Here is a 53,609-nt window from a genome sequence, read left to right as displayed (position 1 = left end):
AACGAGTGGGCTGGTGATCAGAAATTGCAGCTGGAAGCCTTGCGGCCGACTCGGCCGGAGGTTGTGCAGCCGAGATCCCGAAGCGATAAAGAACCTCGTCTCGGTTGACCTTTAGTAGGGCTGCCACAGCGTCTGCCCGGCGCGCGTTTAGCTCGACCTTCCCGTTCGCAATCTTGTTAGCAACCGACCGTTCAACACCCATTGCCGGCGCCAAATCAGCGTCGGTTATGCTGAGTTCGCGCTTGCGCGCTTTGAGCCAGTCAACGTCCATGTGCGCGTCATGCACAGAGCGCCATCCGGTGTCGTGCGCATATTCTGCACATTTCGTACTTGACCTGTGTGCATCGCTTGCACAATACGAGCGCATGAGCACTTCCCTCGACGCCTATCTGAAGCGCCACGCGATCAACGACGCGGATTTCGCGCCGCTGATTGGACGTGATCGCTCGATGGTCAGCAAGCTTCGCCGCAACAGGGTACGCCCGTCGCTGGATCTGGCACACGCCATCGAGAAGGCGACGAACGGCGAGGTGCTGATCCAGTCTTGGCTGGAATCCCCCATAGGAGGCGAAACGCCGGCCGAGGCGGCTGCGGCATGAGCGCGCTCACAGATGCGCAGGCTGCCGAAGTGCGTGGGATCGTCGCGGAGATGATCGCCAGCGCGCTTAACGGCAGCGATGCCGCAGTTCGCGATCATGTGCGTCACGCGGTCGCGGAAGCACTCGCGGCTAAGTGTATCGCCGATATTGAATCGATCAAGGAGCAGGGGGCCGACTGGCGAAGGGCAATTGCTGCTCAAGTGCGAGCAACGTGCTCTCGGAATCAACATCCCCGAGCGCCTCAATGTGCTTGCGCGCGACTGCGAGGAGAGCGTGCAGATGATTGATCGCGTCATCGGAGAGCAGGCCTTGGTCTGCCAAATCATGCGCAATTCGGGCGGTCGCGCTCGCTGTAAACCAAGCAATTGCGTGGATAGATCGAACGTCAGCCATTTTTCGTCTCCTCTTGTTGCATGCACACTGGTCCTGAGCGGAGCCGCTGCATGAGCGCCCTTACCCCCGAGCAGGAGGACGCGGTTCGGCGGTTGGTGCGCTCCGGGCATGGCGATAGCTATGACCTGCAAAACCTTGGCATTGTACGATCCAGCCTGACCGCTACGCAGCGAGCTGAGGTTCGAGCGCTGGCGGCCGATGTCGTCGCCGCAATGCTTGGGCAAATTGCTCGCGGCCCGGCAGGGGCGGCGCGTAGCATAGCCATGTGCGCCGTTGACGAATACGCCGCCGCAGCTGCGAGCGCGGAGGCACTTTCCGGTGACTAGCGCAGCTTTGGGGCCCAGAAGCGCGCTGGGCGCGAACCTAGCGATGTGCGACGTGTTCGATGCGCTGCCGACGGACCCTAATGGCCTCCGTCTGGATCTGCGGCGCTCGAACCTCCCTGTGAACCCCTTGGGGCGTGCATGTCATGCCGGGGCCGTTACGGTATGAGCGCGTCGGATTTCCACCGCAGACGGCGGTCGTTTTCGGGAACGAAGGCGCTTGAGACGCTAGGCGCGAGCATCGCGGCCATCAAAAAGCAGGACGATCTGTCCTGGAACGACGTCGGCTTGGTGCTCGGCAAGCAGCGCGAGACCGCCGCCGGCTACGCATCGGGCGAGGGGGACATGGGTCTCATCTCGTTCCTGCTCGGCACGCGCGAGTGGAACGGCCAGTTTGCCAACGCTGTGATGGCGCTGATCGACATGAAGATCGTGCCGCTGGACGCTTGCCACCTGCCGGCGGCCGAAGCGGTGCTCGTCATCATGCGCGCCCTCGTAGCGTTGCAGGAAGCGACCTCGGCCGGCGGAGAACTCTCCGACGACGCTCTTCGCGCGAACCGCGACGCGATCGAGGCGGCGGCTCAGGTGTTCGACGGATACCGCGAACGCCTCGCGCGGACGGCGGGGTAGGGCGATGGCCGAGACCTGGCCCTTCGGCTCCCTCCGCATGTTCGGTTACGGCGCCATCATCGCCGATCCGCCTTGGTATTTCCGCAACTTCTCTGCGGAAGGCGAGGCCAAGAACCCGGTCGCGCACTATCCATGCATGGAGACCGCCGCGATTGCCGCGCTGCCGGTCGGACACCTCGCTGCGCCGGACTGCGCGCTGTTCATGTGGGCGACCGCGCCGATGCTGCCGGACGCCATCGAGTTGCTGCGCGCATGGGGCTTCACGTTCAAGTCGGCCGGCGCTTGGGCGAAGCGGTCCAGCACCGACACCGCATGGGCGTTCGGCACCGGCTACTGCTTCCGCTCGGCGGCCGAGTTCTATCTGCTCGGCACGATCGGCAAGCCTGCCGTGCGCTCGCGCTCGGTCCGCAACCTGATCGTCGCGCCGACGCGTGAGCACAGCCGCAAGCCCGAGAACCTCCACGACGATGTCGAGGCACTCTACGCCGGGCCTTACGCCGAGCTGTTCGCGCGCGAGCAGCGGACCGGCTGGGATGCTTGGGGCAACCAGACCGAGCACTTCGGGGAAGCCGCATGACGCCCGAGGAGCGCCGCCGCCAGATAGCCGAGACGATCGGCACCGCCGCTGAGGACTTTACCCCGGCGGCGCTGCACGCGCTCGCCAATGGTGCGATCATGGACCCCAACCGGCTTTTCCTGCCGGCGGGCAGGTTCTCGCCGGAGGAAACGCGCGCTCGCGAGCTGCGCATCCTCCGCGGTGAAGCCGGATGATCGCTTTCAAGAACGCCGCGCCCGTCGGGGGCGCGAAAGAGGGGGGATGGGTTTCCATGACACCCCGTTGCCGGTGCGTCTCGGTGGCCCCCCTGAGCCCCATACCGAGTCCGGTCCAATCCCTCCCCCCGACGCCCTCACAAGGAGAATGACGATGGCACGAATGGCAAGGTCCGCCGCCCCGATCAGTGGGGAGGTTGCAAAGCCGGACTTCGACCTCGCGGTGAAGCTGTACCGCGAGGACATTAAGCCTGCGCAGTCGCGGGTCGGCGAGTTCGCGCAGGAGCAGTCGACCGCCTACAAGGCGATCAAGAAGCGGGCGAACATCCAGCCCGCCGCCGCGCGCACCGCCTTCCGCATCTTCGAGATGGAGGAGTCGAAGCGCGACGATTACCTCCGCTCGCTCAACGGCCTGTTCAAGGCGCTCGGCGTGGCGATGCCGCACGATCTGCTCGACGTGGCGGCGGGCCAGCAGCGGGAGGAGATCATCCCGACGCAGCCGAAGCGCTCGAAGCCCAAGCTGGTGACGATCCCTCCGCACCCCGCCGATGACAGCGATCTCGCGGGCGAAGAGCCGACCACCGCGAACGACGTGGGCGCAGCGCCCGACGCCGAAGCGGCGGAGTAACCGTCCGGTGCGAATTCTCGCAATGGACTTGTCGATGCGCTCGGCGGGTTGGGCCACATGGTCCCCCGCCGACGCTGGCCCCGCGTCCGGCGTCTGGGTGCTCGGGAGCGAGTTCACTTCGTTGGGCGGCACGTTCGGCAAGCTGCACCAGTGCATGTCCGAGATCCACATGCTCGGCACGATCGACGCGGTGTTCTACGAAACGCCGCTCAATCTCGGACCCGGCGCGGGCATAACCAACCAGCGCACTATAGACGTGCTGCACGGCCTCGCGATGCACGCCGAGAGCTGGGGCGATGCGATGGAATGTCGCATCGTGCGCGCGGTCAATCAGTCGTCCTGGCGGCGGCACTTTCTCGGCGGCATCAAGCGTCCGCGAGACCCGCTCACCGGCAAGCAGATCAAGGTCGACCTCAAGGGGCTGGCGATGGATCGCTGCGGCGAGTTCGGTTGGAAGCCGGCCAAGCACGATCAGGCCGAGGCGCTCGGCATCCTTGATTACGCGGCGGACGCGCTCGGCTTCACACCACCTTGGCGAAGTGCCGTCCCGCTCGTGCGGCAGTTCGGCAGCCGCTGATGAACAGCATCGATACCGGTGCGGAAAGGCGATCCGGTGAGTAACCTCAGGATGCCGTTGACGCCGCCAGATTGCGATCTGCGCGACTTCCAGCGGATGATGATCGACATATCTCGTCTGAGGCAGTCCAGCTTCGACGCGGTGATCGACGACAGCGCGTGGCGCGCCGGCGTGAATCTCTGGTTCTCCGCCTGGCACGCGATCCCCGCTGGTTCGCTCGAGAACGAAGACGGCGCGCTCGCGAAGGCGGCGGGGCTCGGTCGCGACGTGAAAACGTGGCGGAAGGTCAAGAAGGACGCGTTGCGCGGCTTCGTCGAATGCGAAGACGGACGCCTGTATCACGAGACCGTTTGCGAGTTCGCGCTCGAGGCGTGGATCGAGAAGCTCGTGCAGCGCATCTCGAGCGGTGCCGGCAACGCGAAGCGGTGGAAGTCGACCTTCGATGCGACGCCGATCGAAGCCATGCTGTCGGACGCCGCAGACCGCCTCGCGGCGATCGCCCCCGACTCCAAATCGCTCGCGAAAGCACGACGTCGGGAGTCCCGAACGGATGCAGCGTCGATCCCACCGGGACGCGCAGATGATCCCACCGGGACGACTACAGCATCCCACCGGGATCACGAAACCATCCCACCGGGATCGCTAGAGACAGGGACAGGGACAGGGATAATAGGGGTTATCACCCCTATTCCCGCGCAGCGCGCGCAGGACGTGTTCCCGAAGCCCGACTTCGCGACCGATCAGGTCTGGCGTGACTTCCTCGCCAACCGAAAGCGCAAGAAGCTGGCGAACACCGCGACCGCGCACACCAAGCTGCTGCGCGACCTCGATCGCCTCTCAAGCCCTGAGTGGCCGCCAAGCCGACTGCTCGAACATGCCGCAGCCAAGGGCTGGGGCGGTATCTACGATCCCAACGGAGACGACCAGCATGGAGCCCGTCAGTTCACTAGCCAGCCGAGCGCTGGCGACCTTCGAGGACACCGCCCCGACCCAGCGCTCGATCTCGTTCGACGAGCCCGTGCAGCCGAGGGTCCACCCGACTACAGCCCGCCTGATTGGCGAGATGGGCCTGCGCTACCGTCCTTCGGTTCAGGCCGACCTTGAGGCGCACGCAGAGACGATGCGGCTGCTCATTCTCGACGTCGCCGACATACCGCCCGCGCTGCTTGAGCGCGCGTGCCGCAAGTGGGTGCGCGCCAGCCGCTTCATGCCCAAGGCGAGCGAGTTGATCGACCTGTGCCGCGAGATTCACTCTCAGGAAGCAGCCGGCGGGATCGATCAGCTGCAACGCCATTGCGATGATCTGAACGCGCGCGAGCACGGTGGGCGCGTCTGGTTCATCACGGGAGAGGCGCCGAACCGCCGCATCGAGGTGCGGCAGCGGCAGGAAGGGGCGGCGGCATGAGCCAGTCCAGCCTCGCACCGTTCGCGCGCCTTCATCACCAGCCCGATCCGGCAGCGGCGAAACGCGCAGCGCGGGAGGCATGGCACCAACATGGGCTGATCCTGATCAACCCGACCTGGCTGCAAAATTGGACGGATCAGAAACAGGCTGAGATTTTGGCCGAGAAACTCTTTGGGAAGCGGGGAAAGTAATGAACGACCGGGACGAGCTAGATCCGCTCGCAAGGATTCGCGCGGCGCGCGAGCGCGAGCAGTTGCGAGTGCGCGGTATCATCAACCGCGACCTGATGGATCGCGAGACCGATCAACGCCGGCGTGCAGCGCGGATCGAGGTAGCACATGGGCGCTTCGTCAACTTGCAGGAGTCGCGCGACACGCTGCCGGAGGAGCAACTCGCCCGCGACCAGTTCGACCCCTACGAGACTGAGAAGGTCGAAGGGACGGTGCGCGAGCCGATAATCACAGTCAGGCGTGTCGACCGGGTCACGAAGTTGTTTCGTGCCGGCGTCCTCGACATCGAGGAGTTCGCCTGTTGTGGTTGGTATCGGGGACAGTGGGAACGATCTGGGCTCGACCCGCTAGTGGCGAGCACGTTTTATCCCAAGTTCGGCGACGGACCTAAAACGTTCGGCCATCTTGCGAAGACGGCCACCGAGGCTGAGGCGCGAGACGAATTTCGATGGTCACGCCGCTTTGTGCCAGACGATGTGATCAGTCTCTTCGATCAAGTTGTTCTCCATGATTTCTCTGTCAGGGAAGCATCTAGGCTCGCAAAATGCAGATATACCAACGGTTCGGCAGCATTTAGGAGAGGTTTGTTGGGGTTGATGGTGTATGTCGCACCGATAATTCGTTCGATGCCCCAAAGAAGATCTTGACCCGGAACCCAAATACGGGCAGATCGGCCTTGGCGAATTACGCCCGCCACAGAAGCTCGCAAGTTTTCTTGCGGGCTTTTTTGTTGCCCGGAAGGGTTGGCGTTTAACAACTCTACGGGATCAGGAGCATGACATGCCGAGGGTAGCGGTCAGCCCGGCCGACTACCTCGATTCGCTCTTGAAATCGCGTGAGGCAGCGACGGCTGGCGAAATGGTCAACGCAGCGGCGATGGCCCGCGCAACCGGCGCCACCTGGCGGATTGTCGAGCGCTGGATCGCGAACGATGCGGCGTTCCCGGTGAAGCAACGCGGGCGCGTCGGCGAGGCGTGGCAGTTCGATCTCGTCGACGTGCTCGATTACCTGATCAAGCAAGCTCGATTCCTGAAAGCAGGGAAAGAGGCGCGGAAGGCGGAGATTGCCCGCTTGGCCGGGTTCGGCGGGGCAGAGGGCGCCGCCCCTTCGTCCGACGTCGCCGCTGGACCCGGCGCCGCTGCCGATCGCGCCTCGGACGCTCGGGGCATGAAGGCGCTCGCCGAGGCGCAGATGACGACGCACCGCCTCAAGCAGTTGCAGGGCGAGTATGTCCGCGCCGATCAGGTTGCCGCGCTGTTCGCGCATGTGATGGCGACGATGCAGGCGGAGACGCTCGCAGTCGCGGAGCGGCTCGACGTGGCGGGCCAATGGCCGGCCGAGTTGCGCGCGGACGTGCAAGGCGAGCTGCGCACGGTACTGATCACGGTGCGCGATCGGGTCGACGCGTCGCTCGCACGATGGGGGATCGGTGGACGCGCTTGAAGAGGTGGGGCGGGACCTGGACCGTCTCTCCCGCGACGAGTTCTGCGCCGACCCGGTGACGATGGCGCGCGAAGCGCTGCAACTGCTGACGCCGCCGGAGGACATTTCGACGACCGACTGCGCGGCGCGCTATCGGTACATTCCCCATGCCGAGGGGACGGGCGCTTCGCTCTGGAACCCGGATCTGACGCCCTACATGCTGGGGCCGCAAGAGGCGGGGGACGATCCGGCGACGAACCTGATCATCGTGCCCAAGCCGGGCCGCGTCGGTGGAACGATCGGTGCGGAGAATATCCTGTTCAAGCGGCTCAAATTCGGGCCGGTGCCGGATGTGCTGTGGTATCTCGGCTCGGATAGCGAGCGCGACAGCTACATCGACCGCACGGTCACGAAGATCTTCGAGCTTCACCCTGACATCCAGGCGAAGGTCGGCAAGGGGCGCAGCGACGACAAGCGCACGTTCAAGCGCATCGCCGGCCGCATCCTTGAATATTTGCAGATCAACGCCCGCACCATCACGGGGCGCACCGGCGGGCTTATCGTGGTGGACGAGGTGGATTCGGCCCGGCCGAAGCTGCGCAACTCCATGATCGACCAGATGCTGATCCGCGGCACGACGGTCGGCACCCGGTTCAAGGGCTACGTGTGCAGCCACATGGATGCGGGCTGGACCTCCGGGGTCGCGGCGGCATGGAAGGAGTCGAGCCGGGGGATTTGGTACTGGCCCTGTCCGGACTGCGGCGGCTTCTCGAGCCCTTGCCCGACCGCGCCGAAGGGTTGGCGCACCACGCTCTTCTACGTGAGGCTGACCGGCGTGAGCGATGACGAGATGTTCGATCACGTCGCGAAGACGGCCGGGCTCAGCTGTCCGCACTGCGGCAGCATCATCGACAACGAGGCCAAGCGCGCCATGAACGCCGCTGGCAAATGGGTGCATGAAGGCCAGTCGATCGATGTGAACGGCAACGTCACCGGTGAGCCACGCTCGCGGAAGGTGATGGGGTTCTGGATACACGGCGCGATGTCGCCGTGGGTGTCTTGGGCCGATCTCGCGCGGCGGTACATCAGCGCGCTCGTCACATACGAGCGCACGAAGCGACCGGAGCGGCTCCGCGAGGTCTCGGCGAAGGTTCTGGGCGAGATCTACGAGGGGGCGGACGGCGTGGCGCAGGCGCTGGACGCGGGCAAGCTCGAGGAGCGGGCGAAGGACGCCGACGGGTTCAAGGTCGGGACCGTGCCGAGCCAGGCCCTGTTCGTGACTGCCGCCGTCGATCCGGGTGGGTCCAAGTTCGACGTTGGCTTCTGGGGCTGGGATCTCGAGGGCAGGTCCTGGTTGATCGATCGCGTCACCTTGAAGCAGCGCCGTTGGCCCGACGGGGTGCTGCGCGATCTGAGGCCAGCCGAGCGTATCGACGACTGGAACGTGTTGCGCACGGAGGTTCTCGACCGGCTGGTGCCGCTCGCGGACGACCCGGATCTCGCGCTGCCGGTCGCGGCCATGACGATCGACACAGGCGACGGCCACGTCACATGGAAAGCCCGCGAGTTCGCGCGGCGCATGTCGCGGGCCGGCTACTCTTGGGGCAAGGCGCAGCGTTGGGAGCGCGTCCGGCTGATTAAGGGCTCGAAGTCGCCGGCCGCGCCGGAACTTCCGCCGAAAGGCCGCGAGGTCAGCGTCGATGAGATGGGCAAATCGGTGCTGCCGGTTGTGCTCGAGTTCGATCTCGGCGTGCACAAGCTCAAGACGCTCTCGGTGGAGCGCGTAGCAACGACCGATGGCGGGCCGGGCCAGTGCTACTTCGCGCGCGGCCTGCCCAAATCGACCTTCGCCGAGTTCTCAGGCGAGGTGCTGATCGACGATGTCTGGGAGCGTCGCGGCCCGAACGAGACGCTGGATCTGTTCGGCTACGCCGAGGCGGCGCGGTTAATGCTGCGCCCCGACCGCGCCGACATCGACTGGATCGCGAAGCGCCCCGTTTGGGCGAAGCCGGTCAGAATATCCGTCGACGAGATCGGCCAGCCTGCGCCGGCTGCCGTGCCCGTCACCACACGCGCGCCAACCGCTCGAGAGCGAATGGCGGCACTCAACAGGAGGAAATGATGCCGACACGGGAGCAGCTCGTTGCCGACCGCGCCGCGCTCGTCAGCGCGCGCACGTCTCTTCTGACCGGGCAACAGGTCAAGGAATACCAGCGGGACGGCCGCCGCGTGGTGTACGCGACGATGACGCCCGATGACATCAAGGGCGCGATCGCGGAAGTCGACGATCAGATCGAGGCGCTGGATCGCGCAGCCGGCAGCGGCCGTCCGCGCTTCCGCGCGCTGAGCGTGAGGTTCGGTCGATGACGCCATCGGTGGCGACCGGCGGCACCTCCGCCGGCACAATCACCGCGACGGTCGGGGCGCCGAAGCAGCGTGCCTATTCGCTGGGTTTGACGTCGCCGGCTTATGTGGCCGGCGGGCACAGCCAGGAGCTATCGGGCTTCAATCCGCGTCTGCGCTCGCCCGACAACGAGGTGATGCAGTCGCGCGACAGGATCGTAGCGCGATCGCGCGACATCGATCGCAACAACGCGCTGATCAACGGCGGCATCGACCGCCGCGTTGACGCGGTCGTCGGTTCCAACATCTGGCTCAAGCTCAAGCCGGACTTCGCCGCGATGGGGCTTTCGGCGGAGTGGGCCGACGAGTGGGCAACGAAGGTGGAGGCGCTGTTCCGGGTCTGGGGCAAATCGTCGCGGTTCGTGTGCGACGTCGAGCGCCACCACCATTTCGGCGGCCTCGTGCAACTGGCATATCGCCACTACGTCGTTGACGGCTCAGCCTGCGCCGCGATGTATATGCTCGACCGTGGCAGCCCGTTCCAGACGTCGGTGCTGGTGGTCGACCCGGACCGGCTGTCGAACAAGGATGGCGCGCCGGACAGCGCGACGTTGCGCGGCGGCGTCGAGTTGGACCAGTGGGGCGCCGAGGTCGCATACCACGTCCGCAACAGCCACCCGGACGATGCCCCCGGCGATTACAAGTCGCTGGCGTGGACGCGCATCCCGCGCGAGACGGCGACCGGGCGCCCGCTCTTCGTGCGAGCCATTGCCAAGCGACGGGCGCACCAGCATCATTCGATTGGACGGCTCGCCTCCGCGATCTCGCGGATCACGCAGCAGGGGCTCGCCGATAAAACCGAGTTGCAGGCGCAGATCACCAACGCGATCTTCGGCCTGTACGCGCGGACCAAGCGCAGCTCGGATGATATGGCGGCATCGATGTCGCCCGTCGACGACGGCATCGACGAGAGCACCGACGCGCACCGCGCCGATTTCTACGAGCAGGCCGACCTCACCTTCAACGGGGTGCGTGTCGCGGTCGTGCCCGACGGCGACAGCATCGAGACGCTCACATCCGAACGCGCCTCGAGCAACTACGTCACCTTCCAGAACTACATCCTGCGCGCGATCGCGAGCGCGCTCGGCCTCTCGTATGAGCAGCTGTCCAACGACTGGTCCGGCATCAATTACTCGAGCGCGCGGACCCTTCTCAACGAGATCTGGCGCGGCCTACTTGCCGACCGCCACCTGTTCACGCAGATGTTCTGCACGCCGATCTTTGCTGCCTGGCTCGAGGAGGCAGTCGCCCGCGACCTGGTGGAGATCCCCGGCGGCAAGACGATGTTCTACGTTTGGCGCGACGCGCTGACACAGTGCGAGTGGATCGGGCCGGGCCGCGGCATCATCGACCGGAAGAAGGAAGCCGACGGCTCGGCGGTCGACCGTGAAGGCGGTGTCTCCAACCTCGAGATCGACTGCGCCGAGCAGGGTCGCGATTGGCGTGACGTCCTTTGGCAGCAGAAGCGCGAGCTGGAAGAGCGCCGCAAGTACGGCCTGCCCATCTCGAGCAACCCGTCCACCGTCGGGACGGGGAACGCCGGCGGCGGCAACGATACCAACGCCGGCGGTGGGATGGACGATCAGGACGCGATCGATGCGCGGCAGTCGGCAGGAGCGGACGCATGACGAAACTTGCCCATGTGGCGCAGCAGCTCTTCAACGTCCCGGTGATGATCGATCCGCGCAAGGCGGAGGTGATCGTCGCGGCGCTGCGCGAGCGGCTCGGCATCGGGTCGTTCGAGCGGCTCGACGGCAGCGTCATGGACGCGGTTGACATGCAGGCGGCCATGAGCTCTGGCGAGGCACGGCGCTCCTACGAGGACTGGAAGCCTTACCCTATGGCTGATGGCGTCGCCGTCATCGAGATCTCGGGCACGCTGGTCCACAAGTACGGCTATCTCGATCCAATCTCGGGCATGACCGGCTACGACGGTATCGCGCGCAAGCTGCGCGCCGCGATGGCGGACGATGACGTTCGGGCGATCTGGCTCGACGTCGATTCGCCGGGCGGCGCGACGGCCGGCTGCTTCGCGCTGGCCGCCGAAATCGCGCAGTGCACGAAGAGCGAGGGCGGCAAGCCGATCTGGGCTTACGTCAATGAGCAGGCGACCAGCGCCGCCTATGCCCTGTCCTGCGTTTGCGACAAGGTGTTTGGCCCTGAGGATGCCATCGTCGGCTCGATCGGCTGCTTCGTGATGCACGTCGATCTGACGGCCGCGCTCGAAAAGGGCGGGGTAAAGGTGACGATCGTCCGCGCGGGCGACCGCAAGGCCCGAACGATGCCGTACGAGAACCTCGATCAGAAGGCGGCCGAGAAGCTGCAAATCTGGTGTGACGACACGCGGACGCGCTTCAACAAGCTTGTCGCAACCGGCCGCGCGATCTCGATCCAGTCGGTCGATGCGACGGAGGCCGATTGGTTCGACGCGCGCGATGGCCTCCGCCTGGGGCTCATGGACGGCATCATGTCCGAGCCGGAAGCCTGGGCAAAGCTGCAACGCTCGCTCGCGCGAGCCTGACCCTACCGACCAAGGAGACTGTGATGAACACCAACTCGCGTTTCGCGGGAGTGTCCCGTGCTGCCCGCGCTCTGCTCGGCGGCTCGGCGCTCCACGCGCTCGACACGACGACCGGCGCGGTGCCGCCGGTGCAGGCGGCGGAAGACCCCACCGGCGATCCCGCCGATCCTCCGGCGCCGCCGGCGGAAGACGAAGAGGACGAGGCGGGCGTCACGCCGCCGGCTCCCGCGCCGGAGGAGGAGCAGCAGCCCGAACAAGCCGCCGCTGATCCCGCGCCCCCCGCGCCGGCACTGAGCGCGGAGGCGCAGATCCGAGCCGATGAGCGCGCTCGGGTCGCGACCGTGTTCGCATGCGAGCACTGTACCGGCCGCGAGCGCCAGGCCGCCGATATGCTTCAGACCTCGATGAGCACCGACGAGATCACCGGCCTGCTCGCGAAGTCGCCCAAGGGTTCGGCCGCCGCCGATCCGATGCTCGCCGCGCTGGTGAGCACGCAGAACCCGCAGCTCGGCGCGGGTGCCGAGACGCCCGCCGCCGATAGCAAGTCGGCGGACGCGATCTGGGACCGCGTTCGCCCCCAGCACAGCAAGCGCTGACAAGGAGAAGCCGTCATGCCGTCCATGAACTCTTACGATTTCCGCCGTCCCGGCTGCTACCTCGGCGAGAGCGCAGCCCCGAACATCATCAACGAGGAGATCATCGTCGCGAGCGGCGCCGGTGTCCTCTACCCCGGCCAGATCCTCGGCAAGATCACCGCGTCGGGCAAGTACGTCGCCCATGATGTCGCCCTCAATAACGGTGCGCAGGTCGCCGCGGCGATCCTGTTTCACAAGACGGACGCCACCAACGCGGACGCCGTCACCGTTGCCACCGTCAACGGCCCGGCGACGATCAACGGCAACGACCTGATCGCCAAGGCAGGCATCGCCGCCGCCGACCTTCTCGCTGCCCTCAACGCCCTGCGCGCCAAGGGCATGAAGGTTCTTCCCCAGCACGCGTCCTGACGACGCCATTCGCGCAAAGGAGCGCTACGCCATGATCACCTTCGACGTTTTCAACGACCCGACTTTCAGCGTCACTTCGATGCTCAAGGCGATCGACAAGATCCCGTATGTGCCGACCGGCCTGGACACCTTGATCGGATTCGAGCCCGAGCCGGTCGCGACCGACACGATCCAGATCGAGTTTCGGGCTGGTCAGCTCAACCTCATCAACACCAGCCTCCGTGGCGCGCCGATCGAGATGGGCACTGAGCCGGCCAAGTCGATCCGCCAGTTCAAGCTCCCGCGCGTGGCGAAGGGCGACCAGATCTACGCGCACCAGATCGCCAACCTGCGGCCGTACGACGGCGAGGGCGACGTCGAGACGCTGGCGAAAGTGCTCGCTCGCAAGCAGGATCAGCTGATCGTTGATCTCGAAGGCACCGAGGAGCTGCACCGGCTCGGCGCGCTCAACGGTGTGGTCAAGAACCCCAACGGTTCGATCATCATCGACCTCTATGCCGAGTTCGGTATTTCGCAGCCGACCGTGATCGACCTAGATCTCGACAACGCGAATCCGCTCCCCGGCAAGCTGCGTCGCGACATCGACGAGCTGATCGTGACACCGATCGAGCAAGCCAGCCTTGCGGGCAACGCGCCGGCCTTCGCGATCCGGGCCCTTTGCAGCGCCGGCTTCTTCAATCGGCTGGTGACGCACCCCGACGTCGAGAAGACGTACCTCAACTGGACTGCGGCGGCAGATCTGCGCGGGATGCAGCGGTACGAGATCTTCCATTTCGCGGGCGTCGACTGGATCCGCTATCGCGGCAACACCCAGATCGGCATCACCGCCAGCCAGTGCAAGATCTTCCCGACCGGCGTGCCGGGCATGTTCAAGCACGTCATGGGTCCGAACAACGAGCAGTTCGAGACCATGCACCAGATGGGCCGCCGCTATTACCCGCTGCTCGTGCGCGACACCCAGCGCGACCAGTGGGTCCAGCCCGAGATCTATTCCTATCCGGGTTTCCTCAACATGCGGCCGGACCTCGTCCTGCTCGCTCAGGTCTAAGGAGAAGGTACTATGGCCAAGCACAAGTTCCTGCGTCAGCGGGTGTTCCACGACGGCACGAGCATGATCGTGGCGAAAGCCGGCATGATCAAGGAGGTGCCGGACGCCTTGATCAATGACTTCGTGATCGACGGGTCGATCGAGAAGCCGAAGGGATGGAAGCATCCCGACGGCCTCGACGATGACGACGATGACGAGAGCGAGACCAATGGCGCGTTCTCGATGGCGCATCAGGGGTTCGGGAAATATGCCATCACCGGCCCCGGCCTTGATCAGCCCGAGATCGTCCAGGGTAAGGAAGCGGCCGAAAAGCGCGTCGCTGACCTCGCCGCCGCCGCCAGCGCCGACGCGCCGCCCGCCGCCTGATGACCACGCTCCGCGACGCCACGCTCGCCCTTGAGCGTGGCGTCAACGACGCCTTGGGCGACGAGATCACCTATACGTTCGCCGATGGTTCATCGGTGACGTTCAACGCGTGGGTCGAGTTCGACACCACGATCGTCAATCCGGGCAACTCCGCCGCCGCAGCCGATGCCGTCCGGGTCGAAGTCCCGATGGACCTCGTTGCCGATCCGGTGGCGGGCGACCGGATCACCGTCGCCCTGCTGCCGGGCAAGGTCTGGGCCATGAAGGGCCGTGATCGCGGCTCGACCGGCGCGACTTGGGTGCTGCCGCTCAAGAAGGCGGGCGCCTGATGGCAGGCGATCCCGCAATCGTGAAGGTGACGGAAGCCGCCACCGCTCTCTTCCGAGAAGGGATGGGCATCAACGTGTTCGTCGATCGCTCGGAGGATGATCCGATCCGCGAGGAGGAGCGCCCCGCGATGGCGATACGCTGCGTGCAGATCGAGTTCACGCCCGCGATGGGGCAGGGCGAGATGCTGCACGAATGCACCTTTGACTTCGACTTTTACGAGGAAGATCTGACGTTCGGCGGCATCTCCGCCAACCTGTCTCGCATGATCGCGCGCGGCAACGCGCTGGTCGCGGCTGATCGAACCTTGGGTGGCATGTTGCAGCAGTTCGAACTGCGCACCGCCACCGCCGAGCTGGACGCGACGCCGGATCTCGGTTGCGCGATCCTCACCGCCGAAATCTCGTTCCTCACGCCGCGTGATGATTTCACGACGATCCTCGGCGCGAGCGGCATCTTCTAAACCCGCAAGCAAGGACATCATCATGACCGACACGACGACGGAGATCCCGGCGGCGGTTGCCCCCGCTTTCCCGGCTGCATCGATCGACTTCAACCGCGTTCACAAGAACGCCTCCAACGGTGCCACGGGCGAGGATCTGCTCACCGGGGCGATCGTCGCGTCGCCCGCGCCGGCGGCCGAGACGACCGCGGCCAGCGGCGAGGGGGACGGCGCGAAGAAGCCCTCCGGTGGCAAGTCCACCGCCAAAACCGACGCTGCTTGATCAGCGTCTGACAACCGCCTCAACCGAAAGGAACCCTCCCGATGGGCGATCTCTCTCTCGCTTCGGTGCTCGCGCTCAAGGTCGAGCCGACGCCGGGCGTATTTGCCGCTCCCAACAACACGACCGACCTGATCACGTGCGCCGAACTCAAGGGCAATATTCAGGGCATCACCGCCGACATCAAGGAGTTCACCGGTACCAAGCACCGGCCGGGCCCGAAGGTGCTGGGCAAGACGTTCGAGGTCTCCGGTCGCATCCTGCTGCGCGGGCCGGGCGGCACGACCCCGCCCGCCGCCGACGTGCTGGTTATCGGACGGCTGTTGCGCGCCGCCTGCTTCGCCGAATCGATCGTCTCGGTTGCGATCCCGGCGGCGCCGGAACCGGTTGCCGCCGGTGGCACCACATCGAGCGTCGTGCTCGGCGCGACTGCCGCTGCCACCATCGATCTCTACAAGGGCAAGATGGTCCAGCTCTCGCACCTCGGCGCGGGCAAGAAGGGCCTGAGCATGGTTCGCGCGAACGACGCGAGCAAGCTCGCTGTTCTACCGGAAACCTCGGACACCGCGATCACGGACGGCAACTGGCAGCTGATCAAGCAGATCGCCTATATGTTCTCGCCCGGCGACGGCCCTTCGTTGTCGGCCTCGGTCTGGCTCGGATCGCGGCGTGTCGACGGCGTCGGGCTGGCGATCTCCGCCTTCAAGATCAACCTGCCGACCTCGAGCAAGAACTCGCAGGACGTGCCCTCGATCGAGTTCACGCTCACCGGTGACGTCCAGGGCGCCTATGACGATCAGGCGCCGATGCCGCCCGTGGGACTGGCTGTGCCGCCCTTCCGTGACGGCAAGCTGTGGATCGCGAACAAGCAGCTGGGCGGCTCGAGCGTGACGATCGACTTCACCGCGCAGGTGGCCGCGCCGCCAAACCCGAACCGACCGACCGGCAGCGAGGCATCGCAGACGACCGAGACCACGCGAACGGTCGACATGACGCTGAACCAAACCACGCTCGCGAACTTCGACGATATCGGGATGGCGGACGAGCAGGGGTATTATCCGCTCTACGCGATGTGGGGCCTCGCCAGCGGCAACTGCTTCGGCGTGCTCGTGAGCGATATGCGGTTCAACTACCGCTCGCCTGACAACAGCGGCGACTTCGTCACCAACACCGGTCAGGCGTTCGTCGATGGCGCCGACCGCACGATCAATCTCGTGTTCGGCTTCCCGCCGACCTTCTGATCACCAACCGGAAAGGGGCACCTTCCATGAGCGTACCTGCATCGGGGTCGGAGATCTCGGACTTCTTCCCGCCGTCGTTCGGCAATCTCGAACCTCGGCCCACCTTCCGCTTTCGACCCGCGTCGCCGAGGTCGCAGCGGATCTATGCGCAGCGGCTCAAGCGCGCCGGCCTGCGCTTCTACTCGGACGTCGACGTTCAGGCGGAGGCGATCCGCGCCATGCGGGCGCTGTGGATCGGCAATGATGACCAGCTGCGCGCGAACGAGGCACGGCTCACCAATTATTGGGAGACCGTAAAGCAGGCCGCGACCGACAGCACCATCGCTATCGATCTGGCGGAGGCGGAGGAGATTGCCACTGCGCTTCAACGGCTCTCCGACAACTGGCCGATGCTGCGATCGATGGACGCCGACAATTGGCTGTTCAACCAGGAGGCGCCGAAGATCGCGCTCGGGCTGTTCCTGTGCGGCTGGTCCGGCGTCGAGACACCGTTCCGGCTCGAGGACGGCGAGGTGCCGATGGCGACGCTCGACGCGCTCGAGGCGGAGGTCGACCGAATCGAGAAGAAGGCGATCGCGGACAAGGTCGAAGGGGTGATCGGCGTCGGCTTCACGCAGTTGCAGGTTCACGCGCTCGGCCTGCTCGACCTCGAGGTGGACACGGAAAAAAACTCGCCCTCGCCGTCGTCGCAGTCCGTCACCCCGGATGGCTCGACGACGGATGGATCGGAGACGACGGGCGGGACCGAACCATCGGAGACTTCACCTTCACAGCCGGCGATGGACTGAAGGTAGATGCCGAGGCGCGCGATCTCGTCATCATGTGGCTCAGGTGCCGTGACGTTCACGGCACCATCGCTTGGCCGGACGGCGCGCCGTATCTCGATCAGCCGGTACGCCTCATCACAGCGTTCGACATCATCGCCCGTGAGTGGGCGCGCTACGACAAGAAGCGCTGATGCGCTGGAAGGTTGAACCACAGCGCGGCGCCTCGCCGGGACCGTACCGCCGAGATCTCGGCGGCCGGCTCGCGCGGGCCGCCGCGCGCGCGACGGACAGAGCCGCCTTCGGCGCGCGCGATGATATTCGACAGGAGATGCGTAGCCAGCGGCTCGGCAATCTGGCGAATGCGATCGGCGCGACGTCGGATCTCAAGAAGGGTAAGGTTCCGAGCGGCCTGGGCCGGGGGTTCGACGTTGCCGGCTTCGTTTACGCCCGGATAAAGTCATCCCGTACCGCCGGCGCGCTGCGCGCGTATGTTGATCAGGATACGACGGACATTGCGCCCGTCCGCGGGAAGTACCTCTGGATCGCTACGAGTGAGATCCCCCGCAAGGCAGGGCGCCGCCGGATGACGCCAGAACTCTATCGAGCGACCGGACTCGAGAATAGCATCGGGCCGCTCGTTTTCATCAAGGGCCGGCATTTCGGCGAAGCGTTCTATGTCGTGAAGGACACGACCATCCAGCTCGCCCGCTCCGGCAAGGCACGACGACTGCCCAAGCGGGGCAAGGTCGGCGCGGGACGGGCGAGGGTCGGCATCGTGGCATTCGTCGGCATCCGACGCACCCGGCGGCAACGCCGCGTCAATCCGCGTCAGATCGCGGCGGCTCGGCAGCGCGCGATGGCGCAGCTGCTCGGAAAAGAACTGAACTGATCATCCCCGCCACGCGCGGGCCTGCACCGAGCGGTCAACGGCTCGTCTCGAACCATTCAGCGAAGGAAGGAAGTCTCTGTGGCGTACAGCGTGAATACCTTCCCGCTCGTCATCTCCGTCAAGGAGGATGGCAGCCTTGAAGGCACCGTCCGGAACATCGAGTCCTTCATCAGCGCGGCCGGCGGGCGGGCCGGTGCTGCGTTCGAGGCGGCGGGTCGGCGCGCGGATAGTGCGTTCAACCTCGACGGCGCTCGCCGACAGGTGGAGCGGTTCGCTCAAAGCGTTGCGGCGTTCACGAACCGCTCGGCGCAGCGGGACGCTGATCCGCTCGGTATCCGCGCCGGTCTCGCCGCTCTTTCCACCGCGCCGTTCCAGCGCATCGCCAACGAACGTATTGCGGCCGAGAATGCGCTCGCGCAGCAGAAGGCGCGCGCATCCGCCGAGGCGGTCGTCGCGATCCAGCGCGAGTTCGATGCCGCCATGCAGACGATCCGCGCGCGCGGGGCCGCGCAGACGGCAGCGTTCAACCAGGCGGAGGCGGAGGGCAACCGCCTGATCGCGCTCGATCGCCAGCGTGCGAACGAGATGGCGAAGCTGATCGCAGCGCCGCAGCGTATCGGGTTCAATCTGGACTCGTCGAGCGCGGAGGTGGCGGCCAGCGCGGCGCGTTCTCAGGCGATGCAGCTTGAGGCAGTAGCGCGCGCGGCGGAGCAGTCGCTCGCCAGCGTGCAGCGCGCGACCCTGACCGACCGCGCCTATGCCGACGGGGCGCGCCAGGCGGCGGAGGCGGCCAAGCTCGAGGCGGATCGTCTCCGCACCCTCGCGGAGACGCAACGCGCGGCGAGCGCGGCTTACGCAGCCCCCAGGGGCGTGTTCGCACCAGCGACAGTTGATACTCGCTCATCGGTGAGCCGCCTCATGGCCGGCGACGCCACAGTCGACCGGGCCGTGGTGTCGGCGACGACGCTGGACCAGGTGCTCGCCCGCGTGAACCGCACCGCTGGCGCGTTGTCACAGGGCATCGACCGCGCTGCGGACGGGCTCAAGATCACCAGCAACGTCGCGAAGACAGCCGTCGATCGGCTCTTGGCGGGCGAAGCGTCGATCGATCGCGCGGCGCTTTCCGGCGTTACGCTCGAACAGGTGCTCGGTCGCGTGGCGAACCGCAGCGCGGGCATTGCGGCGAATATCGCGCGCGCGCGGGAGGCTTCCGACGCCGCAGCTGCCGCAGCCGACCGCCAGGCGCAAGCACTCGCCCGCGCGGTCGCGGAGGCCGGGCGACTTGTGGCGGCGCCGGCACAGGCACCGGCGCTGTATTTCAATCCGGCCGGAACGCAGGCCGCAGCCACGGCCGCGCGCCAGCAGGCCAACGCGCTCGAGCAGGTCGCAGCGGCGGCGCGGATCGCCGCCTCCGCTGAGAACACGGCGACGGCGGCGGACCGGGCATTCGCGTTGACCTCGCGCGAAGCGGCGGCCGCAGCGGGGGCCGAGGCGAGCCGCCTCGAAGCACTGGCCGCGACGCAGGGCAGGGTCGCGGCGGCGGCGCGCGCGGCGGGGATCAGCTTCGGTGCTGGCGGAGCACTGATCACGAACTCTGCGCGGCAGCAGCGGTTCGCGACGATCCAAGCTTCGCAGCAGTTCCAGGACTTCTTCGTCCAGGTGCAGGGCGGTCAGAACGTGATGCTGGCGTTCTCGCAGCAGGCGTCTCAGCTGGCCTTCGTCATGGCCGGCGCCGGTGGCGCGGCCGGGCGCTTCGCCAACTTCTTCGCCGGTCCATGGGGCACGCTGATCTTCGCCGGCATCTCCGTGCTCACGGCAATGACGGTTGGCACCAACAAGAGCGCCAAGGCCCATGAGGCCGCCTCGGTGGCCGCTACGATCCACGCCGAGGCCGTGAAACGCCTGCAAGATGCCGTCGATCGCCTCAACAACTCGCAGGCGTCGCTGAACCACGAGACCACTCAGGGCATCAAGGACGACCTCGCGGCGGCCGAGGCGACGCGCCAACTCGAGATCCGCAAGCGCGGCCTGCTCGACGCCCTGCTTCGGCAGCAGCTGGTCGAGCAGAAGCGCGCGTCTGGCGCTGGCACGACCAACGTCGGCTCCGCCGGCGCGGCGGTCGCGGCGGGCGGCCAGGTCGCCGTTGCCGATCAGGCCATTGCGGACACGAACGAGGCACTGAAGCTCAACGCGCTCCGGTCAGCCACCGCCGAGCGCGCGATCGCGGCTGGCAGCGCCAAGCTCGTCCTTCGCGGGGTTGAGGATGCCAATGACAAGGCCACCGCGGCGACGCACCGTTACGAGGATGCCGTTAACTCGTTACAGCGCAGGTTCGAGAAGGGCGCATTCGGCAACCCCGACACAAAGGCGGCGCAGGACAAGTTCTTCGCGCTCACCGATGCGGCCAAGAAGACCGAGAAGGCGGCGCTGGCCGCGGCAAAGGCCACCGGCGGCAGCCAGATCTCGAAGCTGAACGCGCAGGCGGCGCTCGCGGCGGCAGACAGCCCGGTTGAGAAGGCGCGCGCACAGTTGGCCCTTACCAAGGCCGAGAACAGCGAACTGCTCCGGCAGGGCGTGATCAGCGCCGATACCTATCGTCAGCGTGTCCAGGCGGCGGACGTAGAGGTCCAGCGGGCCGAGGGGCTGAAACGCGCTGCGGCGGAGAGCGCTAAGGCGGCGCGCGAGTATCAGCGGATGCTCGATTACGCGCAGCAGGCCGGCGATTCGATCAGAAAGATCAACGGCGAGTTCGACGATCAGCCGCGCCTCGTGGACCGCGCCACAACGGCGACGCAGACGCTGAACGAGACGATCGCCAAGCTACAGCGGTTGAAGCCGCCGGGGTTCAAGGAGCTGATCGCCGACGCCGAAAAGGCGAAGGGTGTCGTGGAGAACGGGCTCACCAAGCCGTACCGCGACCTGATCAAGCAACAGGGCGAGCAGTACGCGGTTCAGCAGCTCGTGTTGCAGGGCCGGCAGGCGGAGGCCGATGCGCTCCAACTGATCATCCAGCTTGAGAACACGCAGGGCAAGGTGACGCAGGAGGAGCGTGACCGCATCCTCGCGAACGTGGAGGCGCTACACCAGCAGCAACTCGCGGTCGACGCGGTGCGGGCCAAGCAACAGATCCTGCTCGACGCGCTCGCGAGCACGAAGACGGTCCTGGCGGATGCCACACAGTCGTTCGTCCGCGGCGATCTCGGCCAGCTTCTGAAAACGCCGACCAAGCTGCTCGACGTTTTCCAGACGTTCAAGGGACAGAAGCTTTTCGAAAACCTGTTGGGGCCATCGTTTCGCGAGTTGCAGGACCAGATTTCGGGATATGGCTCGGTCCGCCAGTCTTCCGACGAGTTCGCCACTGCGGTTCAACAGGTCGCGACCAGCACCCAAACGACCACGGACAAGTTCGCGGATCTTCGCGACACGACAGATGACGTGATCGCGTCGTTCCGAGCGCTCCCCGCAGCGATGGCGGTGCGCGCGGCGGGCAACACCGTCACCGGAGGCGAAAACGGGTCCGATGTGGTTGTGACCGCGCGACCGTTGCTCGGCTATGCGCCGAGCGCCAGCGACCTCGGCAGGATGGTGGATAGAATCCTCCGGCAGAGCGGCGGGTACGGTGATTTGTCGCAGCGCACCGAGCGGATTGACCCGGTGAGTGCGGCGGTGGGGCACCTCACCACGTCGATCGTTGGCCTGTTCACGAACCCTGAGAACGCAAAGGCCATTGGTCAGTCGATCGGCAAGTTCTCAGGAAAGGCGTTCGAGGGTGCCGCGACGGGCAGCTTCATCGCCGGAATCTCCAAGTCGCTCGGGCTCGGCCTCAACCAGACCGGGTCGACGGTCGGCGGCGCGGTCGGCGGGCTGCTCGGTGATAAAGGTATTACCGATAAGCTCTTCGGTGCGAACTCGCCGATCGGCAAGGCGCTCGGCTCGTTCGGGTCGTTCCTTGGGCCGGCGCTGAGCGTCGTCGGCGGCTTGGTCGGCAGCCTGTTCACGAAGATCAAGCGGGGCGGGGCGCTCGTCACCTCGGCGAATGGCCCGGTCCAGACGTTCGGCAACGACAGCGCGGCAACGTCGAATGCGAACTCGCTCGCTGGCTCCGTCCAGTCGGGGTTGCAGAAGATCGCGTCGACGCTGAACGCGCAACTCGGGTCCTTCAACGTCTCGATCGGCACCTTCGATGGCAAATACCGGGTCAGCACGACCGGCTATACCGGCTCGCTTGATTCGAAGCACGCCAGCGGCCTCGTCGACTTTGGTAAAGATGGCGCCGACGCGGCCGTCCAATACGCGATCCTCGACGCCATCCGCGACGGCGCGATCAAGGGGATCAGGCAGGGCGCCATCAACCTGCTCAAGGCCGGCAAGGATCTCGATACCGCGCTTCAGAAGGCGCTCAGCTTCCAGCAGGTGTTCAAGGATCTGAAGGCGCGCCTCGATCCGGTCGGCGCTGCGATCGACGAGGTGGACGCCAAGTTCGACACGCTGCGCGCCACCTTCGCCGAGGCCAGTGCCACCGCCGAGGATTATGCGCAGCTCGAGCAGTTGTATGCGCTCGAGCGTGCCGACGCGATCAAGGACGCGCAGCAGCAGCTTACCGGGACGCTCAAGGAGTTCCTCGATACGCTCAATTTCAAGGGCGACAACGGCCTGTCGCTGCGGACGCGGGAGGCGGCTGCGAAAGCAGCGTTCGAACCGCTCGCCGCGACCGTGCAGAGCGGGGGCAAGGTCGACCAGGACGCGTTCACCTCGGCGGCGCAGACGTATCTCGACATCGAGCGAGAACTCTACGGCTCGAGCCAGGCGTACTTCGACAAGCTCGCCGAGATCACGCAGTTGACCAGCAAGGCGATCGCCAACGCCGGTGCGCTCGTCAGCACCACGGCCTCTCAGGTGACTGATGCGGCAGCCGCCGCGCAGGGGGCTGCGGGCGTGTCGTCTGGCTCGAGCCTGCTCAGCGGCACGGGTGCGGCTGCGGGGACGATCGCCGCGAACGACAACACGGCCTTGCCACTCGCGATTGCACAGGCGATCGCGGCACAGACCACCGCGTTGCAGATCCCGGCGGACCGGGTTGCGATGATGGCCGCTCCGCAGATCACCGCAGCGATCCAGGCGGCGTTCGCCTCCTCATCGTCGGGCAATGTCGTGCCGCTCCGTAGCGATGACCGTCTGATCGCCGCGATCGCCGCGGGTTTCGCGGATCAGCGCGCGGCCATCGACGCGCAGACCGGCACGATCACGCAAGCGGTCGTCCAGCAGCTTACCGCCACGAACCGCAACCTCGGAACGCTGATCCAACTCGGCGACCTCCGTGACGATCCCACCTACCAGCCGGCACGACAGAACTTCTGATGTTCTCCCTCATCGAGATCTCCCCGCTGCTGCCGGATGGTACGCGGCCGACGCTCCGCGCGTGCCAGGCGCAGGACCGCAGGCTGACGGGTGTCGCCGATCAGATCTGGATCCCGGCCATCACGAAGGCGCCGGCGCTCACGCTCAAGCTGTTCGATGGCGACTTCACCACCGCGATCGATCCGGGAAGCGCTGCCTTTTCGGTCAACCTGATGGCTCTTGGGCTCGGTGGCTTCGCGACGGGCTGGTGCCGCTGGGCCGGTGCTCCGGTCTCGATCTACGCCTTGGCGGATGCGGACGACGCCACGCTCGAGCTGGTGTTCAAGGGCAGGATCGATACCTACACGGTTGATGGCTCGACCTTCGCGCCAACTGCCAAGGTCGATACCTCGCCGTTCGAGGTGGACGTGCTCGACGCATACGCGGGCACAGGCGGGATCGAGGGGGAGGACAGCCTCAAGGGCAAGTTCAAGCCGTGGGTGTTCGGTCGCGCATCGAACGTTGAGCCGGTCCAGATCGACTCGATCAACTACGTCTTCCAGTTCTCCGCATATGGCCCCATCAAAGCCGTTAACGCCCTTTTTGAGCGTGGCGCGGACCTCGGACCATCGTTGGGTGATGCGCCGACACTGGCAGCGCTGCTGGCCGCCAATGTGCCCGAGGGAAAGTGGGCCACCTGCCTCGCGCTCGGGCTGGTGCGTCTCGGTGCCCCGCCCGCCGGCCTGATCACCGCCGACGTCGATGGCGACAGCCCTGCCGGTGGACAGTGGATCAGGCGCACCGGCGCGATCATTCGCCGGGTCGCGCTGCGGGCAGGGATCGACGCCGCGAATCTGGCGCTTTCGATCGCGGGACTGGACCAGGCCGTCGATCGAGCCGTCAACGTCGTGCTGACGGAGCAGGAGACGGTTCTCGCTTTGGCGGCTCGGCTTGCTCTGCCCTGCAACGCGCAAGCCGGGGTGTCATGGCTCGGCCAACTGTTCGTCACGCGCATCGCGCTTGGCAACGCGTCGGTCACGCTGGACGCACAGGGCCGCCAACTCCCGCCCGTCCTGAAATCAACCGAGAACGAGGTGAGCCCGCCGTACAAGCGCATCCAGATGGGCGGCGCGCGCAACTGGCGCGTGCAGACCTTCGATGAGATCGCATTCGAGGCCCCGCTGATCCCGAAAGGCGATTATGCCGAGGACACGGTATATCGCGAAGGCAACATCGTCACGCTGCCGGACGGAAGCAGCTGGCTTTACATCTCGCTGACGCCCTCGGCGGGGCATAGGCCCGCTGACAACAGCGAGTTTTGGGCGTCGCTGTCCGGGCGCACGCGCGCCACATACGACGACGGCACGCCGATCGAGGATCTCAAGCCGGCGGAGCCGGGGGCCACCAGCGGTGCGCCCGCCGGCACCAACGTCGGCGGCGTGCCGGCGGAGCACGTGATCGACGCCCTATCGGAACTGGCAAGCTCGCCCGATCCCGACAAGCTCGTCGAAGGTGCGAAGGGGCTGGTCGATCGCACGCGTGAAACGGCGCTGACGCAGATCAAGAACCAGTTGCTCGCGTTCGCCCGGAAGACGCGCACGGATTCGGCGACCCATCTCGACGGCATCCCGATGGGTGCGCGCGTTCGAACCGAGATCACGGAACGGATCGAGCAAGGTCTCGCGCTCGCGCAGCAGATCGTCGAAGTCGAAGCCGCGATCACCGGGCCAGACGGCCCCATCGCGGCGGCGGTGACGCAGCTCTTGCAGGCGATTGCCGATGGCGATCATGCGCAAGCGCTGGCGTTGCAGGCGCTCGATGCGGCGATCACCGGCCCCGATGGTCCGATCGCCGCTGCTGTCACCCAGTTGCAGCAAGCCATCGCAGACGCCAACAGCGCGCGCGCCGAGGCGTTCGAACAGCTTCAGGCGGCGATCACCGCCAATGGAGACGCGCTGGACGCGGCGTTCACGCAGCTCAACCAAGCGGTGGTGACGGAGCATGATGCGCGCGTACAGGCCGACACGGATCTGAAGGCGGAGATCACTGGCCCGAGCGGCCCGATCGCAGCGGCGGTGGATCAGCTCAGCCTTGCGCTGGCCGATCAGCAGAGTGCGACCGCGCAGATGATCGCCGACCTATCGGCTTCGATCCTCGGGCCAAACGGGGCGATTGCGGGCACGGAAACGCGGCTCAGTCAAGCTATCGCCGATGAAGAAGGCGCGCGCGTGACCGACGTGACGACGCTGAAATCTCGGGTCGGGAATAACGAAAGCTCGATCTCGCTGCTGTTCGATACGGTCAACGGCGAACAGGCGATCGCGCAGTTGATGGTCACTGTCGACGCTGGTGGGGCCGCGAAGATCACGGGGTTCAAGATCGACGGGGCGGAGCGGCTGTTTGTCGTCGCTGCGGACAAGTTCGTAGTGGGCGATAACCAGATCTTCGAGGTCGACACCGTCAGTGGCAAGACAACGTTGAAGCACGTCTATGCCGAACTGCTTGAGTTTGGATCAATGGACCCCGAATTCGAAGCCAACCAGAATGTCTTCGACGGGTCCGAAGGCACGCAGAAGTTGCCGGGCGGCGTGGTCATGAAGTGGGGACGATATCGTGCCCACATCGGGACCGAGGTTCAGCTTTCCGTCGTCTTCGAAACGCCATTTCCCAACGCGTGCCACAGCTTCGTGCCGGTGCCGTATCTCGAGAATTTCTCCATCTACCGAGACCTGTGGCTCCAGAATGTGGGCGCTCCAACGCGCTTCGGCGCGACGGTCGGAACGCAGGCCGCAACCAGCGAAGACGAGCAGATCGACGGGTTCGACTGGCTCGCCTTCGGGCGCTGATAGGAAGATCATGAGCACTACCGACGATCAACTCTCCGCGATCAGCGCGCAGCTACAGACGTTCCTCGCGACGCTCGATAATTCGGTCAACTGGCAGATCCTGTTCCTCGCCGGCTCAACCGACGACCCCGACAGCTTCGACGCGAACGGCGGCAAGACAGGCGCGCTTGGCTATTACCCCGTCGTCAACATCTCGGGGCAGACGGTCTATATGCCGTGCCTCGCGCGGATGAAGGCTATCGCGCTTGGCGGTGCAAACGCCGAAACCCTGGACGCGATCCTCGGCACCGCGACTTCAAAGATCGCGGCAATCGACCTCGCGAAGCAGGCTGCGGAGGATGCCACCGCAGCGACGACAGCCGCGAAGGAAACCGCGATCGCTGTCACGGAGGACGCGGCGGCTGCAAGCGAGCTGGCCCGCAACCAAGCCGCCGCCGCTCAGATCGCAGCGGCGAACGCTGATACGGTGGGCGATCTGCGCACCTTCTTCACCCGCGTCGGCCCCGCTTCCGGCCTGACCGGCAAGGCGCGCTGGCGGATCGGCAACCGCCTCTACGCCAGCCTGGATGCCGCGAACGGCTTCTACCCGCGCAAGCTCACGCTCCCCGTCACCACAACGTTCGAGGATGGGAGCGCGGTGCGCTCGCGGCTGATGGCGGCGAATACGAGCGACAAGATCAGGGCGCTCCCGCACGAGCTGGGCGTTGGTGCGCGGTGGCGGATCGGCAACCGTCTCTATGCCAGCCTGGATGCCGCCGACGGCTTCTACCCGCGCAAGCTGACCTTGCCGGTGAGTGCCCGGTTCAACGACGGAAGCGTGCTCTACGGGCGGCTCGTCGGCGCGAATACCGGCGACAAGATCAAGGCGCTCGCCCCCGAACTCGGCGCGGGTGCGCGCTGGCGGATCGGAAATCGCCTGTACGCCAGCATCGATGTCACGAACGGGTTCTACCCCCGGAAGCTGACGCTTCCGCTCGCCGCGAAATTCGAGGACGGCAGCGCGCTTGCCGCGAGGCTGATGGGCGCCAACGTCGGAGACAAGCTCAGGGCGCTCCCGCCCGAACTCGGCGTGTCGGCCCGCTGGCGCATCGGCCAGCGGCTGTACGCCAGCTTGAACCCGGCACAGGGCTTCTATCCGCGCAAGCTCACCATGCCGGCCTCGGCCGTCATCGACGATCAGCCGGGCGTGAAGCTGGTCGATCGGCTTGGCGGCGCGAACCGCGCGGCCTCGATCAACGCCAACTTCATCGCGATGGCCGGGCTTGACGCCAACGGTAAGTCGCAGATCAGCACACGACGCCGCTCCGACAGCGCCCGGTTCCAGATCACGACAGGCTTGAGCAGCTACCGCTTCCCGATCCTCACGCCCGACGACAAGGTGCTGTTCGACAGCGATGCTGACGGCCGCATGATGTACGCGCCGGCCACGGGCGGAGCGATCTGGCCGGTCGATCCCTACGATATCCTCGACTGCTACGGTGACAGCCTCACGGCCGGCGCCGGAGCGAACGGCGCGGGGGCGAAGCAAGGCCCGTATCCCAAGCAATTGGCCGATCGGCTCGGCTCGGTTGTCGCCGCCGTTAACAATCGCGGCATCGGCGGTCAGATCTCCGCCGATATCGTCGCGCGGCAAGGCGGAACGCCCGCCTTGATCAGCGTGACCGACAACCTGATCCCGGCCTCGGGCGGGGTGGTCGTGACGAGCTACAGCCAAGATCTGCTCTACAACTCGGGCATCTCGGGTTCAGCCACGCTGACCGGAACGCTGGCCGGCGTGCCCGGCACGCTCTCCGGCAATTCGGTGAGCGGGCGGAACGCTTCGACGTACACCTTCACGCGATCGTCGCCGGGCGCGGCGGTGCCGTGCCCCGCGAACACGCCTTTCATCCCCGACTTCGGCGTGGCGAGCCGGCCGCGCGTCCAAATCTACCAATATGGCCGCAACGACGGCACGAACGCGACGGCGACGGCGGCGATCCTCAACGCCCTCGCGGCAAGCGTGGCGTATCAGACGGCCTATCAGCCGCGCTTCCTCGTCGGCGGCACGATCGCGACCGTGGGGGAAGCGCTGGCCGGCTTCAACACGCTTCGCGACACCCTGGCTGCCACCTATCCGGGCCGGTTCGTCGATATAAACGCCGCGCCCACAGCCGAAGAGATGTTCACGCTCGGCTTCGTGCCCGACAGCTACGGCGCATACAGCAATGGGCGCACCGACGCGCAGGATCTGGCGGCGGGATATATCCCGAGTGGCATGCGCAACGGCGCCACCACCGGCAACGGCGATTTCCTGCACCTCAACAACTTCGGCTACGGCCTCCTGGCGCTGCGCTACTACCGCGCGATCGTCGCCAAGGGCTGGTGGCCGTCCCTTCCGATCGTCTGATTTCAGAAAGGACCGCACATGGTTTCCTACGGCCTCGACAATGCCCTGCCGTTCGACGGCGACCCCGATCCCACCCTGCCCTGGGCGGACGATGACGACTCGCTGCTGGTGCCCGGTTCGCTTCTGCTCGTCGAACCCGCGCACTCGGCGAGCCCGATCGCCGGTGTTCCAGCCACCGGCGCCGATATGCCGAACATCGCGTGGAAGCGCTTCCGCGACGTCCTCGGCGCGGCCGTCTTCACCGCGCGCATCGACAACGGCTCCGCTGGGAATGCCGGCAATGTGATGACCGTCACCGCGATCGCCGCAGGCGCGATCGTGGTCGGCCAGACGCTCAACGGGGCGAACATGCCCGCCGCCGACACCTATTTCGTGGCGAGCCAGGTTAGCGGCACGCCCGGCCGAGAAGGGGTTTACGCGATCGGCTATACTGCGGCGGGCATCAACGTTGCGGTCGGGACGATCACCGCGACCGCTGGCGACGCGGGTAACCTGTCGAACACCTTCGTCGTGAATTCCGACTCCGCCAGCCTCTTCATGCGCGAGCGTACGCCGAAGGGCGGGTTGCACCTCGCGATCTCGCAGACGAACGATAACGTGTCCGGCGCGTGGCAGGGGATCGACAGCAAGGCCAGGCTCAAGAACTACATCTTCGCCAACCTCGCCCATGCCTATTACGTCAGCACGTGGGAAAGCGTGACGAGGCCCGGTGTCGGCAGCTCGGCGTTCCCGCCGCAGCAAGCGATCTGCGACATCACCACCTCGACGGGCAGGTTCGTCACCGTTTGGACCCAGCAGGACGGCACGGGCTATACGTTCCTGCCTCAAGCCGGAACCAGCCAGCGGATCGGGTTCTTCGACAGCCAGGCGGCCAACCCGAACACCGTGGGCACGCGTCTCCGGGCGATCGGCGTCAATGGTGCGACGAGTGCAGTGGCCTTCTCCAATATCGCCGTGAAGCCGTTCGTCGTCGGGCACACCGACGCGTTCGCCAGCGCCAGCACCTATGGCAACAAGTCGGCGTCACGCGTGCTGTACCGCACCTACATCGAAGACCTGACGGTTTCGGGCCGCTCGTATGCCCAGGTACAGGCGCTCGATTACGCCGCTTGGCGGGACGCATTCGGTGCCGGCGGGCGCTACGCAGGCGACACGTTCACCCCGCCAGCGGTCTAAGCAGGAAGGAAACACGCAATGGCCGACGCCGAAGCACAAATCGAATACACGCCCGAGCAGCTCGCGCGCGCGCAGCAGCTCGTGGAGTTCGACCGCGCGAAGAAGGCTGCCGAACTCACCGCCCGACGCGCCGCCTATCGTACCGCCACGGCCGCGCTCGTCGCAACGTCGGAATGGGCGACCGTCCGTGATGGTCTGGCGGCGATCGTCAGCGGCAACGAGGCGGACGGTTTGCTGTCGTTCCACGTCGCCGCGCTGGTCGAGATCATGGGCCGGCTCGACAAGGCCGTGCCGGCCGGTTCCTCGGGCTGACCTCAAACCCGCCGCGCGCTCAATACAGGTCGTACAGCCGCGACGAATCCTTGCCCTGATCCCACACGTAGAACGGTAGCAGTATCAGCGCGATCGGCAGCAACACCATCACGCTGAGGATGGTGAACCCGCCCCACAGATACCTGCGCATACCTCTTCCTCCCCCAAATGCTCCGCACATAAGACGCCGCGCCGGCCCGCCTCCGCACCTCCCGCACAAGGAAAATCCGATGACGAACGAAAGCATCGCGGCCGCTGCGGTCGCGAGCGGCCCGCGCACGGCCGCTCCACCGAGTTTCGACGGCCACGGCTGGCTCGTCGTCATCAACCTCGCCTTCATGACGGCGGCATTCGTGCTGTTCACGATGCTGGCGGTCAACATGCTGCTCTCGATGTGGAGCAATCGCGCGCGCGATAGCTGGCGGCATCCGGTGACGATCTGGCGCGCGATCGGCCTGTCGCTCGGGCTGGCCGGGTTCATCCGATTCGGTCTCGGCGCTGCGGTGTTGTGGGGCTGGAACCCTGACTTTCCGCACGACACGGCGCTGTTGCTGACGCTCCAGCGCGTGTTCGATCCGATCGCGGCGCTGTTCGGGGTGACAGCAATTGCGATGTTCAAGCTTTCGGAGCGCGGCTTGGTCGAGCAGCTCCGCAGGCGGCCGTTCCCGGTCGATATTTGGGCGTCGCTGCCGATGCTCCGGCGACCGGCCGCGATCGCGCTGCTCAGTCTGGTCGCGGCGATCGGCGTGGTATCCACGCGATGATCTGGAAGGGCTTCCTCCCGCTCGCGGCAGCGGTGCCCGTCGCGGTCGCGGCAACGGACGGCAAGGTAGCGGCGATGAGCGAGCCGACGATCTGGAGCGTGCTGGGCTACCAATTCGAGGCCGGCAGCATGATCGCAGCGCTGTGCGCATGCTTCGCCGTCCGCTTCTGGGCTGTGCAGAAGGATTACGCGCGGCACCGCTGGTCGCTCGATATCCCCGTCGCCGCGCTCGCGCTGATGTTCACCGCTGCGGCGGTGATTTCGGTGCGGCCGTCCCCGCTGGTCGCGCTGCTGCTCGGCACCGGCCTCGGTGTCCTCGGCGCCGGCATCATCGCCATCGCCAAGAAGTACGTCGATCGCTGGCTTGGCGGCATCACGGGCAGCGATCCCACTCCCTAACCACTGGAGACTGACATGACCGACAAACTGGCGTGGGGCGCGCATGTGTCCTCCGCGTTCCGGACGCGCGTGCGCGCGATCGGCGCGAACCTCGGCATCGACCCGAACAACCTGATGGCCTGCATGGCGTGGGAGAGCGGCGAGACATTCTCTTCCTCGGTCGCCAACATGGCGGGATCGGGCGCGGTCGGGCTGATCCAGTTCATGCCGGCGACGGCGGCGGCAATGGGAACGACCACCGCGAAGCTGGCGGCGCTCACGCCCGTGCAGCAGCTTGATTGGGTCGAGCGCTACTTCCGCCCCTATGGGCGACTCAAGACGCTCGCCGACGTGTACATGGCGATCCTGTGGCCGGCGGCGATCGGCAAGCCGATGGACGCGGTGCTGTGGAGCAAGGCGGTGAAGCCGACCACCTACCGCCAGAATGCCGGCCTCGATGCCAACCGCGACGGCATCATCACCAAGATCGAGTGCGCCGGCAAGGTGTACGCGAAGCTGGAGAAGGGGCTGTTGCCGGAGCATGCGGCATGACCGGGCTGCTATCCGTGCTGGAGCCGACCGCCATCACGCGGGCCAAGCGGATCGGCACCATCGTCGGCGTGGTGATGATCGCCGCTGCCATTTTCGGCGCCGTCGTATTCGGGCTTACGAAGATCTGGCCCCGCGCGGATCAGACCCCGATCATCGTCGCGCGCAAGGACGAGCAGACGGCCGCTCACGTCGCCACGGCCATCGCGACCGACACGCAGGCACGCACTCAGGACGCGACCGTCCACATCGATCTTACCACGAAGGAAATCCACGATGCTTTTTCGAGCTTGCCTGCGCCGCGCCCCGCTGGCGATGATCCTCGCCCTCTCCCTGCCGCTCCTGTCGACCGGGTGCGTGACCGCCTCAACGAAAGCATCGCGCGCGCGAACCGAGCGGCCGGCGCTGCCGCAGCGATCGAGTGAGTTGTCGCAGACCGAGCGGCTGAAGCCGTTGACCGCGCGCGCCGTGCCGGGCGACGAGGTGGCGATCAGCCGCAGCGTGCTTGAGGAACTTTACGACAGCCTGGGGGAGGCGGTCGGTGCGGTCGAGAAGCTCAACACGCGGATCGTGGCGAACAGCAAGCTGTGGATCTGCACCGAGGCGATTTTCAGCACCGGCAAGGCATCGGCGGAATGCCCCAAGGCGAAGTGAGCGCCGGCCGCGCTTCGCCGAATCGCTTGCGCTTCGTTCCTTTTTCGTTCTCATATTGGGGATGAGACAAATCGCTTCGGACGAACTTCAATTCTGCACCCGGTTCGCGGTCGGGCGAGTCGGCAACTCATGGTTCCAGTGCCTCGCGAACCGCGACATCGCGAAGCGTGAGGCTGGGGCGAAGCAGGTCTGTCAGGCGCTTCTCACGACGTTGCGCGATCCGATGTTCTTCGGCTCGGACAGCCTTCCCGCCGGGCAATCGGAGGTCGAGGCTCTGATCCGATCGGCCGTGCTGGCGCTCGGCCCACTGACCCACAATGCGGCGCGCTCCGGGCATCAGGGCACGCGCGCTGACGCCCGAAACCTGATCGCCGAACGGATCGTCGAGCAGCTCGCGCCGTTCGAGATCCTCGTGAGCGACCCGCTGGAAGGTCACGGCGACCGGGTGGGGCAGAAGCCCTGTTAGGTGCGCCCACGCGTGGGGAACACTGGCCCGCGCACGGTCATCTTCTCGGCCGGGTAGGGCCGCTGCAACGCGACCACGTCGTCGTAGCTGCCGCGCAGCCATGTATCCACGTCCTCGGGCGCGAGGATGGTGATCATCGCCTTGGGGTGGATCGGCGCGACCAGCGCGTTCGGGTCGCACGTCACCATCGTGAAGCCGTTGCCCTCGCGCGTGCGTTGCCAGAAGCCGGCGACCGGGAACACCGGCTGATCCGGCACCTGAAACCACATCTCGCCTTTCAACGGCGGCTTGCCATCACCGAGATCGTGCTTTTCGGGCGTGAACTCGCAAAACTCGGTGAGCGGTACGATGCAGCGGTTCTCAGGCTTCGCGGCAAGGGCGCGCCATTGTTTCAGGCTCAGGTTGCGAACGTTTGTCATCGGCCATGCCGCGCCGCCTCCGAGCACATCCCAAGTCATCACGTCCCACGCGCGCTCGCCATCCTGCTCGCGGATGACGTAGCTGCGTGATTTCGGGCGCAGTTCGCGTGGATCGAAGCGGTTGTCGCGCGGCCGTTCGCTGAACAGCTTCGACGCCGAGCCCCACAGGGTCTCGGGCTCGTTCGACATGCGGGCTCGATTGCACATCAGAGCATCACTCGCTGATCGGGGTCGGGTAGCGTCTCGGCGCTGACGAGCCTGACGCTTTCGATGCGCGTGAACAGGCCCTCCTCAATCGCGATGGCCTGAAAGGTGTCCGCATCCGGGGCAGCCAGCATCGCGGCGAGGACGCGCCCGACCGTCTCTGGGGAGATCGAGGGTTGCGCGCCGTATTCTGCTGCGAACTGGGCGTGAACTCGGGATCGTCGTCCGGCTCTTCCGCGAACAGTGGAACATCGACGTCCAGGATCATGCGGATTTTCATCGACCATCTCCGTGCGCGTCGATTCGGAACGCACTACCTTCTCGCGATCGTCACCGCCGAGCAAGGTTGAGCGAGATCAGTCCTGAGCCGCGCGGAGCGGCCCGTCTGGAAGCCCCCGGACATCTATCCGTTCTCAATCATGGAGGAATTATGCCCGCCACTCCCGCGCGGATCGGCTTTATCCTGCAACAGTTTCGCGTCGCGATCTCGGGTCCCGACGCGACGGTGGTCGGGCGCTACGGCACCACGGCGCGCGACACGACTGACCCCATCGAGACCTTCTTCGACAGCGTCATCGATGCACAGGCGATGAGCGATGAGCGTCTCGCGCTGCTCTCCGCAGAGCGTCGCCGCCTGACGATGGTAGCCGCTGGCGCGGTTGCTCTGCCGTCGTCCATGCCGGTCGACCCAGCAATCCCCACGGCGAAGGTCGTGGACGAGGAGCGAGGCGTCAACGGCAAGGCTGCCGTCGTTGAGATCGGCCTGGACTTCGAGCGTGACCGCTCGACCCTGACGACGTGGGGCTGACATGATCGAGCTTCCTTTCGCAGTCGTCCCGCTCGCGCTGGGCACGATCGCTACCGGCAACCAGCGCGCGAGCCGGCCGGCGGTGCATCTCGGCTATCCCAAGCACATCGGCCTGATCTGGCAGACCAACGGGCCGGCGAACGCGTGGGTATCGGGGGATTTCGGCGCCGCTCAATCGATCGACTTCTGCGCGCTGATCGCCGCGTCGGCGCTGCCGGGCACGACGATCCGCCTCCGCCTGGACAATGCGCCGGTGGGGAATGGTGGAGTGCTCTACGACAGCGGCGATCGCCCCTTCATTGATCCCGCGATCACGCGCGGCGACGGTCTCTACCATTCCCACCTGATGCTCGGCGCGCCCATCGTAGCGCGGTACTGGCGCATCGACATCGGCGGTCACACCGGCGATTTCAGCGCCTCGAGCCTGATCCTCGGACAGCGGCTCACGCCCGCCACCTACTACGACAAGGACTTCAAGCTCGATACGACCGACCTCGGCACCCTCGATGTGACGAGGTGGGGAGTTCCCGACGAAGCGGCTGGCCTCATCTTCCGCTCGCTCAACCTCAAGTTCGGCTGGCTCAGCGATGAGGATTGGGAACAGAAGTTCCGGCCGCTCGCGGAGGGGCTCGGCAAGCGTGGCGTCTCGTACTGGTGCTTCGACCCGGCGGCGACGGTCACGCGCCAGGCGAAGACGTACCTCGGGTGGTTCAAGACGCTGCCCTACGCCACGGGCGGGGTGAAGGCCGGACGTTACGAAACCGAGTTCGAGCTTATGTCGATGATCTGATCGAAACGTGAGTTGAGGGAGCGGCTGGGGCGCGATGCCTGAATTGCCAACACTTTCACAACGCACGAAACGAAACGGTTTGGTAAGCTGAGGCCGGGCAGGGGGGTTATCCCCTTGCCCGGCTTTTCTGCGTCTGAGCTGGCACCCAGGGGTCACGCGCGCCGAGTTCGCGCTCGTCGATGTTGAAGAAGATCGCCAGCATCCGGCGATCATCCTCGGCCAGGCGCGCAGGCGTACCGCGCGACACGAACTGTTGCAGATACGCCTCGTTGCGGCGGATCATGCGGGACAGCGCCGCGAGGCTGACGTTGCGCTCGGTACGCAGGCGATCAAGCGTCGCCCGCACCTGCGCCTCCGTTCGGTCCGGCTTCACGGTACGTGACGCACCACTTCCCAGCCGGCCTGCTTGGCGAACGCCTTTGCCACGGCGGTCCAGCCGAGGAAGGTCATAACCTTTTCGTGGAGCTCCCGCTGATAATCTTTCGCCTCGGCGTCGCTGACAGATTCCTCGAACTCGTTGCGAACTTCCTCGAACACGAGTGCGTCGCGCAGGTTGCTTTCGCCCGCGCGCTTCGAACAGCCGACCTGTTCAACGATCCAAGAGCCGCCCTCGGTTTCCCAGAGGCGGATCTCTGTCCAACGATCCTTGGTGCCGTCGCGATTTTGCGTCGAGTATTCCTGGATCAGCTGACCATCAAAGCGCAGATCCTGCGCGTTGTTCACCTGCATCCGCTGCTTGCTGTAGTCGCCCATGTCCTAGTCCCTTCCTATGCCGACGGCGATTCCTTGCCGCAGCGCGCCCGTGCTACTCCATTCCATCGCCTCAATCGAGACGTGCATTCCCGCGGACGGGGTGGGGCGCAGCTGCGAGGAAACGCGCACCTTCCGGCCTCCGATCTCCACGGAGAGGGCCTTGCCGCCATGCAGAACCTCGCGAACGATACCGCTCAGCGCCAGCTTGCGCTTGACCTTGAGCCAGGAGGTCGATCGCTCGCGTCGGTAGAGGCTGGCGCCATCCTTGAGCATCAGCCCCTCACCACCGCGCGCCCACACCGCCGCCGCAAGATCCTCGACGTCGCGACGGTTTCCCACGGGCAAGGGTAGGACGCGGCGGAGGTGCCGCGGCTCCCAATCGCCTATTGCGGCGGCGATGAAGCGCCTGCGCTCCGTCAACGGCTCCTCGCAGGCATCCGCGCGCCAGTCGTCGAGCGGTACAGCATCGAACAGGTGGAACGTGCCCGTCGCCTTGCGTTTGCCACGGGAGGAGTGCCAGGCAAGCGTATCGAGGAAGCCGCCCGGCTCCTGATACTCTCCATCCACCATCATGCGTTGTCCGAAACGGCGCTCGAGCCTCGCAAGCTCAGCGGCGACGTGCGGAATCTCAAGTCCGGCCCCTTCGCGGCTGTATAGCTGTCCCTCGATCCACGCGCACCGGATGCCGTCGATCTTCTCCTCGGCATCCCATCCCACGGGGAGGGGGCCGCCATCCCACATCCCGGCCAACTGCACGACCTCCGTCGGGCCGGGCACGAAGCGCGGGTTACGCGGCGCGAGCGGCGGCGGCTGGAAGGGGATTATCTCCGCTGTCACGCTGCCGCCTCCGGCCGTTTCCCCGTCATCAGCGCGACGAGCTGGAACGGTTGCGGTTTCCATCCCGCCTGTTCCGCCCGGCGCTGCCAGGTGGAGACATCGCGTTCGAGCTTCACCACGCGCCCGTGCATCTCGTCGACGCCATGGCGCACGGTCGTCTCCGCGCGATCGGCGCGGGTCTGCGCGGCTGCGAGATCAGCCAAGGCGGCGTCATTCTCCCATGCCAGCGTATCAAGGCGCCTGTTCTGCTCAGCGACTCGGGCGCGCAGCTGCTCGCGCTCCTCCCGCATGGCCAGATAGCGACGAACGATTCGTATCCGTGCCTCTCGCGGCAACTTGGGCTCAACTTGCGCGGGCTCTTTTTCCACGGCGGGGGGTGTGTCATTCCCACGGGCGGGGGTGTCCACCTCAAGCGCGTGGAGGAGCAACACATCCACCGCGTTTTCGAGCTTGGCGATACGATCGAGGAGCGCCGCCACAACATCCCCGGCGGGCTGTTCGACCGGCACAGCGGACGGGGCGACGGGCTCGACCGCTCGCTCCACCAACGCGGGATCAGGGGCAGGCGCGGGCATTGGTTCAGCCGCTGGCCCGTGCTGCTGCTCCGCGACGCGCGAATCGCCACGGTGGGCGGCGCAATACGCCGCCATCTCCTCGGCCGACATGCTCAGGGCGCGGCGCGGGTCGAGCGTAGGGCGGCGCTTCGCGGGGCGGGGCTGGCGCACCTTCGCGAGGCCGGTGGCGGCTTGCACCTGATCCGCCCGCAGCGAAATTGCGCCGGCGGGCGATACTGCGACCGGCTGCGACCGGATCACCGCGCCCGAATCGTCGAGCGTTTCCATTGTGACGACATCGGGCACGCCATAGCCGGGCATGGCGACGAGCAACACAGCGCCTTTGCCATAGCTCGACCACACGCCATCAAGGCGGAAGATTGCGCCCTCGGGCACGGTGATGCCGCGCCGGTCTGCCAGCCATTCGAGATACTGGCGGGCGGCAGCGTCCGCATAGGGTGCCGCTTCGCCGGGCTGATGGATCTTCGATTTCTTCATGGTGTCGTGTCCTATGGCCGGCTCATCAGGCGCGGTTCGGCCAGTCCCGCGCGACCCCCGCCCGTTCGCCACGGGCGGGGGTTTCGCCGTCAATCGTCGTGCTTGGTCCAGCCCACGTCGCCGGCCGCGTCGATGGCTGCGATCGCGATTTCTATGTTGCGCTTTGCGTCCCGAAGCTGGGAGCGGGCGTAGCTCGGGTCGCTCAGCTCGCCATGCCCGTTGTAAACGCGGCCGTTGAAATAGCGGATTGCATCCCAAGCCGAGTCCGTGGCGGTGATGATGGTGCGGGTGTGCTCGCGTGCGGTTGCCACGGTTACGCCTCCAACACTTCGCGGGCGATCTGTTCAATTACGGCATCTGCCGCGATCATCTGACCGGTGGTGCACCGCGCCCAAATGGTGAGGCCGGCGACATCGCGGGCTACGCTCTCGCCGGCGGCGGCCAGCTTGTCGGCCATCCAGTCCGAAACTAGCCAGTGCTCATACGCTTCCGAGCCCTGTGGGCGGTCGAGGTCGAGCGAATCGAATGCCGCCCGCCACGCGCCTACCTCTGTTCCGTCGTCGCTAGTGCCGCGATCGTCCTCGTCGCCGTCTTCGTCGGTCGTCACGAAGCACCACACCTTGAACTGGTCACGCTCGACCACGAGCGAGCGAGCCCCGCCGCCAGGCTTGGCGGGCGTATCGAACACCCCAGCTTCGCGCGCAGCGTCGCGGTAGTCGTCCGCGTCCGGCTCGCGCTCGGCCAAACGATAAAGATCGTCCGGATCGATACCGTCGCTACCGTCCCATTCACGCGCGGCGAGCGTGCTTACCAGCGCGGACACGCAATAGCGTACTTCGTTTGCGACCAAGCGGCGGGCGGTCTCCTCGATCTGCGCGCGCTGCTGATCGGCCGTCTTGTTGGCGAATGCGATTTCCATGGGTGCTATCCTAGTCATATGCCCGGCTCATCAGCGGAGGGGCGGGCCATCCCTCCGGACGCGCGGCGCGGGGCCGCGCGTTTCGCCTATTCGTCTTCGTCTTGCGCGCCGCATTCATCGCAGGGGAGGAGCCGCGCTTCGATCGCATCGCGGCACGTCGCGCAGGCGTCCGAATCGGGCTGCTCGATCCACACCCACGCTGCGACCCATGTCCCATTGTTGGCCGGGGACGTGGCGGGTTCGTCGTCGATTTCGATTTCGTCGGTGGCGTACCGGTCGAAAGCTTGCTCCCGCAGACTCGCGTCTGCGATCCCGTCGGCGGCCTTGGTGAGGATACCGATTGCTATGGCGCGGGAAATCTCGTCCCCGGCCATCACCATGTCTTGCAGCTTCCGTAGATCGGGCGTGCTGAGGAAGGCCATCGTTCAGCGCTCCGCTTCGTTGAAAACGACGGCATTTTGCGCGGGGGTGAGCGCGTCGAGTGCAGTTTCGATGAAAGCGTCCGAATCGTGTCCGCAGTCTTCACACGTCTTGGCGTCGTGTGCGCCGGCAAGCACCCAGTCTTGAGCCTCGATATCCCAGCGCGCGGCGGCATCGCAGCACACGTTCGGCGATCCGCACTTAGGGCAGGTGACGACGATCCCGTGCGCGCTACTGATTCGCGGCGCCGGCGCGCCGGCCTCAGCGGCTGGCGGTGGCGGCGCGGGGGGCGCGGGCGGGTTAATCGTCGGCCCGTGCGGGTTTCTCCAATCGACGTTGGCGATGATCCAGCCGGGCACGAAGTCCCAATCGAAGCTTTCCGTGTATTGGCCCGGCGCATTGCCGGTCGGATCGTCAACGGCTTTCCACGCCGCATCTACGGCATCGGTCCAGCCGACGACCGTTAGTCGTAGGTGGCTGGACCCGATGGCGGCGCGGCAGTCGTGGATAGCCTGCGCGCGGATCTGTTCGGGCGTGGAGAGGTCGCCTGCGTCGATCTGCTCGAGGTCGAGCACCGCCTCCCACAGGCAAGCGGCCGTCTCGAGGTGCACCCCGCCATAGATGCCGCCCCGCTTTGCCATGCAGGCCCGGTCAAGCGCGAGGTGCGCCGGATGGGTGAGGGGCTGCGCGAGCGCGGCAATCATGCCGTCATATGCGGCGGCGGCTTCGTTCTGGTAGGCCACGGGCACCACCCCCTTACGCTGCGAGTTTGAGGGCGAGGCGGTAGTGGCGCGCGTTCACGGCGCGACGGATTACCCCGCCGCACCCATCGCCGTAGCGGTGGGCATAGATCACGCCGACGGCTTCCATATGCGTCATGCCGTTGGCACGGCGGATGGCGCGGATCAGGTGGGGGAAAGCGTTCTCGATTGCGTCAAACATTGTCCTAGTCCCTTCGTATGCCCGGCTCGTCAGTGGCGGCGTGGGCTGCTCCGCCAGACGCGCGACCTTGCGCCGCGCGTTTCGCCTTATCCGTGGCGGGGGCGGCGCGCCGGGCGGGCGCCCATGGCGACGGTGGCGATGATTGGCATTGCGATGGGGGCGCGCTTGGTCAGATCGACGCGCTTGATAAGCGACACGGCTGCGGTGTTGGTCTGGGTCGTCATGGTGTCCTAGTCCCTTCATATGAGCAGGCATCATCAGCGGGCGCACGCTCACCGCGCCCGGACGTGCGCGACCCGCTTGCGGCGGGCCGCGACGTTTCGCCTTAGGAGAGGAGCTTTAGGACGGTGGTCGCAACGGCGGCGATCGCCGCGACGATGCCACCGAGGGCTATCGTCTGACGGAGCATGGCGCGTTCAAGCCGGTCACCCAGCTCGGTAAGATCGCGCTTCGTTGCTACGTCTGCCATTGCAACGTCAGCCATAGCACGCGCCACGGCTTCCGCGCCATCCTTACCCAAGGGGGTGCCCTTGAGCGCCTCCGCCAGCGCGAGAGTGTCGAAAGGGGCGGTCACGCTGCGATCTCCATGGCGCACGCGCAATCACGCTCGGTGTTTCCCGTCCACGCGATCCTTAGCCGAGCCGTGCACCACGATCCGTTCGTGTATGTCATGGTGTCAGCATCGGGTTCGATCGCGGTGATTGCGGCGCTATTGGCGCACGCAATGCTCAGCAACTGTCCCTTGGTACGCCGCGGGGTGAATGCCAGGCGTTTCAACATGGCGCCCGTTGCGCGGTCGTATAAGCCGACTTCGTACGATGTCGGTCGGTTGCGCATCTGACGGACGGTACGAGGTGCGTCCATCGTCCTAGGCCCCCTTGCCGCTGAACATGGCTGCGATGGTTGGCACGATGCGGGGCTTGCCCTTGGGGGCGGTATCGCGGCGCGCGGCGGCGAGCATCATATCGGTTGAGGCGATAAGCCGTGCGGTGGTGGTATCGATCATCTTGCGTTCTCCGCTTGGGAGTAGGGGCGAGCACCGGGCCCGCCCCGTTGTCCCTGTCCTAGTCGGCCCGGTCGGGCTCCTATGCCGTGGCGTCACTGCCTCGACGACTTGGATATGGGCGCAGATAATCCATCATTGCAAGTAAAAAGTACGGTAGATCACGGGTCCTAGGTAATAAAAGTGGCGGGCCAAAGCGGTTAAGGGCCCCTTTATTTTGAGGTGCGCGGCGTATTCAATTTTAGGTTAGTCAGATATTGGCATACACGTTGAACCAATGTTGAGGCAATACGCTCAACTTGGTGAGGTATATCGCTTTTTTTATGTTGCTAGTCGTGAGGTCACTTAAGGCTGGTCGGGTATCTAACTGCATGTGCCGCGAGCGCGGGGAGCCACGCCCTATTGGGTGGCGCGTGTCTCGGTTTCTGCATATGTCTCTCTGCCGCACAGAGGGTACATTGATGAGCATTTCCGGCCGCCTCGAGAGTATCGAATTCTCTCGGTATCGCGCTTTTAACAAGGCGCAGACTTTAGAGCTGAGGCCGCTAACGCTTCTGTTCGGTCTGAATAGCGCCGGAAAAAGTGCTGCCCTTCGCCTTCTGCCGATCCTCGCCGGAGCAGCCCAGAGGCGGCAAATGGGGCCACGTGCCACGATCCTAGATTATAAATCTCCCGCACTGCGCGACGCGAGGTTCCAAGACCTTTCGAATAGGAAGGGAGCCTTGGTGCTTACATTTAAGTTGAACTGGGGCGGCATCAGTTATGAGTTTGATATCGCGAGTTTAGGTGAATTGGGCGAGTGCATGTCCAGTTTCAAAATACTTACAAGAGATTCTGGGTTTGAAGGAACAATATTAGACACTAAGATAAAATCATCTTACGATGTAAGAAGCGGAGGTAACGCTACAAAATGGGATTTTCGTGGCCTTGCTCCGGCAAGATGTGACGATCCCGATGATCACCTCGTCTTGTTTCAGCTCAATCATCAGCTAGATTTGTTTGGTAATTCTGTTCATTGGTTAGGCGCTGTAAGGGCAACTGTGCCGCGGTTCTATGAGTTGCTTCCGGGTATGGATGCGAGGGTTCAGTCGGACGGCTCGGGGGTTGCTGAGGTGCTTCGGCTGAGCTTCGAGGCAAAAGATGGTGCCGCAGAGGCTGTGTCTGCTTGGTTGATGAAGACCTGCCAATCCGAGTTGACGTTCGCAAAGACCGATGGAGCGGTCGCGTTCAATCGACAGTTGTATCCGTTCAACTTACTTGGGGCGTCGGGTATGCATGTAGCCGTCAGGGACGTTGGCGAAGGCATTGCGCAAGCTCTACCGGTCGTGACGTTGTGCCATCAGGCGATGTTGGGTCAACTCGGGGTTGCACCTATCCTGGCTTTTGAGCAGCCTGAGTTGCACCTCCATCCCGCAGCTACAGTTCACCTAGCCGACGAGATCATCTCGTGTGTTGAACAGGGCTCAAAAGCTTCGCATGTTATCGAAACCCATTCGGAAAGTATGCTTCTGGCTCTTCAGATCGCGATCGTCGAGAAGCGGCTCAAACCAGAAGATGCTATAGTATATTGGGTGACGAGTGGCCCTGAAGGTTCTGATCTCCGCCCGATAAGATTCGATGAGGAAGGCTTTCCGCATGGTGGCTGGCCACAGGGGGTATTTCGAGAGGCGGTCGACCAGGCGAGGCGTTTGTCCAAGCTAAGAATTTCGGCTCATTGAATAAGATGCGTATCCTGATTCACAGTGAACTAATCGCTGAGGATGCTCATTGGAGAAATCTTGAAGTTCTGCTTGATCGAGCGAGGGAGCTTAAATGCTACGTAGATGCGATAGATCCGGTGGCTGTGAAAAGTAGTGAATGGTTCAATCAGTTATCACAGAGTCGGAAGGTCGACTGGCTCAATGCAACAGATTGGGCTGTTCGTGACGCAGCAGTGTTTCGACTTCGATCGATTGTGGCGACAACGGGACGCAATTTCGATAATATAGATCAAATTCAACTTCCGTTGGACGAGGTTCTCAGGCTGCTGGACCGACCTAAACGGCTTTGGGTCGAGAACGATCGAAATGATCGATATTTTTGGTTGGCTATGATGGCCAGCGACCTGCGTGAGATGTTTCTTGATTTCGAGCGGCGAGGGGTGGTTGAGTTTTCCAGCCGCGGGGGCTTGGACGAACTTCGAGCATCGCTCGAGGCGCAAGTTGCTCGAGGAGCTTCTGGTCCGCTCGACAGTTGGGTGCTATTCGACAGTGACGGAGAGGTTCCAGGCCATCGAAGCGCGAGCGCGAACGCGATGGCGAGTTTTTGCCAAGCTGCCGGTATTTCGCACCATTGCCTCAGTCGAAGAGCAATCGAGAATTATCTTCCGCTCAAGGCATTGTGGAGCTGGGCAGATGGCGCAAAAAGCGACAGGCGACCGATGCGGCGCGCAGCCGTCGACGCGTACAAAAGAATGAATGTCGAGCAGCGCTATCACTATCACCTAAAATCTGGATGGCCAAAGCCAGAATCGCAGCAGGTCAAAGATTTTTATGCGAGCGTTTCGCAGCGCGACAAGATTTCACTGCGAAATGGAATTTCAAATAATATTGCTCAGCAATTTGAGAAGTACCTCGAGCAAATTCGAGGTTGGATAGATGCGGAGGGAATGGATGTTGGTGTGCAGAATACGCTAGAGGCGATCACAGACTGGGTAAGGGTTCCTTATGCGTGACACATTTTCGGCCGACCCAACGGTCGTTTTCCTGACCTCGGTATTGGACGATATCGCGCAAGGTCGCATCCGCGTTCCGCGATTTCAGCGACCGCTCGTCTGGAGTTGGACGCAAAGAAAAGAGTTCTTCGAGAGCATATTCGCTGGCCTGCCGATTGGGGCGCTTATGATATGGGCGACCTCGAATGACGAGGTCGGCTGTTACAGTAGCTTGGGGCCTCACCAACTCCCAACGGATAAGGCGGTGGGTGAAACGCGTTATCTGATGGATGGCGTGCAGCGCATCTCAACGCTCTACGGCGCACTTCGGGCGACCGAGAGTTGGGTGAGTTACGATGATGAGCGCGACATCGAGATGAGGGATTTCGTCGTATACGCAGACCTCGATGTCGAGGACGAGTCTGAGCGTTTCAAACGCCGAGTTGACATTGACCCGAGCGATTTCAAGGCCGATCCGTATCGCTATCTACCAATTAGTATCCTGCTAAATAGCAGGGAACTTTTGAGGTTTCAACGTGGATTAGGGGACGGAAAAGAGAAGCGTATCGATTTGGCAGATGAAGTTGCTTCTGCGTTTCGTGAGTATAAAGTTCCTATCATAACGTTGAACAGTGCAAGTCTGGAAGTTGTTACTAAGAGCTTCGAGCGCGTTAATAGTCGTGGGGCGGATATGAGTGAGTTGCATATGCTCAATGCACTCACTTACTCACCTGTTTTTGATCTGTTGAAACGCGATCAAGACTTACGAAACGAGCTTCTTTCGCCGTTGAGATGGCATAAAATCGACTCAGATATCGTTCTTCGTTGTCTTAAATTGAACCTTGGAGCGGACATTTACAAGACAAATCCTGATGAAGTTAGCAGGAGGTTGAGGGACGATCCGAAGACTCTAGATCTAACTTTCGCAGGGATTGCAAACACCGCGAGATTCTTTCGGAAGAAATTTGGGATAACAGACCCAGCTTTGGTTCCTTATCGCGTCCAAATCGTTGCAATTGCCACGTCGCTTCAACATCGTGAATTTGAAGCATTCGCTGAAGAACTTGTAGACTGGGTTTGGCTCTCGACATACTCCGAGCTGTTCGGTGGTACCGGCCGTCAATCTGAGAGTGCGATAACCGATCTTCGCAATTTTGTGATGGTAGGCGCTTTTGAATGGTCTCTTCGCGAGCCGCCAGCGGTGAGAAGTATTGCAGAGGTGAAGAGTGATCTTCGCGCCGCTCGAGTTAAGGCGTTGATGTTGGCTCTGGCTAGACGCGCTGATGACACGCACCCAATGTCGGGAACTAATCTTCTTCGAACATTTTCGTCGGACGCCTTCATGTATCTGAAGCTACCGAAAATTGATCGTGGAGATCAAGGCGCTCGGTTTTTGATTGAGCCCACGAGTGCGGCAGAATTTAGAGCGAGGCTAGTGCAAGGAAATATATCGCGGGATGAACGGGAAGCTCATGTCATTTCAGATCACGCGATGGACGTTATCGACTCTGATAACATGAAGGGATTTACTAGGCAGCGATCAAAGGATCTTTTCTTGTTTGAGCAGAACACGATAATTTATCCCGTCGCGATGCGGCTTGGAATCCGTAATTTACGGATACTTCAAAATGGCGACTCCGAAGTGGAGCAGCGGGCAAGTGATTTCGATCGCGAATAAAAGGTGCCATTATTTGGATTGAGCGGCGGCGCCGGGGTGCCTTGATAAGCCAGAGCCATCACGCCGCGACCCTCCCCGCGATGTCCGGCTGGGTGGCCGCCGCTAGCGCGCGGGCGACTGGCGGAGAGACGCTATTGCTGATCGCGCCGGTCTGCTCGCCTATTGTGAGCAGCCTCTCAGCTCACGTACCAGGCAGGGCCTAGGGGGGATGAATTCTGACGCTATACTTTGGCCGTGGAGAAGGCCCACACTAGGGATTAAAAGCTATACGTATCGGGCGCATTCTTAAATAAGATGGTGTCTTGCCCTTCGCGCTCAACGATATAATCCCAGCGCTGCGCGGCGGTTTTGATATATTTCCTGGCTGACCCAGATTCTAATCGTAAGTCGCGATCTACATCCGCGTAGCGTATCACGCGTGTATTGTCGGTAGACGGCCTTGCCCCCATCCAAGATTGTATTAAGGAAAGGCAGTCATTTGGATCTGAGACCAGGTCAGACGCTTCGTCGGTTGAGATCGGTTCATCCGAAACCGAATGTGCTGGAGCTAAGGCGCCGAGTTGCTTCATGCTCTTACGAATGCGGTTACATGCTGGACCGAGGGCAGCAACAAGGTTGCCGTCTTGGCGATTGGGCTCGTACTGTGCCGGCGTGATTCCGAGTAGATCCGTGGGGAGGTGGAGTTCGTCATTCCCTCTGGGAACGACGAGGTAGCATCGCTCTGGTCCGAGCCGCCCTGCGAATAATCCAAGCTCAAAAATGACGTTGTCGCGGACGGTCGCCACCGATCCGCTCCGCATTTCGGTGACGTCGTCCGGCGCGAGGATGAAGATCGCGAAGTCGGTCTCATCCAACTGGTCGACAAGTGAGGCCATCGTGTTACGCGAAGGCAAGAATACGCCCTGAGACCAAACAGTGATCTCGGCGTCGTGCTCCAATCCCTCTTGCACCGCATAGGCGAGATCCAGGTGTTCTACTGACGATGCAACAAAGACGCGTGGTTTCATGCGGCAGAAGTAGGGCATCAAATCGTTGATGTGCAAGGGTTCGATCGATTTTTCCCCGTGTTGCCGACCTTCCATTTCGGTCGCGCCGGCTCCCACGGACGCATTACGCCGTCCTTGCAATTCCAGCACGGGAGACTGTCGCAGGGGGCGGGCGGTTCTGACTGAGCGCCACAGACGCAGGCGACGGGCTGGTACAGCGGTTCGGCGATTGGACCGCTCATGCTGCCATCCTTTGCCGCGCGCGGGGCTGGTTCGCGGCGACGAGGGCGCGGGCGACGGGAGGGCAAACGCTGTTGCCAATCGCGTTGATCTGCTCTGCGATGGTGAGGCGTCGTTCGACCCACTTGCCGCGCAGGAACTTGCGGACGATCGGGTCCAGCACATAATCGGGCGGGAAGCCCTGCGCGTTGGCCAGCTCGCGCGGCTTGAGCATCCGCAGGCCGATGTCGACGATGACGTAGGTTTTCGCGTCGATCGTCACCGTGACGACCGCGAAGCGCGCCTTAGTGGTGATCGTGCCGAGCGGGCGGTCGACGGGCTGGATCTGCGCCCCCTCGTTCTCGCCGTCGGTGGCATAATACTTCACCAAGAAGGCTGCGACCTTCACGGCTCGATCCATCATCTCGGAAGGCAGATCACCTTCCTCCACCATCGTCGTCTGGACGATGCGCTGCTGCGATCCCGTGGTGGTGGCAGTGCTGAGTGGTCGGCGGGCGTCACGTCCTGCGCTGTTGCGGTTTCGCGGACCCCCGTTTGCCTGCTCGAGGTGAGCGGTGACGACGGCGTGATGTTGGCCGCCCGCGCGGATCGTCTTCGCGGGCTGGTGCGCTTCACCGCCGCCGTTCGCCTTGTCGCTGCCGTAAAAGCTAGACAGGAATGCGGTGACATTGGCGAAGCTCGATGCAGTGGTCTGAGTGCGCGTCGGCTCCTCGGCGCTCCATGCGTTGGGCCCTCTGCCGGTCGTCTTGCTATTCGCAGTATTGACGATGATCGGCGCCAGCGACGCAGCAACCGCGTTCTGATGGGCGCCGCCAGCGGTGATCGTATGGGTCGGCTCGTTGCCAGCCGTGAACGGCTTCGCGGCATTGCGGTTCGTCATAACATGCGGCGCGAGCAGCGCCTCGACCATGCCGAGCGGGCTGGCACCAGCCGGTCGGGCCGGTTCCCCGTTCGCCGTGACCGTCGGCATCGGCGCGCCCATGTCGGAGCCGACCGATCCGGTGCGGAACTTGGTAATGTGCGGCGCGACCGTCACGTCCACTGCCGCGAACTCTCCGCCGTTGGCGGTCGTGATGGTGGGTAGCGGCTTCGACACGGCGTTCGTGCGCGGGCTCGACTGCGTATGCGTCACCGGGACTATGAACGGCTCGGCCGCGTTCACCACATAGCGCATGACGCCGTGGGCGATCCGGCGCTTGGTCGCATCGGCGAGTTCCCGCACGCGGTCGAAGATGGACGGGCAGGCGATCGTCCAGTCGATGCACTCGGCGGCGGTGCGGTACGGCAGCAGCTTCCCGCTGCGCACGCCGGTCGAGCCGGGCGCACCGTACGTCGGTTTGGGCCAAACGATCGGCAGACCGTCGCACCGCATCACCATGTAGAGCCGTTTACGGCTCGTGGGTGCGCCATAATCGCACGCCTTGAGCAAACGCCACTGGACGCGGTAGCCGAGCGCGCGGATGGCCTTCACGAAACGCTTGAACTCGCGGCCTTCCTGGCCGGCGATGGGCACGCCGTTGCTATCGAGCGGCGCCGCGTACTCGAACTCCTCGACGTTCTCGAGATAGCCGCACGTCGGGCGCACATCTTTCAGCCAAGCGACGACTTCCCAACACAGGGCGCGGATGCTGCGATCCTTGACCGGACCGCCCTTCGCCTTGCTGAATTCCTTGCAGTCAGGCGAGAACCAGGCGCCGGCGACGCGACGCATCCTCGTGACGGCGAGCGGCCACGCTGCCTTGATATCCTGGCAGTGGTGCTCCGTCTCGGGATGGTTGGCCTTGTGGATCGCGATCGCGGTGGGGCTGTGATTGATCGCGATATCGACCGAGCGGCCTATGGCCTGCTCGATGCCGGTCGATGCGCCGCCACCTCCGGCAAACCCGTCGATGAACAGGCCATCGTCATAGATCGGCGTGAACGCGAGCGCGGCGCTAGCGACGAAACCCGTGAGCGCGGCCATCAGGATGCACCCCGCGCGAATCGGGGGCAGGGCAGGCTGAAACGGGAAAATGCGAGTTTGCAGTCGGTGTCAAAACCCACGGAAAACCGTTGGTGGAACAGACCGGGAAAACTGCCAACTTGTGAGGACTTGCGCCGATTCGAGGAGGCTTTGCAGTCCTCTGCGTCACCACTCCGCCATCGGGCCGGAGGCGGGCATTTGTGCGGAGCGCGCGCGCAAGTCAACCGCGCGTTGCGAAAAATCCGCGCGTGGCTTGGCGGCGCCCTGCCACCACGATACAAGCGGCAATCTCGACAAGTGCATTGCATAAGCAACACAGTTATGCGACAGGGGCGTTATGACTTCGACGGCATCTCAACCGACCTACGAGACCATGCGCCACGCGATGGTCGCGAGCCAATTGCGGCCCAACGCGGTCAACGATCCGCGCGTCGTCGCCGCGATGGACCGCGTGCCGCGCGAGGCGTTCCTGCCCGCTGGCGCCGCCGAGATCGCATATCGCGACACCGCCGTGCCGCTCGGCCACGGCCGTTTCCAGAACGTGCCGATCGCGACCGGCCGGCTGCTCACCGAAGCCTATCTCGAACCGACCGATCGCGTGCTGCTGATCGGTGCGGCGGGCGGCTACACGGCGGCGGTGCTGGCGCAACTCGTCGCCTCGGTGGTCGCGGTCGAGAGTGACGCGACGCTCGCCGCGGACGCTCGCGCCGCGCTCGCCGACTATCCCTCCGTCACCGTGGTGACGGGGCCGCTCGAGGCGGGCCACGCCGCCGGCGCGCCCTATGACGTTCTCGTGATCGACGGCGCGGTCGAGCAGGTACCCGATGCGATCGTCGCGCAGGTCCGCCCCGGCGGCCGTGCCGTCGCCGGCATCAGTGATCGCGGCGTTACCCGGCTCAGCTCGGGCCGGCGCACGGCGGGCGGCTTCGGTCTGGTCGGTTTCGCCGATGTCGAATGCGTACCGCTGCCGGGCTTCGCACGCCCGAAAACCTTCTCCTTCTGACAGGGCTCCCCGCCGGCAATGCGATATTCCCTATCTCTTGCCGGCGCGGGGTTGCTGCTCGCCGCTGCGCCGGCTGGTGCCGAAACGCTCCGCGAGGCGCTGGCCAAGGCGTATAACACCAATCCCACGCTCACCGCCGATCGCGCCAATGTCCGCGCGATCGATGAGAATGTCCCGATCGCGCGCGCACAGGGGCTGCCCGCCGCCAACGCGGCCATGCAATATAGCGAAAACGTCTACAACGACGCCAACACGCTTTCCAATCCAAAGCGCCAGATCGGCATACAGCCGCAGCTTTCGGTACCGCTCTACGCGGGCGGTGGTATCCGCAGTTCGATCCGCGCGGCGGAGACCCGCGTCGATGCCGGGCGCCTGTCGCTGCGTGACACCGAAGCGAGCGTGTTCAGCTCGGTGGTGGGCGCGTATATGGACGTGATCCGCGACGAGGTGATCGTCTCGCTCAACGCGCAGAACGTCCATGTGCTCGAGGTCAATCTCCAAGCCAGCCGTGACCGGTTCCAGGTCGGCGACTTGACGCGCACCGACGTCGCCCAGTCCGAAGCGCGGCTCGCGCTCGCGCGCAGCCAGTTGCAGAGCGCGCAGGCGCAGTTGATCGCGAGCCGCGAGAGCTACATCCGCTTCGTCGGCACGCCGCCGGGCAAGCTCGAAGAGCCGCCGGCCTTGCCCAATCTGCCGGCCGATCCCGAAGTCGCGGTCGATGTCGCGCTCAAGGACAATCCCGCGCTTCTCGCCGCGCAGAAGAGCCGCGACGCGACGGTGTACGACGTCGGCACCGCAGCCGCTGCGCGGTTGCCGCGCGTCAGCGCGATCGCGAGCGGGAACTACTTCAACTATTTCGACTCGCTTGGCTCGGGCACGCAGTTCGGCCTGACGCAGACGGGCAAGTCGGCGACGGTCGGCGTGCAGCTCAATCTGCCGCTGTATCAGGGCGGGGGGCCGACCGCGCAAATCCGGCAGGCGCAGGCGCGGCGCGGGCAGGCGATCGAGCAGGTCACCGAGGTGGAGCGCAACGTCATCGCGCAGGCGCGATCGGCCTATGCGATCTGGAAGTCCTCGCTTCAGGTGATCGCATCGAGCGAGGCGGCGGTCAACGCCAACAAATTGTCGCTCGAAGGCGTGCGCGCCGAGAACAGCGTCGGCAGCCGTACGATCCTCGACATTCTCAATGCCGAGCAGGAATTGCTCAACTCGCAGATCACGCTCGTCTCCGCGCAGCGCGACGCCTATGTCGCCGGCTTCTCGCTGCTCGCCGCGATGGGCAAGGCCGAGGCGCGTGATCTCGGGTTGGACGGCGGCGCGCTCTATGATCCGGTCGTCAACTACAAGCGCGTCAGCCATACGATCTGGGACTATGCGCCGGCGCCCGCACCCAAGCCGGTCGCGACCCGCACCACCGCGACCCCGCCGCAGACCGCGATCGTGACCAAGCCGCTCGATCCGTTTCTCGATACACCAGTTGACAGCCCTGCCACAAATCCCACAGACAGCGCGGTCAGAAAACGTTAACCAAGGTGCCGGGGCGAAAAGGTTGATCGCAATGGGGGATATCAGCTCCGAGCCATCGATGGAGGACATCCTTTCCTCGATCAAACGCATCATCGCCGAGGAAGGGGATGTCGGCGCCGCGCGTCATCGTCGCCCGCTGCGCCCGGCGGGCGGTCGTCCGCTGCCGCTCACCCAGCCGAACGACGTGCTCGAGCTAAGCGACGCGGTCGCGTACGGTGCTGATGACGAGGCGGAGGAGCCGATGCCTGCCGAGATGACCGCGCCCGAGCCGACCCCGGTCCAATTCGCCGACGCGCTCGCCAAGGCCGAGGCGCCCGCCGAACCCTTGCTGTCGCCCGGTGCCGAGAACGCCACGCTCGATGCGCTGTCGCGGCTGATCGTGAAGCCCGAGGTCTCGGGCTCCGACACGCTTGAAGGCATGGTGCGCGAGATGCTTCGGCCGATGCTGCGCGACTGGCTCGATGCGCACCTGCCCGCGATGGTCGAGCAGATGGTCGCCAAAGAGATCGCCCGCATCACGAGCCAGGGCCGCTAAAGCGCGTTGCGGAGCGCCCGGCGCTCTGCTTTACCGGGCGCATGAAGAAGCTCCTCGCCGCGGGCACCGCGTTGCTCGCCGTCACCGCGGCGCCCGTCGCCGCCCGCCAACTCACCATCGACGACGTGATCGCGCTGTCGCGTGTATCGGCCCCCGCCGTGTCCGACGACGGACGCTGGCTGGTGTGGCAGCAGCGCGAAACCGACCTTGATGCCGATACGGGCCGCTTCGATCTGTGGCGGCTCGACCTCGGCACCCGGGGGGGCAAGCCCGAAAAGCTCGTCGCCGAGGTGGATGTCAACGAAACCGCGCCGCAATTCTCCCGCGACGGCAAGACGGTCTATTTCCAGTCGGACAAAGGTGGCGATGACGCCGTCTGGTCGGTGCCGGTGACGGGCGGCGCGCCATCGCGACTGACCGACTTCAAGGGTGGCATGGGCGGCTTCCTGGTCGCGCCGACCGGCGACAAGCTGCTGATCTACGCCGACCGCCGGGTCGGCGCGCCGAGCCTCGAAGTGCCGATGGTGAAGAAGGACTCGCGCGCCGGCAATGGCCGTACCTTCGACCAGTTGTTCGTGCGCCACTGGGCGAGCTGGTATGAGGGACTGCGCTCACAGCTTTTCGTGCTGCCGCTGACGGCAGCGGGTGCGAAAGGTAATGGCGTCGCGATCGAGCACGGTCTGGCCGGCGACGCGCCGTCCAAGCCGTTCGGCGACGGCAGCGAGATCGCCTGGGGCGCGGACGGCAAGACCGTCTATTTCGCGCTGCGCAAGGGCGACGCCAAGGAGCCGCTTTCGACCAATCTCGACATTTACGCCGCGCCTGCCGATGGGTCGGGCGCGCCGGTCAATCTGACCGAGGGCAATCCCGCCACCGACACGATCCCCGCCGTTTCGCCGGACGGCAAGTGGCTCGCCTACGCGGCGATGAAGCGCGCGGGTTATGAAGCCGATCGGCAAGTGCTGATGCTGCGCGATCTCGCCACCGGACAGGTGCGTGCGCTGACCGAGGGGTGGGATCGTTCGATCGAGTCGATCGCCTGGACGCGCGACGGCAAGAAGCTGATCGTCACCGCCGAGGATATTCAGGAAAATCCGATCTGGTCGGTCGATCCCGCGACCGGCAAGGTCACGCGGCTGACCGGGCAGGGCAATGTCTCTGCCGTGGTGCCCACCGCCAAGGGGCTCATCTATGCGATGAACAGCCTGACCGCCCCGGATGACTTCTGGATGCTGGCCGGCAAGAAGCCGGTGCGGCTGACCAACGTCAACGCCCAAAAGCTCGCCGGCATCGACATGCCGAGCGTCACGCGCTTCAGCTTCACCGGTGCGAACAACGACAAAGTCTGGGGCTATGCGGTCAAGCCGGCGGACGCCACGGGCAAGGTGCCGCTCGCCTATATGGTGCATGGCGGACCGCAGGGATCGAGCAACAATAGCTGGTCGTACCGCTGGAACCCGGCGGTGTTCGCGGGTGCTGGTTATGGCCTCGTCGCGGTCGATTTCCACGGTTCGACCGGTTACGGACAGGCGTTCACCGACGCGATCCGCAACAATTGGGGCGGCTGGCCGCTCGAAGACCTCAAGGCCGGATTGAAGGCGGCGACCGAGACGTTCGGCTGGCTCGACGGGGACAACGCCTGCGCGCTCGGTGCGTCCTATGGCGGCTATATGATGAACTGGATCGAGGGCAATTGGCCCGATCG

66 protein-coding genes (2 of these 66 only partly in view) are annotated in these 53,609 nt (G+C 64.8%); 47 read left to right on the top strand and 19 right to left on the bottom strand.

The annotated features are described in order from the left end of the window. A protein-coding gene (locus BLS81_RS20305; RefSeq protein WP_143023288.1) for a S24 family peptidase crosses the window boundary here: on the bottom strand, window positions 1–271 show its beginning. Its footprint begins 428 nt before the window's first position; the window shows 271 of its 699 coding nt (coding positions 1–271); the start codon lies at window positions 269–271; the stop codon falls past the left edge of the window. A gap of 94 nt (window positions 272–365) precedes the next feature. Here BLS81_RS20305 and BLS81_RS03180 point away from each other — a divergent pair, with 94 nt between their 5' ends. Next, window positions 366–599: a hypothetical protein gene (locus BLS81_RS03180; RefSeq protein WP_093220607.1), complete on the top strand. Its 234-nt coding sequence runs from the start codon at window positions 366–368 to the stop codon at window positions 597–599. Window positions 600–755: 156 nt separating this feature from the next. Here the strand turns inward: BLS81_RS03180 and BLS81_RS20300 are convergent, their stop codons facing one another. Then, a complete protein-coding gene (locus BLS81_RS20300) occupies window positions 756–992 on the bottom strand; it encodes a hypothetical protein (protein WP_143023287.1) in 237 nt (78 codons plus the stop codon). A 488-nt stretch (window positions 993–1,480) separates the two neighbouring features. On the opposite strand from BLS81_RS20300, the gene BLS81_RS03170 reads away from it, so the two are divergent. From BLS81_RS03170 to BLS81_RS03030, 30 genes are all read left to right on the top strand, one after another. After that, on the top strand, window positions 1,481–1,945 hold the full coding sequence (locus BLS81_RS03170) for a hypothetical protein (protein ID WP_093220602.1): 465 nt from the start codon (window positions 1,481–1,483) through the stop codon (window positions 1,943–1,945). Between the two features lie 4 nt (window positions 1,946–1,949). Continuing rightward, entirely contained in the window at window positions 1,950–2,522 is a 573-nt protein-coding gene (locus tag BLS81_RS03165) for an MT-A70 family methyltransferase (protein ID WP_093220599.1), read from the top strand. After that, window positions 2,519–2,716 carry a hypothetical protein gene (locus BLS81_RS03160; RefSeq protein WP_093220597.1) on the top strand — a complete coding sequence of 66 codons (198 nt, stop codon included), beginning with the start codon at window positions 2,519–2,521 and terminating at the stop codon, window positions 2,714–2,716. Before BLS81_RS03165 ends, BLS81_RS03160 begins: the two co-directional genes overlap by 4 nt. Window positions 2,717–2,870: 154 nt before the next feature. Next, complete coding sequence (locus BLS81_RS03155; RefSeq protein WP_143023286.1) at window positions 2,871–3,344, top strand: hypothetical protein; 474 nt, start codon at window positions 2,871–2,873, stop codon at window positions 3,342–3,344. Between the two features lie 22 nt (window positions 3,345–3,366). Next, complete coding sequence (locus tag BLS81_RS03150; RefSeq protein ID WP_176786999.1) at window positions 3,367–3,921, top strand: hypothetical protein; 555 nt, start codon at window positions 3,367–3,369, stop codon at window positions 3,919–3,921. A 36-nt stretch (window positions 3,922–3,957) separates the two neighbouring features. After that, window positions 3,958–5,025: a DUF1376 domain-containing protein gene (locus BLS81_RS03145; protein WP_143023284.1), complete on the top strand. Its 1,068-nt coding sequence runs from the start codon at window positions 3,958–3,960 to the stop codon at window positions 5,023–5,025. Then, the gene (locus BLS81_RS03140; protein WP_143023283.1) at window positions 4,985–5,326 is read left to right on the top strand and encodes a hypothetical protein; all 342 of its coding nucleotides are present in this window, start codon (window positions 4,985–4,987) and stop codon (window positions 5,324–5,326) included. Before BLS81_RS03145 ends, BLS81_RS03140 begins: the two co-directional genes overlap by 41 nt. Then, complete coding sequence (locus BLS81_RS03135) at window positions 5,323–5,517, top strand: hypothetical protein (protein WP_093220584.1); 195 nt, start codon at window positions 5,323–5,325, stop codon at window positions 5,515–5,517. The genes BLS81_RS03140 and BLS81_RS03135 overlap by 4 nt, the downstream gene beginning before the upstream one ends. Further along, a complete protein-coding gene (locus tag BLS81_RS03130) occupies window positions 5,517–6,203 on the top strand; it encodes a hypothetical protein (protein WP_143023282.1) in 687 nt (228 codons plus the stop codon). Before BLS81_RS03135 ends, BLS81_RS03130 begins: the two co-directional genes overlap by 1 nt. A gap of 133 nt (window positions 6,204–6,336) precedes the next feature. Then, on the top strand, window positions 6,337–6,999 hold the full coding sequence (locus tag BLS81_RS03125; protein WP_093220580.1) for a hypothetical protein: 663 nt from the start codon (window positions 6,337–6,339) through the stop codon (window positions 6,997–6,999). Then, complete coding sequence (locus BLS81_RS03120) at window positions 6,986–9,100, top strand: terminase gpA endonuclease subunit (protein ID WP_093220577.1); 2,115 nt, start codon at window positions 6,986–6,988, stop codon at window positions 9,098–9,100. The genes BLS81_RS03125 and BLS81_RS03120 overlap by 14 nt, the downstream gene beginning before the upstream one ends. Continuing rightward, entirely contained in the window at window positions 9,100–9,345 is a 246-nt protein-coding gene (gpW, locus tag BLS81_RS03115; protein WP_093220575.1) for a gpW family head-tail joining protein, read from the top strand. Before BLS81_RS03120 ends, gpW begins: the two co-directional genes overlap by 1 nt. After that, a complete protein-coding gene (locus BLS81_RS03110) occupies window positions 9,342–11,009 on the top strand; it encodes a phage portal protein (RefSeq protein ID WP_093220572.1) in 1,668 nt (555 codons plus the stop codon). Before gpW ends, BLS81_RS03110 begins: the two co-directional genes overlap by 4 nt. Then, window positions 11,006–11,902, top strand: coding sequence for a S49 family peptidase (locus BLS81_RS03105; protein WP_093220570.1), 897 nt, complete (start codon window positions 11,006–11,008; stop codon window positions 11,900–11,902). The genes BLS81_RS03110 and BLS81_RS03105 overlap by 4 nt, the downstream gene beginning before the upstream one ends. A gap of 23 nt (window positions 11,903–11,925) precedes the next feature. Continuing rightward, on the top strand, window positions 11,926–12,498 hold the full coding sequence (locus BLS81_RS03100; protein WP_093220567.1) for a hypothetical protein: 573 nt from the start codon (window positions 11,926–11,928) through the stop codon (window positions 12,496–12,498). A 15-nt stretch (window positions 12,499–12,513) separates the two neighbouring features. Then, on the top strand, window positions 12,514–12,906 hold the full coding sequence (locus tag BLS81_RS03095; protein WP_093220564.1) for a head decoration protein: 393 nt from the start codon (window positions 12,514–12,516) through the stop codon (window positions 12,904–12,906). Between the two features lie 31 nt (window positions 12,907–12,937). Continuing rightward, the gene (locus BLS81_RS03090) at window positions 12,938–13,954 is read left to right on the top strand and encodes a major capsid protein (RefSeq protein WP_093220562.1); all 1,017 of its coding nucleotides are present in this window, start codon (window positions 12,938–12,940) and stop codon (window positions 13,952–13,954) included. A gap of 42 nt (window positions 13,955–13,996) precedes the next feature. Further along, window positions 13,997–14,320 (top strand): hypothetical protein, encoded by a 324-nt coding sequence (locus BLS81_RS03085; protein ID WP_143023280.1) that lies wholly within the window; start codon window positions 13,997–13,999, stop codon window positions 14,318–14,320. Beyond that, entirely contained in the window at window positions 14,320–14,649 is a 330-nt protein-coding gene (locus tag BLS81_RS03080) for a head-tail joining protein (RefSeq protein WP_093220557.1), read from the top strand. The genes BLS81_RS03085 and BLS81_RS03080 overlap by 1 nt, the downstream gene beginning before the upstream one ends. Beyond that, a complete protein-coding gene (locus tag BLS81_RS03075) occupies window positions 14,649–15,110 on the top strand; it encodes a hypothetical protein (RefSeq protein ID WP_093220553.1) in 462 nt (153 codons plus the stop codon). Before BLS81_RS03080 ends, BLS81_RS03075 begins: the two co-directional genes overlap by 1 nt. Window positions 15,111–15,132: 22 nt before the next feature. Then, window positions 15,133–15,372: a hypothetical protein gene (locus tag BLS81_RS20645; protein ID WP_093220550.1), complete on the top strand. Its 240-nt coding sequence runs from the start codon at window positions 15,133–15,135 to the stop codon at window positions 15,370–15,372. Window positions 15,373–15,413: 41 nt separating this feature from the next. Then, complete coding sequence (locus BLS81_RS03065; protein ID WP_143023279.1) at window positions 15,414–16,610, top strand: hypothetical protein; 1,197 nt, start codon at window positions 15,414–15,416, stop codon at window positions 16,608–16,610. A 26-nt stretch (window positions 16,611–16,636) separates the two neighbouring features. Then, window positions 16,637–17,398, top strand: a complete 762-nt coding sequence (locus BLS81_RS03060) for a hypothetical protein (protein WP_093220545.1) — start codon at window positions 16,637–16,639, stop codon at window positions 17,396–17,398. Between the two features lie 32 nt (window positions 17,399–17,430). After that, the gene (locus BLS81_RS20640) at window positions 17,431–17,568 is read left to right on the top strand and encodes a hypothetical protein (protein ID WP_176786998.1); all 138 of its coding nucleotides are present in this window, start codon (window positions 17,431–17,433) and stop codon (window positions 17,566–17,568) included. Then, a complete protein-coding gene (locus BLS81_RS03055) occupies window positions 17,568–18,266 on the top strand; it encodes a hypothetical protein (protein WP_093220541.1) in 699 nt (232 codons plus the stop codon). The genes BLS81_RS20640 and BLS81_RS03055 overlap by 1 nt, the downstream gene beginning before the upstream one ends. 78 nt (window positions 18,267–18,344) lie before the next feature. Beyond that, window positions 18,345–23,624 carry a coiled-coil domain-containing protein gene (locus tag BLS81_RS03050; protein WP_143023278.1) on the top strand — a complete coding sequence of 1,760 codons (5,280 nt, stop codon included), beginning with the start codon at window positions 18,345–18,347 and terminating at the stop codon, window positions 23,622–23,624. Between the two features lie 401 nt (window positions 23,625–24,025). Further along, complete coding sequence (locus BLS81_RS03045) at window positions 24,026–26,449, top strand: gp53-like domain-containing protein (RefSeq protein WP_143023277.1); 2,424 nt, start codon at window positions 24,026–24,028, stop codon at window positions 26,447–26,449. A 10-nt stretch (window positions 26,450–26,459) separates the two neighbouring features. Next, complete coding sequence (locus tag BLS81_RS03040) at window positions 26,460–28,835, top strand: hypothetical protein (protein ID WP_093220533.1); 2,376 nt, start codon at window positions 26,460–26,462, stop codon at window positions 28,833–28,835. A gap of 18 nt (window positions 28,836–28,853) precedes the next feature. Then, window positions 28,854–30,011: a hypothetical protein gene (locus BLS81_RS03035; protein WP_093220531.1), complete on the top strand. Its 1,158-nt coding sequence runs from the start codon at window positions 28,854–28,856 to the stop codon at window positions 30,009–30,011. A gap of 18 nt (window positions 30,012–30,029) precedes the next feature. After that, window positions 30,030–30,323, top strand: coding sequence for a hypothetical protein (locus BLS81_RS03030; protein WP_093220528.1), 294 nt, complete (start codon window positions 30,030–30,032; stop codon window positions 30,321–30,323). 19 nt (window positions 30,324–30,342) lie between these two features. Here the strand turns inward: BLS81_RS03030 and BLS81_RS21015 are convergent, their stop codons facing one another. After that, a complete protein-coding gene (locus BLS81_RS21015) occupies window positions 30,343–30,474 on the bottom strand; it encodes a hypothetical protein (RefSeq protein WP_256326039.1) in 132 nt (43 codons plus the stop codon). Between the two features lie 79 nt (window positions 30,475–30,553). On the opposite strand from BLS81_RS21015, the gene BLS81_RS03025 reads away from it, so the two are divergent. The 6 genes from BLS81_RS03025 to BLS81_RS03000 all read left to right on the top strand — a co-directional run bounded on the left by BLS81_RS03025 (window position 30,554) and on the right by BLS81_RS03000 (window position 33,133). Beyond that, on the top strand, window positions 30,554–31,087 hold the full coding sequence (locus BLS81_RS03025) for a hypothetical protein (RefSeq protein ID WP_093220525.1): 534 nt from the start codon (window positions 30,554–30,556) through the stop codon (window positions 31,085–31,087). Continuing rightward, on the top strand, window positions 31,084–31,485 hold the full coding sequence (locus tag BLS81_RS03020; RefSeq protein ID WP_093220523.1) for a hypothetical protein: 402 nt from the start codon (window positions 31,084–31,086) through the stop codon (window positions 31,483–31,485). Before BLS81_RS03025 ends, BLS81_RS03020 begins: the two co-directional genes overlap by 4 nt. Window positions 31,486–31,500: 15 nt before the next feature. Further along, window positions 31,501–32,016, top strand: a complete 516-nt coding sequence (locus BLS81_RS03015; RefSeq protein ID WP_093220521.1) for a transglycosylase SLT domain-containing protein — start codon at window positions 31,501–31,503, stop codon at window positions 32,014–32,016. Then, a complete protein-coding gene (locus BLS81_RS03010; RefSeq protein ID WP_093220519.1) occupies window positions 32,013–32,438 on the top strand; it encodes a hypothetical protein in 426 nt (141 codons plus the stop codon). Before BLS81_RS03015 ends, BLS81_RS03010 begins: the two co-directional genes overlap by 4 nt. Window position 32,439: 1 nt before the next feature. Further along, complete coding sequence (locus tag BLS81_RS03005; protein WP_093220516.1) at window positions 32,440–32,667, top strand: hypothetical protein; 228 nt, start codon at window positions 32,440–32,442, stop codon at window positions 32,665–32,667. A gap of 61 nt (window positions 32,668–32,728) precedes the next feature. Next, the gene (locus tag BLS81_RS03000; RefSeq protein ID WP_093220513.1) at window positions 32,729–33,133 is read left to right on the top strand and encodes a hypothetical protein; all 405 of its coding nucleotides are present in this window, start codon (window positions 32,729–32,731) and stop codon (window positions 33,131–33,133) included. On the opposite strand, the gene BLS81_RS02995 is transcribed toward BLS81_RS03000, so the two are convergent. Together BLS81_RS02995 and BLS81_RS21010 are read right to left on the bottom strand one after the other, a co-directional pair. Beyond that, entirely contained in the window at window positions 33,130–33,759 is a 630-nt protein-coding gene (locus tag BLS81_RS02995) for an SOS response-associated peptidase family protein (RefSeq protein WP_093220511.1), read from the bottom strand. The two genes, BLS81_RS03000 and BLS81_RS02995, sit on opposite strands and share 4 nt — an antisense overlap. Further along, window positions 33,759–33,890, bottom strand: coding sequence for a hypothetical protein (locus BLS81_RS21010; RefSeq protein ID WP_256326038.1), 132 nt, complete (start codon window positions 33,888–33,890; stop codon window positions 33,759–33,761). The genes BLS81_RS02995 and BLS81_RS21010 overlap by 1 nt, the downstream gene beginning before the upstream one ends. 296 nt (window positions 33,891–34,186) lie before the next feature. Between BLS81_RS21010 and BLS81_RS02990 the strand changes: the two genes are divergently transcribed. Then, window positions 34,187–34,564, top strand: a complete 378-nt coding sequence (locus BLS81_RS02990) for a hypothetical protein (RefSeq protein ID WP_093220508.1) — start codon at window positions 34,187–34,189, stop codon at window positions 34,562–34,564. A gap of 1 nt (window position 34,565) precedes the next feature. Next, window positions 34,566–35,354 (top strand): hypothetical protein, encoded by a 789-nt coding sequence (locus tag BLS81_RS02985; protein WP_093220504.1) that lies wholly within the window; start codon window positions 34,566–34,568, stop codon window positions 35,352–35,354. Window positions 35,355–35,460: 106 nt separating this feature from the next. Here BLS81_RS02985 and BLS81_RS02980 read toward each other — a convergent pair whose 3' ends face one another. The 11 genes from BLS81_RS02980 to BLS81_RS02935 all read right to left on the bottom strand — a co-directional run bounded on the left by BLS81_RS02980 (window position 35,461) and on the right by BLS81_RS02935 (window position 40,851). Further along, on the bottom strand, window positions 35,461–35,700 hold the full coding sequence (locus BLS81_RS02980) for a hypothetical protein (RefSeq protein ID WP_256326037.1): 240 nt from the start codon (window positions 35,698–35,700) through the stop codon (window positions 35,461–35,463). 23 nt (window positions 35,701–35,723) lie between these two features. Beyond that, window positions 35,724–36,107, bottom strand: coding sequence for a hypothetical protein (locus BLS81_RS02975; protein WP_093220501.1), 384 nt, complete (start codon window positions 36,105–36,107; stop codon window positions 35,724–35,726). Between the two features lie 3 nt (window positions 36,108–36,110). Further along, window positions 36,111–36,944 (bottom strand): ATP-dependent DNA ligase, encoded by an 834-nt coding sequence (locus tag BLS81_RS02970; protein ID WP_176786997.1) that lies wholly within the window; start codon window positions 36,942–36,944, stop codon window positions 36,111–36,113. Next, a complete protein-coding gene (locus BLS81_RS02965) occupies window positions 36,941–37,996 on the bottom strand; it encodes a hypothetical protein (RefSeq protein ID WP_093220496.1) in 1,056 nt (351 codons plus the stop codon). Before BLS81_RS02965 ends, BLS81_RS02970 begins: the two co-directional genes overlap by 4 nt. An 89-nt stretch (window positions 37,997–38,085) precedes the next feature. Beyond that, window positions 38,086–38,307: a hypothetical protein gene (locus BLS81_RS02960; protein WP_093220493.1), complete on the bottom strand. Its 222-nt coding sequence runs from the start codon at window positions 38,305–38,307 to the stop codon at window positions 38,086–38,088. 2 nt (window positions 38,308–38,309) lie between these two features. Further along, entirely contained in the window at window positions 38,310–38,915 is a 606-nt protein-coding gene (locus BLS81_RS02955) for a hypothetical protein (protein ID WP_093220490.1), read from the bottom strand. Window positions 38,916–39,001: 86 nt separating this feature from the next. After that, window positions 39,002–39,337: a hypothetical protein gene (locus tag BLS81_RS02950; RefSeq protein ID WP_093220488.1), complete on the bottom strand. Its 336-nt coding sequence runs from the start codon at window positions 39,335–39,337 to the stop codon at window positions 39,002–39,004. Window positions 39,338–39,340: 3 nt separating this feature from the next. Then, on the bottom strand, window positions 39,341–40,078 hold the full coding sequence (locus tag BLS81_RS20635; protein ID WP_176786996.1) for a hypothetical protein: 738 nt from the start codon (window positions 40,076–40,078) through the stop codon (window positions 39,341–39,343). A 13-nt stretch (window positions 40,079–40,091) separates the two neighbouring features. Beyond that, window positions 40,092–40,277, bottom strand: coding sequence for a hypothetical protein (locus BLS81_RS02940; protein WP_093220485.1), 186 nt, complete (start codon window positions 40,275–40,277; stop codon window positions 40,092–40,094). An 86-nt stretch (window positions 40,278–40,363) separates the two neighbouring features. Continuing rightward, a complete protein-coding gene (locus tag BLS81_RS20630; protein ID WP_176786995.1) occupies window positions 40,364–40,501 on the bottom strand; it encodes a hypothetical protein in 138 nt (45 codons plus the stop codon). A 101-nt stretch (window positions 40,502–40,602) separates the two neighbouring features. Then, entirely contained in the window at window positions 40,603–40,851 is a 249-nt protein-coding gene (locus tag BLS81_RS02935) for a hypothetical protein (protein WP_093220482.1), read from the bottom strand. A 12-nt stretch (window positions 40,852–40,863) separates the two neighbouring features. On the opposite strand from BLS81_RS02935, the gene BLS81_RS20625 reads away from it, so the two are divergent. Then, window positions 40,864–41,118: a hypothetical protein gene (locus BLS81_RS20625; RefSeq protein ID WP_176786994.1), complete on the top strand. Its 255-nt coding sequence runs from the start codon at window positions 40,864–40,866 to the stop codon at window positions 41,116–41,118. Window positions 41,119–41,145: 27 nt separating this feature from the next. Here BLS81_RS20625 and BLS81_RS20620 read toward each other — a convergent pair whose 3' ends face one another. Then, entirely contained in the window at window positions 41,146–41,283 is a 138-nt protein-coding gene (locus tag BLS81_RS20620) for a hypothetical protein (RefSeq protein WP_176786993.1), read from the bottom strand. A gap of 458 nt (window positions 41,284–41,741) precedes the next feature. Here BLS81_RS20620 and BLS81_RS02925 point away from each other — a divergent pair, with 458 nt between their 5' ends. The 3 genes from BLS81_RS02925 to BLS81_RS02920 are packed head-to-tail and all read left to right on the top strand — an operon-like array spanning window position 41,742 to window position 45,650. After that, on the top strand, window positions 41,742–42,998 hold the full coding sequence (locus BLS81_RS02925) for an AAA family ATPase (RefSeq protein ID WP_176786992.1): 1,257 nt from the start codon (window positions 41,742–41,744) through the stop codon (window positions 42,996–42,998). Window positions 42,999–43,003: 5 nt separating this feature from the next. Further along, complete coding sequence (locus BLS81_RS20285) at window positions 43,004–43,993, top strand: hypothetical protein (RefSeq protein ID WP_143023275.1); 990 nt, start codon at window positions 43,004–43,006, stop codon at window positions 43,991–43,993. Next, a complete protein-coding gene (locus BLS81_RS02920; protein WP_093220474.1) occupies window positions 43,986–45,650 on the top strand; it encodes a DUF262 domain-containing protein in 1,665 nt (554 codons plus the stop codon). The genes BLS81_RS20285 and BLS81_RS02920 overlap by 8 nt, the downstream gene beginning before the upstream one ends. A 257-nt stretch (window positions 45,651–45,907) precedes the next feature. Here BLS81_RS02920 and BLS81_RS02915 read toward each other — a convergent pair whose 3' ends face one another. Next, window positions 45,908–46,786: a TIR domain-containing protein gene (locus tag BLS81_RS02915; protein ID WP_143023274.1), complete on the bottom strand. Its 879-nt coding sequence runs from the start codon at window positions 46,784–46,786 to the stop codon at window positions 45,908–45,910. A gap of 88 nt (window positions 46,787–46,874) precedes the next feature. Beyond that, window positions 46,875–48,839, bottom strand: a complete 1,965-nt coding sequence (locus BLS81_RS02910) for a DNA cytosine methyltransferase (RefSeq protein WP_093220469.1) — start codon at window positions 48,837–48,839, stop codon at window positions 46,875–46,877. 337 nt (window positions 48,840–49,176) lie between these two features. Here BLS81_RS02910 and BLS81_RS02905 point away from each other — a divergent pair, with 337 nt between their 5' ends. The 4 genes in view from BLS81_RS02905 to BLS81_RS02890 are tightly spaced (at most 41 nt apart) and all read left to right on the top strand, a layout consistent with a single transcriptional unit that may run on beyond the window. Next, window positions 49,177–49,842 carry a protein-L-isoaspartate O-methyltransferase family protein gene (locus tag BLS81_RS02905; protein WP_093220467.1) on the top strand — a complete coding sequence of 222 codons (666 nt, stop codon included), beginning with the start codon at window positions 49,177–49,179 and terminating at the stop codon, window positions 49,840–49,842. Window positions 49,843–49,860: 18 nt separating this feature from the next. Further along, window positions 49,861–51,369, top strand: a complete 1,509-nt coding sequence (locus BLS81_RS02900; protein WP_093220464.1) for a TolC family outer membrane protein — start codon at window positions 49,861–49,863, stop codon at window positions 51,367–51,369. Between the two features lie 31 nt (window positions 51,370–51,400). Continuing rightward, window positions 51,401–51,904 (top strand): DUF2497 domain-containing protein, encoded by a 504-nt coding sequence (locus BLS81_RS02895; protein ID WP_093220461.1) that lies wholly within the window; start codon window positions 51,401–51,403, stop codon window positions 51,902–51,904. A 41-nt stretch (window positions 51,905–51,945) separates the two neighbouring features. After that, window positions 51,946–53,609, top strand: partial view of an alpha/beta hydrolase family protein gene (locus tag BLS81_RS02890; protein ID WP_093220459.1) — the 5' portion only. It continues 382 nt past the right edge of the window; only the first 1,664 of its 2,046 coding nucleotides appear in the window; its start codon is at window positions 51,946–51,948; the stop codon falls past the right edge of the window.

It is taken from the genome of Sphingomonas sp. NFR15 (assembly GCF_900103265.1).
Taxonomy (GTDB): Bacteria; Pseudomonadota; Alphaproteobacteria; order Sphingomonadales; family Sphingomonadaceae; genus Sphingomonas; species Sphingomonas pollutisoli.
Note: the sequence above shows the minus strand (reverse complement) of the source record. Positions and strands in the feature narration are given on the sequence as shown.

Excerpts from the sequence above, each read along its gene's own strand:
- BLS81_RS03180 (WP_093220607.1), top strand. The coding sequence starts at position 366 with ATGAGCACTTCCCTCGACGCCTATCTGAAGCGCCACGCGATCAACGAC.
- BLS81_RS20620 (WP_176786993.1), bottom strand. The coding sequence starts at position 41,283 with ATGATCGATACCACCACCGCACGGCTTATCGCCTCAACCGATATGATG.
- BLS81_RS02965 (WP_093220496.1), bottom strand. The coding sequence starts at position 37,996 with ATGAAGAAATCGAAGATCCATCAGCCCGGCGAAGCGGCACCCTATGCG.
- BLS81_RS21015 (WP_256326039.1), bottom strand. The coding sequence starts at position 30,474 with ATGCGCAGGTATCTGTGGGGCGGGTTCACCATCCTCAGCGTGATGGTG.
- BLS81_RS02895 (WP_093220461.1), top strand. The coding sequence starts at position 51,401 with ATGGGGGATATCAGCTCCGAGCCATCGATGGAGGACATCCTTTCCTCG.
- BLS81_RS03125 (WP_093220580.1), top strand. The coding sequence starts at position 6,337 with ATGCCGAGGGTAGCGGTCAGCCCGGCCGACTACCTCGATTCGCTCTTG.
- BLS81_RS20285 (WP_143023275.1), top strand. The coding sequence starts at position 43,004 with ATGCGTATCCTGATTCACAGTGAACTAATCGCTGAGGATGCTCATTGG.
- BLS81_RS02910 (WP_093220469.1), bottom strand. The coding sequence starts at position 48,839 with ATGGCCGCGCTCACGGGTTTCGTCGCTAGCGCCGCGCTCGCGTTCACG.
- BLS81_RS02925 (WP_176786992.1), top strand. The coding sequence starts at position 41,742 with ATGAGCATTTCCGGCCGCCTCGAGAGTATCGAATTCTCTCGGTATCGC.
- BLS81_RS03140 (WP_143023283.1), top strand. The coding sequence starts at position 4,985 with ATGGGCCTGCGCTACCGTCCTTCGGTTCAGGCCGACCTTGAGGCGCAC.
- BLS81_RS03020 (WP_093220523.1), top strand. The coding sequence starts at position 31,084 with ATGATCTGGAAGGGCTTCCTCCCGCTCGCGGCAGCGGTGCCCGTCGCG.
- BLS81_RS03055 (WP_093220541.1), top strand. The coding sequence starts at position 17,568 with ATGCGCTGGAAGGTTGAACCACAGCGCGGCGCCTCGCCGGGACCGTAC.
- BLS81_RS21010 (WP_256326038.1), bottom strand. The coding sequence starts at position 33,890 with ATGCTGGCTGCCCCGGATGCGGACACCTTTCAGGCCATCGCGATTGAG.
- BLS81_RS03100 (WP_093220567.1), top strand. The coding sequence starts at position 11,926 with ATGAACACCAACTCGCGTTTCGCGGGAGTGTCCCGTGCTGCCCGCGCT.
- BLS81_RS20625 (WP_176786994.1), top strand. The coding sequence starts at position 40,864 with ATGGCGCACGCGCAATCACGCTCGGTGTTTCCCGTCCACGCGATCCTT.
- BLS81_RS03065 (WP_143023279.1), top strand. The coding sequence starts at position 15,414 with ATGGGCGATCTCTCTCTCGCTTCGGTGCTCGCGCTCAAGGTCGAGCCG.
- BLS81_RS20300 (WP_143023287.1), bottom strand. The coding sequence starts at position 992 with ATGGCTGACGTTCGATCTATCCACGCAATTGCTTGGTTTACAGCGAGC.
- BLS81_RS03135 (WP_093220584.1), top strand. The coding sequence starts at position 5,323 with ATGAGCCAGTCCAGCCTCGCACCGTTCGCGCGCCTTCATCACCAGCCC.
- BLS81_RS03040 (WP_093220533.1), top strand. The coding sequence starts at position 26,460 with ATGAGCACTACCGACGATCAACTCTCCGCGATCAGCGCGCAGCTACAG.
- BLS81_RS20640 (WP_176786998.1), top strand. The coding sequence starts at position 17,431 with ATGTGGCTCAGGTGCCGTGACGTTCACGGCACCATCGCTTGGCCGGAC.
- BLS81_RS02975 (WP_093220501.1), bottom strand. The coding sequence starts at position 36,107 with ATGGGCGACTACAGCAAGCAGCGGATGCAGGTGAACAACGCGCAGGAT.
- BLS81_RS02990 (WP_093220508.1), top strand. The coding sequence starts at position 34,187 with ATGCCCGCCACTCCCGCGCGGATCGGCTTTATCCTGCAACAGTTTCGC.
- BLS81_RS03060 (WP_093220545.1), top strand. The coding sequence starts at position 16,637 with ATGAGCGTACCTGCATCGGGGTCGGAGATCTCGGACTTCTTCCCGCCG.
- BLS81_RS02995 (WP_093220511.1), bottom strand. The coding sequence starts at position 33,759 with ATGTGCAATCGAGCCCGCATGTCGAACGAGCCCGAGACCCTGTGGGGC.
- BLS81_RS03170 (WP_093220602.1), top strand. The coding sequence starts at position 1,481 with ATGAGCGCGTCGGATTTCCACCGCAGACGGCGGTCGTTTTCGGGAACG.
- BLS81_RS03110 (WP_093220572.1), top strand. The coding sequence starts at position 9,342 with ATGACGCCATCGGTGGCGACCGGCGGCACCTCCGCCGGCACAATCACC.
- BLS81_RS03025 (WP_093220525.1), top strand. The coding sequence starts at position 30,554 with ATGACGAACGAAAGCATCGCGGCCGCTGCGGTCGCGAGCGGCCCGCGC.
- BLS81_RS03105 (WP_093220570.1), top strand. The coding sequence starts at position 11,006 with ATGACGAAACTTGCCCATGTGGCGCAGCAGCTCTTCAACGTCCCGGTG.
- BLS81_RS03030 (WP_093220528.1), top strand. The coding sequence starts at position 30,030 with ATGGCCGACGCCGAAGCACAAATCGAATACACGCCCGAGCAGCTCGCG.
- BLS81_RS02985 (WP_093220504.1), top strand. The coding sequence starts at position 34,566 with ATGATCGAGCTTCCTTTCGCAGTCGTCCCGCTCGCGCTGGGCACGATC.
- BLS81_RS03150 (WP_176786999.1), top strand. The coding sequence starts at position 3,367 with ATGGACTTGTCGATGCGCTCGGCGGGTTGGGCCACATGGTCCCCCGCC.
- BLS81_RS03015 (WP_093220521.1), top strand. The coding sequence starts at position 31,501 with ATGACCGACAAACTGGCGTGGGGCGCGCATGTGTCCTCCGCGTTCCGG.
- BLS81_RS03075 (WP_093220553.1), top strand. The coding sequence starts at position 14,649 with ATGGCAGGCGATCCCGCAATCGTGAAGGTGACGGAAGCCGCCACCGCT.
- BLS81_RS03000 (WP_093220513.1), top strand. The coding sequence starts at position 32,729 with ATGAGACAAATCGCTTCGGACGAACTTCAATTCTGCACCCGGTTCGCG.
- BLS81_RS03010 (WP_093220519.1), top strand. The coding sequence starts at position 32,013 with ATGACCGGGCTGCTATCCGTGCTGGAGCCGACCGCCATCACGCGGGCC.
- BLS81_RS03155 (WP_143023286.1), top strand. The coding sequence starts at position 2,871 with ATGGCACGAATGGCAAGGTCCGCCGCCCCGATCAGTGGGGAGGTTGCA.
- BLS81_RS02920 (WP_093220474.1), top strand. The coding sequence starts at position 43,986 with ATGCGTGACACATTTTCGGCCGACCCAACGGTCGTTTTCCTGACCTCG.
- BLS81_RS20645 (WP_093220550.1), top strand. The coding sequence starts at position 15,133 with ATGACCGACACGACGACGGAGATCCCGGCGGCGGTTGCCCCCGCTTTC.
- BLS81_RS03090 (WP_093220562.1), top strand. The coding sequence starts at position 12,938 with ATGATCACCTTCGACGTTTTCAACGACCCGACTTTCAGCGTCACTTCG.
- BLS81_RS03165 (WP_093220599.1), top strand. The coding sequence starts at position 1,950 with ATGGCCGAGACCTGGCCCTTCGGCTCCCTCCGCATGTTCGGTTACGGC.
- BLS81_RS03160 (WP_093220597.1), top strand. The coding sequence starts at position 2,519 with ATGACGCCCGAGGAGCGCCGCCGCCAGATAGCCGAGACGATCGGCACC.
- BLS81_RS03035 (WP_093220531.1), top strand. The coding sequence starts at position 28,854 with ATGGTTTCCTACGGCCTCGACAATGCCCTGCCGTTCGACGGCGACCCC.
- BLS81_RS20630 (WP_176786995.1), bottom strand. The coding sequence starts at position 40,501 with ATGACGACCCAGACCAACACCGCAGCCGTGTCGCTTATCAAGCGCGTC.
- BLS81_RS03095 (WP_093220564.1), top strand. The coding sequence starts at position 12,514 with ATGCCGTCCATGAACTCTTACGATTTCCGCCGTCCCGGCTGCTACCTC.
- BLS81_RS02900 (WP_093220464.1), top strand. The coding sequence starts at position 49,861 with ATGCGATATTCCCTATCTCTTGCCGGCGCGGGGTTGCTGCTCGCCGCT.
- BLS81_RS02905 (WP_093220467.1), top strand. The coding sequence starts at position 49,177 with ATGACTTCGACGGCATCTCAACCGACCTACGAGACCATGCGCCACGCG.
- BLS81_RS02955 (WP_093220490.1), bottom strand. The coding sequence starts at position 38,915 with ATGGAAATCGCATTCGCCAACAAGACGGCCGATCAGCAGCGCGCGCAG.
- BLS81_RS03080 (WP_093220557.1), top strand. The coding sequence starts at position 14,320 with ATGACCACGCTCCGCGACGCCACGCTCGCCCTTGAGCGTGGCGTCAAC.
- gpW (WP_093220575.1), top strand. The coding sequence starts at position 9,100 with ATGCCGACACGGGAGCAGCTCGTTGCCGACCGCGCCGCGCTCGTCAGC.
- BLS81_RS02940 (WP_093220485.1), bottom strand. The coding sequence starts at position 40,277 with ATGTTTGACGCAATCGAGAACGCTTTCCCCCACCTGATCCGCGCCATC.
- BLS81_RS02950 (WP_093220488.1), bottom strand. The coding sequence starts at position 39,337 with ATGGCCTTCCTCAGCACGCCCGATCTACGGAAGCTGCAAGACATGGTG.
- BLS81_RS03130 (WP_143023282.1), top strand. The coding sequence starts at position 5,517 with ATGAACGACCGGGACGAGCTAGATCCGCTCGCAAGGATTCGCGCGGCG.